Raw genomic sequence first — 57,671 nt, forward strand, 5'->3', positions numbered from 1 at the left:
TTGAATGGTTGCCAGGTACTTGCGCTTACCGCTTGTTATTAGAAGGAAAGTCACTCCCGGCCTGGCACCCATTAAAAACCGGTTCTAAAGCGGCAATGCATAATGAAGGTGTGTCCATTCGCCATATCGCGGTCAGAGAAATTGATGTGGTGGATTGGGAAGAACACATTATGAATAGGCCGAAGGGTAGAGGGTAGTAGTATCCCTCTATGGTACAGTAAATTATTATGGAAATATCGTTGCCAACTGTAGGCTTACTTGCCATTCTAAATATTGCTATTTTACCAGCAATAATTTCTTTTTTTGGAAAGTTTAGCCAAGCTGCATCGATGATAATTTATTCATTTTAATTGGTGCATTATAGTGGGTTAAATGAAAGTAAAGAATAATCACATCACAACAAGGTGTGATTTTTAATTCTATTAATCATAGAAATTTTCAATGAATATTCAATATTACCTTCTAGTTATTAGTTTTATCAGACTCAAAATTCTAACTGCATGAAAATCCATCTTTAAAACCGACCACTCACAATATTTATGTGCTATAGCTTAAAACTATCATATTTTTATTTGAGGAAAATTGTGATTTGTGACCTCCCATTTTGCTTTTATCAAGATACTTAGCTAATCTATTTTTTCAAGAGTAACATGGGGGATGGAAATGAAAACATTTGGTGTGGTACTCACAATTATAGGTCTCATTACCGCGATTATTTCTTACAATATGGATGTAAGTATTCCTATCGTTTATGGGGAGAGTGTGAAGGATTCAGGGCTAGCATTTGATAGGCAGAATTATATTATTGGCAGTTTGCTAATTGCATTTTTTGGTATTTTGATTGTTCTTTTCGACAACAAGAGGCGTAAGTAAAATGAGTTTTATTTTTTAATAAAATCAGATTATATTCATCTCATTCCATAATAATAAATGAATGTTCCAAATTAACTAAAGAATATTTCTTATGAAGAAAATACTTATGTTAGTGAGTTTAGCTACTATTTCCGGATGTGTTTCCAATACAACCGCAATTGAGTCAAAAGCGGTAGGCATGGCCAATCCTGCTTCTGTGTATTGTGAACAAATTGGGGGGAAATTAGAAATTAAGATAACAGAGAAAGGGCAAGTCGGATACTGTATCTTACCTTCAGGTGATAAAGTAGAAGAGTGGGCTCTATACCGCCAGAACAAACATTAATCAACTACTACAGCGAAAACTTATTTAAGATTTTGCTGTAGTTCCAATCTAACAGTTCCAATCCAATAATATTTCTATTTTGTGTTAATTATTTCTTCAAATTAGCCGATATTGCTACAGGCGGTATGCGTATTTTTGTCATTCGATCAACTAGATAGCAATGGTAATACACAGGACTAATACTTATTAGGCTCATCATAAGGGTAGTTGCAATATTTTGATGGCTTCATATAGATTTAGTAAGGATGACCTCATCTGTTTATGGCAAATTATTGATATAAAATATTTTTATCCATTAATGTCTCATAATCGGTAAATTGTTGTACTAAAATAGAAACAGCTACCTTATGTTATGTAATTGCTAAATAAATTAGTCTTATTAGGGCGATTGATTTACCAAAAAGACGTTAAACTGTCTGCCAGTGGATAAGTAATAGAGCAAAACAGCATCTTTTAGCGATGACTTTTTGGATTTGATCACACTTTAACACACGTAATGAGTGATTTAGGAATATTCTTAATTTCAAAAATTGATGTGTAGATCACATTTCTGTAGGGTGTTCGTTTTAAGAAAACCTCATTATTTTCATGAAGTTATAAAACAAGAAAATTGACATAACACAGTTTATAGTTTGTACAGTTAATCGTGTTTTCTTATCCTATATCAAAAATAATGATAATTTTTTTTAACATAGGCTCGGCTAAATAATTTGGTATTTTGGTTTTTACTACAATATCAAGTTGAATGAATAAAGGATTATATTGCGATTTTATCGCTATTTCTTCTATCGCTTTTATTTCCCACATTCCATTTATTTTTTAATTTTGATTAAAATCGACATTTACCTCGCTAAAAATCACATTTTTAAATTTTAATAATGACCAAAGCAGACTGTTAATATAAAAGAGCGCTTATACACCCATGGTGTGTTAATTTGGCATTCAAGCATAATAATTCGAAATTTAATATTTGTAATTGTCAGGTGTTACATATCTTCATAGATAAATAAATATTAATTAAATTAATGTTTTAGTCTTTAATTGATATTCATTATTAGATTGATGCTGTGGATATTTTGCGACAAAAAGTATCAAAATGTGAATTAAAATATATATTCAATCTGAATGTAACGATTTTCTTTGTTTCTAATAATCTTTATTTTTTAGTTTAGTTGATTTAAAAAAATAAAATTTAAAACAAAGCGATATTAAAGTCCAAATATTAAGCTTTGTGCGAGTAAATTAGTGGAATCAATGCATTAAAAAACTCAATCAATAGATCATTTTTAATAGCCTGGGACTATCAAAAAATTAATAAGTGATGGAAAAAACGATTTAATTAAATTTAAGTTATTATGTATCCTCTCTTCGAAATCATATCGTGCATATGATTATAAATTCTAAATAGGACTAATTAAGAAAGATATTTACTTGCATTAGTAAAAATGGTTTAAAAATGAAACATAAATGACTAACTGTATTCAATATGCGGTGGAGTTTTTATTTTTCTTTATTTACCAATTAATTAAATAAAAGCTTAATAAGTTCTTTAAATGTAAGAATAAAATCTCATATTAGGAAATGAAAATGAAGAAAGTACTACTGACCGCTGTTGCTACAGCAATCATCGGCTTATCAACAGCTAACGCAGCAAATAAAGTTGGCGGTGGCCAAGTTAACTTTAACGGTAAAGTAACTGATGTTTCTTGTACTGTTTCTGTTGACGGTCAAGGTAGCGATGCAAGCGTATACTTAGCACCAATTTCATTAGAAGAAGTTCAAGCAGGTGGTAAAGGTACATTATTAAAACCAAAAACATTTGCAATTGATGTGACTAACTGTTCTGCAACATCAGTTGGCGGCAATGCTAAAACGATCGGTGTGGTGTGGACTGGTGGTAACTTATTAAGTGGTAGCGAAAAATTAGGCTATTTAGCGAATACCGATTCTACTGGTGCGAAGAATATCCAATTTGTTTTATCGGCTGATGACGCTAAAAAATTCATCGTACCAGGCGGCGACAAACAACAGCCATCCGAGCTTATTACTCAAATTGACCAAGGTTCACGTTTCCAATATTACGTAGGTTATATCACCGATAAACCAACAGAAGTTACTGCAGGTGAAGTTAAAAGCTACGCAACTTACGAAATCACTTATCAATAAGAATAGGTTGGTTGTTTTAAATTAGTGTTATTAGACGTTGCAGTAAAACACTAATGGATATTATTGCAATAAGCGGTAGAACACTGCCGCTTTTATGTTTTGAGGTTTAAATGAAAGCTATCGTATTAGCATGTTGCTTTATCTTCAGTATTAATTCGTTTGCTAACAATATAATTGTTAATGGTACGAGATTTATTTACCCTGGAGATGAGAAAGAGATCACCGTACAACTTTCAAATACAGCAGAACGTCCAGCGGTTGCTCAAGCTTGGCTTGATACAGGTAATGCATCAGAAACACCTGATACGATAAAAACCCCATTTCAAATTACTCCTCCTGTTTCTCGAGTAGAAGCAAAAGGTGGTCAAAATTTACGCATAAAGTTAATGGATAAAGGGCAAATTCCTCAAGATAGGGAAAGTTTATGGTGGCTTAATATTCTAGATATTCCGCCTACTGTAAAAGGTAAAGATGGGGAAATGCAGAATGTTTTACAGCTAGCAATTCGTTCTCGTTTTAAATTCTTTTACCGACCTGTTGGGCTAGGTAGCCGAGAATTAGCACCTGAACAGTTAGTTATCAAAACAAATGGTAAGAATATTGCTATTGAAAATCCAACACCTTTTTATATTACGGTCACAAAAATATCCATCGATGGAAAGGTTGGTCTCACAGATAAAACTGTTTTGATAGAACCCAAAAATCAAACATTAGTTGAATTAAAGCAGGCAATTAAGTCTGGCAGTAAGGTTGTTGTTAACAATATTAATGACTATGGTTCAGATGTTGCGGTGACTCTAACTGTAAAATAGGAATATATAATGAAACAGCGAGAGTTAAACAATAAATATAGCAATACACTCTCTGTAGTCTGCTTTATTACGTCATGGATTGTTCCCGTATTCCATGCCTCAGCTGAAGAAGAAACCTATGAATTCAATAGTGGCTTTATTATGGGAAGTAAAGACAACGTTGATTTAGACCGTTTTAATGCGACAGGGATTAGTCCAGGAAAGTATTCAGTTGATGTATATACGAATAATGATTGGAAAGGGCGTTACGAACTTAATTTTGAAGAACAAAAAAATAAACAATTAGGGGTTTGTTATACCCCTGAGTTACTTTCAAACTTAGGTATTGATACTGAAAAATTTAATCCATCAATTGATAAAAACAGTGCTACTTGTCTGCCGTTGAATGAGTGGAACAGCGACAAAGAAGTTAAAGATATATTTCATACGTCGACACTACGTTTAGATATTTCTGTACCGCAAATTTACGAACAAAAAATTTCTCGGGGTTATGTTTCTTCGCAATTTTGGGAAACAGGAATTCCTGCATTAAATATTGGTTATATGGCTAATTACTATGATAGCCATATTAGTGGAAACCAAGGTTCAAATAGCTCTAGCGCCTATTTAGGCGTTAATGCTGGCTTGAGTTATGATGGTTGGCTATTGAAACATATAGGAAATTTGGGTTGGCAGCGTTCTACAGGTTCTGAATGGAATAGCAATCAAACTTATCTGCAAAGGCCTATTGCCGCACTAAAATCAAAAGCGACTATTGGGCAGTTTTATACGGATGGTAATTTATTCGATAGTATTGGCTTAAGAGGGGCTAAGCTAACAACGGATGACAATATGTATCCAGATGGAATGACAACTTATGCCCCTGAAATTCGAGGGATCGCTCAAAGTAATGCCTTAGTGACGATTCGGCAAAATGGCAATATTATTTACCAAACAACCGTGTCTCCTGGGCCATTTAGTTTAAATGATGTTTACCCATCGGGTTATGGTAATGATTTGAATGTTACAGTAAAAGAGGCTGATGGTAGCGAGACTAATTTTAGTGTGCCATATTCTTCGTTAGCACAATTATTACGTCCAGGGTTCACGCGTTACCAAATAGCGGGCGGTAAATCTGATTCTGAAAATTTAAGAAATCGTCCTTTTGTTGTGCAAGCGACTCTTCAGCATGGGATTAATAATACATTTACCCTTTATGGTGGGGTCACTGCTTTTGATGATTACCAAGCTTATTTGTTAGGAAGTGGTATTAATACTGGGATTGGTGCGGTTGCAATTGATGTAACACAATCTCGCATTGTATTTAATCACCGTACAGATTATGGGCAAAGTTATCGTTTTACATTTAATAAGTTATTCACTGAAACAGACACAAATCTTGTGTTAGCAGCATATCGATATTCAACGAAAGATTATTACAATATTAATAATGCACTTTATGCTATTGATAACGATAAACGTGGCGTTGTCGATACATTAGGGCGTGAAAAAAATGGTTTCAGTTACACTATTAACCAAAATTTACCTGAAGGTTACGGTGGAATTTATTTCATGGGGCGTATTTCAAGTTATTGGGATAAGTCAGGAACAGAAAAACAATATCAACTAAGTTACAACAATAGCATCAATCGCCTTTCATATGGTTTGTCATTTATGAGGGTGTATACACAAAATAGTCATGATAAAAAAGATGACAGGATCGGTGTGAACTTGAGCATTCCTCTTTATTGGGGAGAGAATCAGGTGTCTACTTTAACGTCTAATACTACATTTAATAATGAAAAGTTCGGAAGTAGCCAAATAGGTACCAGCGGTACGTTTGACCGTGATAATAATTGGACATACGGAATCAATACCTCAGTTGCAAATGGTGGTGCGAAAAATATCGGTCTTAATACTAGCTACCGTACATCGTCGGCCAATACAAATGCGAATTACAGCCAAGGTGAAGGTTATCGTCAATATGGTATAGGCGCAAATGGGTCATTAGTTTTGCACTCCGGTGGAATAACGCTAACGCCGAATAATGCAACCACAATTGCATTGATTGAGGCGAAAGACGCAGAAGGTGCATCAGTGGTAGGGGCGATGGGGACGACAATTGATAGTCATGGTTATGCTATTGCGCCTTATGTAAGAGCTTATCGCACTAATAAAATCGAAATTGACCCGAAAGGCAGTTCTGAAGATATTATTTTTGAAAATATGTCATCACAGATAGTTCCTTATGAAGGTAGTGTCGTTAAGGTTAAATTTGGTACTAAGATTGAAAAAAATGTGGTTTATAGCGTTAAAAGATCTAATAACAAACCACTACCATTTGGCGCTAATGTGACAGATCAAAAAGGTGAGGCAATCGGTATTGTTGGGCAAGGTGGTATGGTGTTCATTAGCAGTGAAATTACAACTGATGCCATTATTACGTGGGATAAAGGTCAATGTACATTCTCATTAGCTGCAGGAAATAGCAAGGAAGTTCTATGTCAATAAAAAATCAATGGGTTTGGTATATTGGGGTAGGGTTACTATTTACCGCAAATGGAGTTTCTGCAAATAATGGACGCCCTGGATACATCTATATGAATAGTTGCGAAAGAACAAGTCAGCCGGCATATAGAGTAGATATGAGACTTGGAAAAATTGTTGTAGATCCTAACCTTCCGGTTGGTAGTGTAATTAAAACACAAGATTATTCAATGAATACCAACCAAACCTACCTCTGGTGTCGTGGAAAGGTGAATATTGAGGCTGAAGTGGTCATGCCTGATTTACGCGATATTGGTGGGAAAATTTACCAAACGAATGTTGAAGGTATTGGTTTAAAATTCCACCGTTCATCGGGTCGTCAATACTCAATGACTTACCCAAGCACTTTTCCTTTAAATGTAGGGAATTATGATACGAGAGTTACATTAAATGATTCCGTTTTCACATTAAGCTTGATCAAGACAGCCAAATATACTGGAACAGGAACATTGGCAAGCGGAATTTATACAACTTATGGATATAAGCCTAATAATAATCCATATCTGGTAAGTTATTTGGATGCAAATGCTATTACTATCGTTTCGCCATCCTGCCAAGTGACAAGTGGTGAAAATCAAAATGTAATGTTAGACCCTATAAAACGAGTTCAATTAACAGCGAGAGACCAGCCTGCTGGTGAAAAAGATTTTACCATAAAATTGAAATGTAGTGGCGGTACTAGTTTTACAGGTAAGACTAATATTGATGTTACTTTTAACGGGATAAAAGCGACAGGAACTCAAGTAAATGGTGTTTTAGCAAACCAAAGTACCTATAGCCCAGCAAAAGGAATTGGTGTTCAAGTTATAGAACGAAAAGATAAAAGCCCAATCAATTTTGGCCGCCCATATCGTGTAGCATCATTAAATAATAATGATACAAAAGATATCGATATAGAACTTATCGCTCGTTATTTTCAATATGAAGATAGAACTTCACCCGGTGAAGTTTATGCTCAAATGCGTTTTGATATTACATATGATTAATTATTAAAAGTATTTTATTTAATAATAAAGGCTGACTTTATATTTAGAGTCAGCCTTTATTTTATATTCAAAATGATAATTCGTAGTTATTATAGAAGACTTATTTCAAATCAACAATTATACTTTCAGCAACATACTGTCGTTCTTTATTGATATGTTCGGATTCATCATTTTTTTCATTTTTTAATCCACTCGTATAACCTTGGAAAAACCATTCAATGGGGCAATTTAGCGCTTCAGCGATATCAACTAAATGATTGATAGGTATTTTATTAATTCCATTCTCATAACGTGAGATTTGCTGTTGACTTAAATTTAATTTATCAGCTAAATTAGCTCCAGATAGACCGAGTTCTTTTCTCCGGTTTTTTATTTTAATGCCTATTATAGTATGAATGTCCATATGACATCCTCAATTTATATGAAGGGTTATTATTTAATGCACTTAATTAAAATTACATTTGATAGTATATTAAAAACTAAAGTATTTTAAAAGATTTAATGAACATAAATATGATGAAAATCGCGATTTAGAGCTTTAAACATTAATAAACAATAACATCATTTATAGTAAGGGATTATAACGAAAATAAGTAAAAATAGCGAATGCAGAATTCATCAAACTAAGATTGTTAAAATAAGAATTAATATTAACAAATTCAAATTGATACTTAAAATTTAATTGCTATAAAAAAATGATTATTTCCTTTGTTTTCAATTGGTTGCTTTCTTTTTGGGATGTGTAAGATTGAGGATGTAAAGTTAAGTTATAAGAGTAAATGTTAATTTTTTGTTTTTTTATAGGTTGGTAGGGTTATTATTTGAATAATTAAAGATGACTAATAAATAAATCAATAATATTTATTAACTATCAAATAAGTTGATTTAAATAAAACCATAAACATCTTAAATGATTACTTTTGAAAAAGGGTCATGATTAGCATCTTTATTCCATATATACTCCATTTTAAGAGCAATATTATTTGCAATGTCTCGGTTATAAAAATCGCAGATAATCTGTAATGACATATCAATACCTGCACTAATACCAGATGAGGTATAAAACTTATTATCATGAACCCATCTTGCTTTAGATTGCCATAATACCTGGTCATTGAGTGAAGTTACCCACTGATAAGCGAGCTTATTTGTTGTAGCCTTAAAGCCGTTTAAAAGGGATGTTTGAGCAAGAAGTGCGGAACCAGTACAAACTGAAATGACAGTTTCCGCATACTCAACCTGTTTTTTCAGCCACTGAATATAATCATCATTCTGCGATAATGAGCGAGTACCTTGTCCTCCAGGTATTAAAATATATTGATAACATGGGGTAAGTATAGGGCGTGTATTGACTGTAACTCCTTGAGAGCTGGTCATAGGTTTCCCTGAAGGTGAGATAAATTCAATTTGGCAATGTTCTAAACGGCCAAATACTTCAACAGGTCCCATAACATCAAGGGTTTCAAAATTATCAAAAAGGATAATTGCGATAGAATTTAGCTGCATATTTTTCTCAAGTTTAGCCATTATTAAACATATTTTCCCATGATCTATATTTAATTATTGGGATTTTGTGCGCTCTATTACATTTATTTTTCCTTGCGCTAAATAAAATCTTACAAGCGTGATAAGACATAAATGTAACCACTCAAGTATACTGTATAAAACCTATTGTAACTTTTATTACCAAATTAGTGAGGTTAACAATGAAATTATATATTTATGACCACTGTCCGTTTTGTGTCAGAGCAAGAATGATTTTTGGTTTAAAAAAGTTAGCAGTAGAGCAAATCGTTTTATTCGATGATGACATAGATACACCGACAAAAATGATTGGTCGAAAAATGTTACCTATTCTACAAAAAGATGATGGGAGTTATTTACCTGAAAGTTTAGATATTGTTCATTATGTTGATAGTATTAATGAACCTAAATATGCAGGAGGGAGTATTACTCCTGAAATAGAGACTTGGTCTAAAACGGTTTCTGCTGTGGTATATAAGCTTGTAACTCCACGCTTTACTCAAACGGATTTCCCCGAAATCAGTACAACGGAAGCTAGAGCAGCATATATAAACAGAACATCAAAATCTTACGGCGACTTAAATGAGCTTAAAAAAGAAACACATACGTTGCTAGTTGAATTAGAACCGCAATTATCTTTATTAGATGCGTGGTTAGAAACACGGAGTGAAGATATTGATATTAATGATTTTATTATTTTTCCAATCTTACGCAGTTTGAGTATTGTCGAGCACTTATCATTTAGCACAAACATTCGAAATTATATGGAGCGAATTGCAAAATACTCGAATGTTAACTTGTTATTTGATAAAGCAAAATAACCTATTTGGCTGTAAGTTCAGTGAATTTTGTTAAACGCCAACCGCCTCTAAAAGAGGCCGGTTGTGCAGGATAATCCATTAATGGACGTAGTCACGTAGTGTATAAACTAATTTGTAATGGCCCTGAATTAATACTAGCTGATTGTTTTTTAAAGAAATAACAGCGCCATCAGACAGTACTCGGTTTATCATTGAATCCCATTTAGATAAATCTTCATCAACACATTCGAGTTCCGTTCTAGTTAAGTTTTTTACAGTAATTTTTGCGTTTTTGATATCGCCAAACCCGTTAAAATCATTACACATTGATGCAGAAACAAACATTTTCTCGCCAAAAGAAAGGGAAGGAGTTGTTTGCTTACTGTTAATGGCCTTACCATTCACTTCAGTGAGAATAAAACGATGATGCATTAATTTATTTTCAAGTGCTTGGTCATCATTTCGCGCATTGACTTGATGAGTTTGGCAAGCTGCTAGCAATAAACCCAAAATTGTAAGTGGAATTAGGCGTTTCATGGTTCCAGACCCAACTATGCGTTAACAATATTAGGGCAAATTTCCCCACGACTTATTTGACGGATATTATTAAGCGTAGTTTGACTGATGCTTGTTAATGCTTCCTCCGTTAAAAACGCTTGATGCCCTGTAAACAATACGTTGTGGCAAGAGGAAAGTCGACGAAAAACATCATCTTGTATGACATCATTAGACTTATCTTCGAAAAATAAATCTCGCTCATTTTCATATACATCCATACCTAAAGCGCCAATTTTCTGCGATTTTAGTGCATTTATTGCCGCAACAGAATCGACTAATGCACCTCGGCTTGTATTGATGATCATGACTCCATTTTTCATTTTCTTGAAGGCATTTTCATCGAGTAAGTGATGATTTTCTGGTGTTAATGGACAATGAAGAGAAATAATATCTGATTGTTCATATAAAGTATCTAAGTCAACATATTCAGCGCCCAAATCTAAAACAGCTTGGTTCGGGTAGGGGTCATGTGCGAGTAAACGCATTCCGAATCCCTTTAAAATACGTAGTGTTGCTTTACCAATTTTTCCGGTGCCGATAATACCCGCAGTGCGGTTATGCATATTAAAGCCTGTTAACCCCTCGAGAGAGAAATTTGCATCTCGAGTACGCTGGTACGCTCGGTGGATCCTGCGATTAAGGCATAGCATCATACCAACAGCATGTTCGGCGACAGCCTCAGGAGAATAAGCGGGCACGCGGACAACCTGAATACCTAATTCTTTAGCTGCTTGTAAATCAACGTTGTTAAAGCCAGCACAACGTAAAGCTAAAATTCGAATATTTAGTGCGGCAAGCTCTTTCAAAACAGCGCGATTAGCTTCGTCGTTAACGAAAATACAGATGGCATCGGCACCAACCGCATTTTTAGCGGTCTGAACCGTCAATGGAAAATCAAAATATTCAATACTAAAATTAAATCCAGAATTTTGATTTACTTGTTCCATGTGCTTGCGGTCATACTGTTTGGTACTATAAGAAACAATTTTCATCACAAAGACTCCAATTTTTAGGAACCAATTAGAAAAGAGTAGGTAAAAAGGTGTACCTACAAAATATAAACTCAGAATAAGACAATTAAGTTTGTAAATCACCTATAAATTAAGAAAATAGGTATCTGTTTACGATTGAATGTGGTTTATCTTTGTTAGTAACAGGTTTAATAAGAAAATTTTGCTGAAATTTATCACGTGCGCTATAGAGCAATTCGAATAAGGGACGCAGTAATGCAGTTAATAAAAAGAGTATTCAGAATATTACTCTGCTTTTTGGGGGGAATCGCTGCTCTCTTAATACTCTTATGGATAACGATATCTCACTGGATGCCAGTTGTTGCATCGCACTATCTTCCTAAGCCACTTAAACTTTCATTTTCAGAACCAAGAATTAGTTATGGTCAGTTGGATATAGCAAGTATCAGTATAACAGCAAACAATTGCACATTGGTTCAATTGAATAGCACAAGGCTTTCTGTCTTTCCCTTGCATGCTATTGTGGATGGCCTTGATATAAAAACTGAATGTTTAAGCGCTCTTGAGCCAACTAATGAAACAGTTAATGAACCAATTAACATTGAAGAGCTTATCGATAATCTCCCTTTTTTTTCATTAGTTATCAATAATACCAATATACAACCATGGAGTGATTACCAAGGCAGTATCTGGTTGCGTAAAAATCAGGTTAATCCTCTACAGTTTGATTTTAGAGGGGATAATTTAAGATTGTCATCTTTAATTACGGCTGAGCATCAATTGGTTATTAAAGATTTCTTTACGTACCTACCAGAACAAAAGCAAACAATAGAGTTATTTGGTGATGTTCAATTGCCATTAATGGCTAATCAATTTCCCGAAAAAGGGGAATTGAATGCCTACTTTAAGTTAATCAACCCAGAAAAATTTTTACTGGCTGAATTTGGTTGGGTGAATGGCCAAGGTGCATTAACGGTTAAGGATACAGAAACACAAGAAGAATTACTTTATCTACCATGGACACTATCACCATCTAACATACAGATATCCCAAGGAAAATGGCAATGGAAAGAAGCTGATATTCCTTTGCAAGGAGGTGTTAGTTTTCAAGTCGATAACTGGGATAAAACGTTAAGTGAAATGGTTTTCTCAGGGCGTGTCAATATGCTTACACAAGCGAAGAAAGGTAAAGCTAATATTGTTTTAACACTACCAGCCACTCAAATAGACTTACTCGATACGAATATTAATTTTAGTTTAAATGGCCAAGTTAAATATGATGATATGGTGCTGGATATTCATTTACCCGCCAAGCTTTCAGGCCAGTTGGCAGCACCAAAAATTGCGTTTTTATCTAGTTCACTATTAAGAGCTTATGGTCGTCTTTCTGAAACACTTGTTCTTAATGAAGTGAGATTACCACTAGCGGGAACATCGTTAAGTGAAGATGGTATTTCAGGGCGTTTACAAGCTATCCTTAAGGTTAAAGAGCAGTATTGGGGCGATTTCGACATTCATTTGGATGGCAAAGCCAATAACTTTACCTTAGATAAGGGAAAATGGTTTTGGAATTATTGGGGAAATGCCAATTTGCCTTCATTATCAGCTAATTGGGATATTAAGGGCAATGGGAGTTGGCAGGACACTTTAATCACATTAAATAGCCTAAATACAGGTTTTGACCAAATACAATACGGGCTCTTATCGATGAGGGCTCCGCGTTTACAACTAAGTAAGCCATTAGTTTGGCAACGAGCTCAGAATAAAGCCAATTTTAATGGAAAATTACAGCTTACCAGTGAAAGGATGCAATTCGGCACTGAAAGTTACTTACCAAGGATCACATTAAACGCAGATCTTAATGGAAAATCTCCTGCTGAGTTTCAACTTAAAGGTGACTTAAGTACTAAAGATGTAGGGCCAATAGTCATCTTTGGGCGCTGGGACGGTGAAAGATTAAGAGGAGAAGCTCGTTGGCCTGAACAGTCGGTCACGGCTTTTCAAACGTTAATTCCTGCTGACCTTGGTATTGAATTAAAACAAGGAAAACTATTTTCTCAAGCTGCTTTTTCAATAACGCCGGAAGATGGTTTTATTGCAGGAGGACACTGGCGTGTAGAGAATACTAGTCTTTGGTTAAAAGATGGTGAATTATCAGGGTTAGATTTTGTTTTACCGTGGCGTTTAAAACAAAGTACTTGGACTTTGGGTGGTAAAGCACCCGTTGAATTGCGTATTAAGCAGCTCAATAATTTATTCGAATTAACTGACATTAAAGCAGATCTCTCGGGTTCTTATCCGCCAACGGAAAATTTACCATTAAAACTGACTAATGTCGGCTTTAAAACATTAGGGGGTGAAATATCGATGGATTTACTGCGTTGGCCACAAACGCAAGCCGCTACGATAAAATTAAGGCAGATTGAACTTAGTCAGTTATTTACCATACTAAAAGTGTCTCAATTTGCGGTATCCGGTAAAGTTAATGGTGAATTACCTTTTTATTTAAATAACCCAGAATGGATAGTTAAAGATGGATGGTTAGAAAATAGTGGACCATTAACATTACGACTAGATACCCAATTTGTTGATTCTATCCGAGAAGATAATTTATCTGCGGGTTCCGCAATGGGGTGGTTACAATATTTGGAAATAAAACGCAGCCGTACAGATGTTAATGTTACAAACTTAGGAATGTTAAAGATGACAACAATCCTTGAAGGGTATAACACACAAGAAAAGAAAAAACGTGAAGTTCATTTGCATTATCAACATGAAGAAAATATCTTTCAATTATGGCGCAGTTTACGATTTGGTAGCTCTTTAGAAGAGTGGTTGGAAAAAAATTTATAATGAGCAGAAGAATGAACGTGAAAATATTAAAATTCACTACAGCTATATCAATTGCGTTGTTGTTATCAGCTTGCTTGCGAGTTGAGGTAGCAACACCGGATAAGCCCATCAATATTAATATGAATGTAAAAATTGAACATGAAATTCAAATAAAAGCAGATAGGCAAGTAGAAGAATTATTGAAAGAAAATAGTGATTTGTTCGGTGAGGTAAATCCCAAATGAGTCGAATTATCAAGGCACTAGCACTATGTTCATTATTAACTGCTTTTCAGGCGATCGCAATTACGGTTGATGAAGCCAAAGAAACAGGCCTATTGGGGGAAACGCTGTCGGGCTATTTAGCTCCGATTAATACGAGTAATCAGGAGGCTACTAAACTAGCGGCACAAATTAATCAAGAACGAGAAAAAAGATACAGCGAAATTGCTGCAAAAAATAACCTAAAAACAAATGAGGTCGCTAGGATAGCAGGGCAAAAACTCGTAGAACGGGCAAGTCCTGGGGAGTTTGTGCGTGGCATTAATGGCCAATGGTTACAAAAGAAATAAAAAGCGCACTCAGAAAGTGCGCAAAATATAACAATGGTAGTTTTGGGTTTTAATAATATATGACTTAAAAGACTATATCTTAAGCGATAATAGTATTTATATGACTTTGTGCTTGTTGATGTGCTCGTTCAACGGACTCTTGGCCTAACGATGTTCCTTCAGCAAAAACGAACTCAACGTCTGTAATGCCAATGAAATCTAAAAATAATGTTAAATAAGGCACCATGGTATCTGTTGGTGTGCCTTTATAGATACCACCTCGACTGGTTAATACATAGGCACGCTTGTCTTTTAATAAGCCAACAGAACCTTGTTCTGTATATTTAAACGTGTGCCCTGAGCGAGCGATAAAGTCGAAGTAATGTTTTAAATGAGAAGAAATCGTAAAGTTATACATTGGGGCTGCAATAACAATCACATCGTGAGCTTTAATTTCATCAATCAACGTATTTGACAGGTCCAAATGTGCTTGTTGTTGTTCTGTTTTCGTGTCACTTGGACCAAAAGCTGCTAAAATTTCACCGTCAATCGCTGGAATTGGCTCTTTGACTAAATCTCGTACAGTTACTGTATCTGCTGAGTGTTTTTCCTGCCATTGTTGAATAAAGTAATCTGCCATTTTATTGCTTTGTGAATAGTCAGCCAGAATACTTGATTTCAATAGTAATACTTTACTCATGTGTTCCTCTATTTTTAGGTAAAACTTTATTGGTAATGATACGTATGGTGTAACTGATTGATAGGAAAAAATTAGATAGCCTTCTTCAAAAAAATTGATGGTATTTTTATGTGATAACAACAATTAAAAAATAAAAACGAAATTTAGCCCTTACAAATTACGAAGTGGGTTGGCTAGCGTGTATTGAAATTTATTAAAGATAAGGATTTAACAGGTGAAATCCATTCTGACGGCATTAACTGCTGATATTGGACAAACTTCATTACGTGACCAATGGTTGCTAAAGAAAAGAGTGCAGGGTATTGCAAAGATCCAGAACGAAAAATCGCGCTCTGCGGTACTTGACGCTATTAAAATAGATATTGAAAAGGCCAAACAAAAAGTTGAAATTAAACGATTAAATGCGCCTAAAATTGTGTATCCGGATAATTTACCCGTTAGCCAGAAAAAAGAGGTTATTTTAGATGCCATTAAAAAGTATCAAGTGGTCATTGTTGCAGGTGAAACGGGCTCCGGAAAGACCACCCAAATTCCAAAAATTTGTCTAGAACTTGGCAGAGGGGTCCTAGGATTTATAGGCCACACGCAGCCAAGACGTTTAGCCGCACGCTCAGTCGCGACACGTCTTGCTCAAGAACTTGAATGTGAATTAGGTTCAAATGTTGGCTATAAAGTACGATTTAGTGACCAAGTGAGTGAAACGACTCAAGTCAAATTGATGACTGATGGTATCTTGCTTGCAGAATTACAAAATGACAAATTGCTGTTGCAATATGACACTATTATCATCGATGAAGCTCACGAAAGAAGCCTCAATATCGACTTTATTTTAGGTTATTTACATCAATTATTACCAAGACGTCCTGATTTAAAAGTTATTATTACATCAGCAACTATTGACCCAGAACGTTTTTCGAAACACTTTAATCATGCTCCGATTGTTGAAGTGTCTGGCCGTACCTATCCGGTTGAAGTCCGTTATCGTCCTATTGTGGGAGATCAGAACGATAGCGACCGTGACCAAATAGATGGGATAATAGATGCCGTAAATGAGCTATCTGTTGAAGGTAATGGCGATATATTGATTTTTATGAGCGGTGAACGGGAAATTCGTGATACCGCAGATGCGTTATCAAAACTTTCTTTACGTCATACTGAAATCTTACCATTATTCGCAAGGCTTTCTAATAGTGAGCAAAATCGTATCTTTCATCCTCATGGGGGACGGCGGATCATTCTTGCAACAAACGTAGCAGAAACATCATTAACGGTACCTGGTATCAAATATGTCATTGATACCGGTTATGCACGTATTAGTCGTTATAGTTACCGTACAAAAGTACAGCGTCTCCCTGTTGAAGCGATCTCTCAGGCTTCAGCTAATCAACGTAAAGGGCGCTGTGGCCGTGTTTCTGATGGGATTTGTATTCGTTTATATTCAGAAGATGACTTTCTATCACGCCCAGAGTTTACAGACCCTGAAATTTTACGCACGAATTTAGCATCAGTTATATTACAAATGACTTCTATTGGCCTTGGTGATATTTCTGCGTTTCCATTTGTAGAGGCGCCAGATAAACGTAATATCCAAGATGGTGTGAAATTACTGGAAGAGCTAGGTGCAATTAAGTCCCACAAACAGGCAGATAAAGGCTATCAATTGACAGATACAGGTCGGCAGCTAGCTCAGCTTCCTGTTGACCCAAGACTTGCTCGGATGGTGATTGAAGCACGTAAACATGGTGCAGTTCGTGAGACAATGGTGATTGTTTCTGCATTGTCAATTCAAGATCCGAGGGAGAGGCCGTTAGATAAGCAGCAAGCTGCTGATGAAAAACATCGTCGTTTCCATGATAAGCAATCAGATTTCTTAGCCTTTTTAAATCTTTGGGATTACTTAAAAGAACAACAAACACAGCTTTCTAACGCCCAGTTTAGAAAAATGTGCCGCCAAGATTTTCTCAACTATTTACGTATTCGAGAGTGGCAAGATTTATATACCCAACTGAGGCAAGTGGTGAAAGAGCAAGGGTTTGCCATTAATAGCTCGGAGGTAGATTTTCGAAGTATTCACGTTTCGTTATTGGCTGGGTTACTTTCACATATTGGTCAAAAAGATGCCGATAAACACGAGTTCACTGGGGCTAGGAATGCACGTTTTACTATTTTTCCGGGTTCTGGTTTGTTTAAAAAACCACCAAAATGGGCAATGGTTGCGGAACTTGTTGAAACATCGAAATTATGGGGAAGAATTGCCGCATCCATCGATGTTGAGTGGGTTGAACCCTTAGCTGAACATTTAACTAAACATAGTTATAGTGAGCCTCATTGGTCAAAATCTGAAGGCGCGGTAATGGCCTCCGAAAAAGTGACTCTATATGGGCTACCTATTGTTGCGTCAAGGCAGGTTAACTATGGGAACATAGACCCATTACTATGCCGTGAGTTATTTATTCGTCACGCTTTGGTTGAAGGGGATTGGGTTACTCGCCACGCATTCTTTAAAGAAAATCTGAAATTATTATCAGAAGTAGAGGATTTGGAGCATAAATCACGTCGACGTGACATTTTAGTTGATGATGAAACATTATTTGCATTTTATGACCAACGTATCCCGAATGATGTGATTTCCTCCCGTCATTTTGATAATTGGTGGAAAACGGCATCTAAGCAACAATCTGACTTGTTAAGCTTTGAAAAAAGTATGCTGATTAAAGAGGACGCCAGCAATGTTTCAGCTCTTGATTACCCTAACTATTGGCATCAAGGGGATTTAAAATTTCGGTTGAGTTACCAATTTGAACCTGGAACTGATGCTGATGGTGTGACGGTACATATACCTCTTGCTGTATTAAATCAGGTTCAGAATATTGGCTTTGATTGGCAAGTTCCTGGGCTGCGTCATGAGCTAATCGTTGCTTTAATTAAATCACTACCTAAACCTATTAGACGAAATTTTGTCCCTGCACCTAATTATGCTTCTGCATTTTTAGAACGAGTGCCAGAGCCTGAAGGCAGTGTATTGGATAAACTTGAACGTGAATTACGCCGTATGACGGGTGTCACTGTTGAACGCGAATCATGGCAATTAGCGCAGCTTCCAGCCCATTTAAAAATGACGTATCGTGTTGTAGGTGACAAAAATAAAACCGTTGCAGAAGGACAAAATCTTGATGAGCTAAAAAATAGCTTAAAAGAAAAAGTGCAAGAAACGTTATCTGAAGTTGTGGATGACGGCATTGAGCAACACGGGTTACATATTTGGAGTTTTGGCGAGTTGCCTCAACGTTATGAGCAAAAAAGAGGCGGATATTCCGTTAAAGCTTATCCTGCGTTAGTCGATGAGAAAAATAGCGTTGGTATCAAGGTATTTGAAACCGAATTGGAACAACAGCAAGCAATGTGGGCCGGAGTACGTCGGTTATTGCTGTTAAACATTCCATCACCAATTAAATATCTACATGAAAAACTACCAAATAAATCAAAATTAGGTCTGTATTTTAACCCTTATGGTAAGGTATTAGAGTTAATTGATGACTGTATTGCTTGTGGCGTCGACCAAATAATTGCTGATTTTGGTGGTGCGGTATGGGATGAAGTGCAGTTTGAAAAACTGAAAGAGTTTGCACGTGCAGAATTAAATGATGTGGTTGTTAATATTGCTAAGCAAGTTGAACAAATATTAACAGCGGTGTTTGCTATCAATAAACGTCTAAAAGGGCGGGTTGATTTTTCGATGGCAATAGCGTTATCGGATATAAAAACACAAATGTCGAATTTGGTATTTAAAGGTTTTGTGACCACTCATGGTTGGAAGCGCTTACCTGATATTCTTCGTTATTTAAATGGGATAGAGCGGCGATTAGAAAAATTAGCGATTGACCCTAACCGAGATCGTGCTCAAATGAGTAAGGTAGAGCATGTTCAGAATATGTGGCAACAATGGCTAGTTAAATTATCTCCAATTCAGAAAAATATGCCAGAAGTTCAAGAAATTCGTTGGATGATTGAAGAACTGCGAGTTAGCTTGTTTGCCCAACAGCTTGGAACACCATACCCAATTTCGGATAAGCGCATTATTCAGTCGATGGAACACTTATCACAACAGCTGTAAGAACTATTATTTTTTACTAATTAGCGCTTCACATATTGATTATGTGAAGCGTTTTTTATTTTAGTTAACCTTGACCTATTTAGTTACAACATGCTAAAGGAGAGTTAAAAATATAAACTTTCGAGTTCGTACAACAGTCATTTTCACTAAAATAAGAGAGCGAAAAATGGTGAAAGAGGGGCCATTACTAGAAAATTATTGGGCTATTAAGCGACCGGAAACTAGGATTTTACAGTAAACTAGGGCTTAAATTTATTTATTAAAATTAAGCCCTTTGCATAAAATTAGGCAACCAAATAATAGAGTGCAGGAATAGCGGCTATCGCAATGGCATATGCCATGATTTTTTCAATCGCTTTTAATGGCATTTGGTTGGTTTGCTGCTGACGAGCATAGAAAAAGACCAAAATACCTGGAGCATACAAAACGACGGATAATAGCAAATTAATTAACCCTGATGCATAAAGCAGCCATAAACCATAAAGGCTGGCAATAGCTCCAACGGCAAGTAATGCTTTATTATGACGTTCAAAAGCTACTTTTACTAAAAATGCGCCAACAAGGAAATAAGGGACTAAAATCATTTCAGAGGCGATGGTAAGCAATGTGTTGTAATTACTCCCACTAAGCCAAATAAGAACCAAAGAGAGTTGTACTGCACCATTGGTGAGCCATAAAGAAGATGATGGTGCATCATTTTTATTTAATTTGTTGAATATTTTAGGGAATGATTGATATTGGGCTGCGATATAAGGTACTTCAGCAGCCATAATAGTCCAGCTTAGATAAGCCCCACAAACGGAAATAATTAGGCCTGCCGCAATAATAATATCACCACTCGAACCAATTAAATTTACCATGAGCGGAGCCATGGATGGGTTTTTTATTTCTGCGAGTTCAGCTCTAGGCATGATACCTAGGGAAAGTAAGGTAACAAGAATGTAGATAATTAATGCAGAACTTACTGCAAAAATTGTTGCTAAGCCAACATCACGGCGGTTTTTAGCTCTAGCAGAAACGACAACAGCACCTTCGATACCAATGAATACCCATAGTGTAATCAGCATGGTATCTTTGACTTGTTCCCAAACCGGAACGCCAAATTCGATACCACTAAAATCTGCATTGAAAATATCAAGTTTAAACGCAAAAAAAGCCAATACAATAAATAAGCCAAGAGGAACCAATTTTGCCATTGTAGCAAGTTTATTAATCCCAGCGGCTGTCTGTACCCCTCGAAGAACTAAATAATGAACAAACCAGAGAAGTATGGACTCTCCGATTAGAGCTTGCCATGTATTCCCATCACCAAAAATAATGTTATCAGGCGTATCCGTAAAAAAACTGATTGCAGCGAATACGATAACGAGATAAGACACATTGGCAACTACCGCACATAGCCAATACCCCCAGGCTGAACAAAAACCAATTAACTCCCCGAAGCCGACTTTTGCGTAAGTAAATATTCCACCGTCAAGGTCAGGACGTATACGGGAAAGTAACAATAAGGCAAATGCCAAAAAGAGGATACCCACCCCCGTAATTGACCAACCAATTATTAATGCGAGTGGGCTGGCAACTTCCGCCATATTTTGAGGGAGACTAAAAACACCGGCGCCAACCATTGAGCTAAGAACTAGCGCTGTTAGTGCGGTAAGACTCAAAGTATTTTTCAAAGTAAATCCTGAACGTTCAGAAATCAAAAGTTAAAATGACGTTAAAATGCCATTGCAATAATTAGTTTAACTAGTAGCCATTAAAAAAGCAGATAGAATGACTGCATGTTTTCATGGGTGTGGATTCTACGAACGAAATGACAGATATGCAATGGCAATGTATGCATTTTTAAGGATGTTTTATGCACTTTTTCAAAAGAATGGAAGTGAATAGAGCCAAAGAAGATAAATAACGTAAAGAGAAAGTATAAAAACAAAAAAACCAGCCGAGTAGGCTGGTTTTAACATCACGTAATACTGGGTTATTTAAACAAGTCAGCACTGATAGTGACACTTCCACCATTAGATTGCCATTCTCTTGTAATATGGAAATATTTAGCCCCTTTAGCTTCAGCACGTTTTGCTATTTGGTAACGTACTTCTGGCGTATTGGTGTAATATCCTGAGAATGTAATAGAGTCAAATGGAACCATTTGAGCTGCTGCTGTTTTGTTCACTTCTTCAATAACATAGCCACTTGGCAGAGTCACACTAGTACGACCTGGCTGGCTGCTAGAGGTTTCAAAGAAACGACCGACTGCGCTTGTTGGCTCTTCAGAAGATGCAACACCTGGGATACGTACTTTTTTAGCTGCTTCACCGCCTTCAGCTAATAGAGCTCGACCAGCTTCTGAATCAGCAGGAATCACTGCGTCTTCATTAAGTACTTGTCGTTTCGGGGCATCTTTCTTATAGATGTAAGCTGTTGCTAATGTGTTTCCACCATCATTCATTGCGATATTACGAACCACATAGAACGAGGCTGCATTTTTCTCAAGGGCTTTTTTAGCAATAGCCTCATAGAGGTCTGGCTGAGAAGGGTAAAAACCGCTTACCGTAACAGTATCAAAAGGCTCATATTCTGTTGCGTCAGTTTTTGACATTTCCTCAACACCACCGAATACACGACGTTTCGGTGCACTAACTTCTGGTGCATCTTTTGCGTAGACATCTGCAACAACACGCATGTTGCCGCTATCACCTACATCATCAAGGCTTTGAATGTAAAAGGCATATGCCCCCATTTTATCAGCCCTACGGGAGACTGCATCGGATGCTTCATAAATAGCATTAAAGCGCCCGGTAACTGTTATACGCTCATAAGGTTTTAATTCAGTAGCCTGTTTTGGCGTCAATTCAACAGCCGCCTGAGTAGCAGTTATACTAGTTAATGATAACACCGCGGCTGCGATGACCGTAGTTTTCAGCTTCATACAAAATCCTTCCGCCTTGCGCAATTTATTATAAACATGCTGAATCTTAGTTGTATCACATGTACGTGATTATTACACGTAACGGAACCCGTTGTCTCATGATTTTCTTTTTATGAGAAATAAATAATTATTGACTAGTTAAATTTACCAGATTTTTTAAAGTATCCAGTATTTTATTGACCTAAAACTAAGATTTTCACTGCGAATTCCATTTACTGTCTAAGAATCGAGATCAATTATGGATCAAGAAGCTTATTTTCAGTAGGTTATTAGAACATTAAAAATCTGTTTATGCACAAAATAAGACTTTTCTCTGTGATGATAGTCATTATTTTAGCAAACACTCTATTAACAACATTACATTAGGCATTAAAAAGGGAACATTATGCGTATTGGTATACCAAGAGAAAGACTTGCCAATGAAGCGCGTGTTGCAGCTACACCATCAACAGTAACTCAACTTCTTAAGTTAGGTTTTTCTGTCTGTGTAGAACAAAATGCGGGCCATTTAGCCAGTTTTGACGATGTAGCATACGAACAAGCGGGGGCAGAAATCGTTGATCGTGATACCGCATTTGCTGCGGATATCGTTTTTAAAGTCAACGCGCCACAGGATGATGAAATTCCTCTGTTAAAAGAAGGGGCAACACTGGTGAGTTTCATTTGGCCGGCACAAAATGCTGAGCTAATGGACGCTTTAAAAGCTCGGAAAATTAACGTGATGGCGATGGATGCCGTGCCACGTATTTCACGTGCCCAGTCACTTGATGCGCTGAGTTCAATGGCAAATATTGCAGGTTACCGTGCAATTGTTGAAGCTGCTCATGAATTTGGCCGTTTTTTTACGGGGCAAATTACGGCAGCAGGTAAAGTACCTCCAGCGAAAGTCATGATCATCGGTGCTGGGGTTGCTGGTCTTGCTGCAATTGGTGCAGCAGGTAGCTTAGGCGCTATTGTCCGCGCTTTTGACACTCGCCCTGAGGTGAAAGAGCAAGTTCAGAGTATGGGGGCTGAATTCCTTGAGCTAGATTTCAAAGAAGAGGCTGGTAGTGGCGATGGCTATGCCAAAGTGATGTCAGAAGCATTTATTAAAGCTGAGATGGAATTGTTCGCTGCCCAGGCGAAAGAAGTCGATATCATTGTGACTACGGCACTGATCCCAGGTAAACCCGCCCCTAAATTGATTACCAAGGAAATGGTTGAATCAATGAAACCAGGGAGTGTGGTTGTCGACTTAGCGGCGCAAACCGGTGGAAACTGTGAATTAACCCAAGCTGATAAGTTGGTTGTGACGGACAATGGCGTAAAAATCATTGGTTACACCGATTTACCAAGCCGTTTACCAACTCAATCATCACAGTTATATGGAACAAACCTTGTTAACTTGATGAAACTGCTATGCAAAGAAAAAGACGGTGAAATCAACATTGATTTTGACGATCTGGTTATTCGCGGGGTCACAGTGATTAAGCAAGGTGAAATCACCTGGCCTGCCCCCCCAATTCAGGTATCTGCTCAGCCGCAGGCGAAACCGCAAGCGGTTGAAAAAGTTAAAGCGCCTGAGAAAAAGATGTCACCGACGCTGAAATATGGCTTGATGGCATTAGCTATCATCTTGTTTGGTTGGTTCGCTAATTCAGCACCAAAAGAGTTTTTATCGCACTTTACGGTATTTGCATTAGCTTGTGTGGTCGGTTATTACGTGGTTTGGAATGTCACTCATGCATTGCATACGCCGTTAATGTCAGTCACGAATGCTATTTCAGGGATCATCGTCGTTGGGGCCTTGCTCCAGATTGGAAGCGGTGGCTGGGTAAGCTTCTTATCCTTTATTGCCATATTGATCGCCAGTATCAATATTTTTGGTGGGTTCACTGTAACTCAACGTATGTTAAAAATGTTTCGTAAAGGGTAAGGGGTAACTTATGTTGTCGAGTGGAATTGTGACAGCAGCTTACATAGTTGCTGCTATCCTATTTATTTTCAGCCTTGCGGGGTTATCCCGCCATGAAAGTTCCCAACGAGGGAACACTTACGGCATCATCGGGATGGCTATTGCATTGATTGCCACCATTTTAGGTCCTCACAGTGCTAATGTGGGCTGGATGATCGTTGCGATGGTTATTGGTGCTGTGATTGGTATTCGCTTAGCGAAAAAAGTTGAAATGACAGAAATGCCTGAGCTGGTGGCTATTTTACATAGTTTTGTCGGTTTAGCAGCAGTGCTGGTTGGTTTCAACAGTTTTATCGCAAGTGAAGGACACGCTGATGTTGTGATGGAAAACATTCATTTAACTGAAGTTTTCTTAGGGATCTTCATTGGTGCGGTTACCTTCACCGGTTCAGTGGTCGCTTATGGTAAATTATCAGGAAAAATGTCATCAAAACCGATGATGTTACCTAATCGCCATAAACTGAATTTAGCAGCGTTAGTTGTTTCATTTATTTTGTTAGTGATTTTCGTTAAAACAGAAAGTGTGGGCTTACAAGTCTTCTTGATGCTAATCATGACTGCGATTGCTTTAGCTTTTGGCTGGCATTTAGTGGCATCAATTGGTGGGGCGGATATGCCTGTGGTTGTTTCAATGCTGAATTCTTATTCAGGTTGGGCTGCTGCAGCGGCAGGTTTCATGTTAAGCAATGACTTGTTGATCGTCACAGGGGCGTTGGTCGGTTCTTCAGGTGCGATTCTGTCTTATATTATGTGTAAGGCGATGAACCGTTCATTCATTAGTGTCATTGCGGGAGGCTTCGGTACAGATGGCTCTTCAACGGGTACTGAAGAAGAAATGGGTGAGTACCGTGAAAGTACTGCAGAAGAAGTCGCTGAAATGTTGAAAAATTCAACATCGGTGATTATCACTCCAGGCTATGGTATGGCGGTTGCACAAGCACAATACCCTGTTGCAGATATCACCACTAAACTACGTGAACGTGGTATCAAGGTGCGGTTTGGTATTCACCCTGTAGCAGGGCGCTTACCTGGACACATGAACGTATTATTAGCAGAGGCCAAAGTACCTTACGATGTCGTATTGGAAATGGATGAAATTAATGATGATTTCTCTGATACTGATACCGTTCTGGTTATTGGTGCTAATGATACGGTTAACCCAGCGGCTCAAGAAGATCCAAACAGCCCAATTGCGGGGATGCCTGTTCTTGAAGTTTGGAAAGCAAGCAATGTCATTGTATTTAAACGTTCAATGAATACAGGCTACGCTGGGGTACAAAACCCGTTATTCTTCAAAGAGAATACACAAATGTTGTTTGGTGATGCGAAAGATAGCGTTGATGCAATCTTACGTGCATTGTAATTTAATGAATCGTTAATTTACTTCAAAATTAGCAATAAAGTAAGAAGGGGTGATTGGCTAATACCAGTCACCCCTTCTTGACATTTAAGAGCTAAATCAATTTATGTGATGTAATTTTATAAACGTATCATTTGATGCAAAATCTAGCGCAATTGGTTAGCCCGCGAGCAAAGGTAAACACTAATAAAAACGCGAGTGTTGATATTGTGAGCATGCTCATCATGAGAACTCCGCCATTGAAATTATCCATGACATATCCTCCCACTAAGCTACCAATAGTAATTAAAATTAAAAACATAAAGGTAATTAAGGCTGAACCTTTTTCGGTTAATTCTGGAACATGAACGTGCATCCACATGTTGATTGTTGCAGGAACCATACCTGCAGCAATTCCCCATGAAAAAACAAATATGATACTGGTCGCCCAATTAAAATCTAAAACGGATAATGCGAGAAAAGCTAAGGCTAATAAAAGCGCACTAATTGCAAAATTATAACGAACATTATGTTTTCCGACATAGCCCGCCAGTATATTGCCAACGACGCTGGCCACCCCAAAAAAGAGTAATAATGCTGAAATTTGCCCCTCGATAAAACCTGCGGTGTGTTTAAAGAACACCGTAAAATAATTATAGGCAGAGAAATGCGCTAAAAAAATCAATGTGAATATAACTAACCCCTTACGTGCAATAGGGTGCGAGGGCATCAATAATAACTCTTTCCATTGCATAGATGAGGACGGTTTTAATGATGGTAAAGAAAAATACTGCATAAAAAATGCGATGGCGCCTGCAATAACTAATGCAATATAAGGGGTTCTCCAACCATAGTTATCAGATAGCCAAGCACCTAAAGGTACGCCGAGTACGGTGACTAATGTGACCGCCGAAAAAAATATTGTTACGGATGTGGTGATTGACATGTTTTTAGGTGCTAAGCGTACGACTAAGCCAGCAGCAACCCCCCAAAAACCCCCCAATGCAATTCCTAATGCGAAACGGCCTAATAAAACTAAACTAAAACTAGAAGCGAAAGCCGTAATTGCATTGGCTAAAATCATGAGAGCAACTAAGAAAAGTAATACTTGGCGTCTATCGATATTTTTTGCATAAATGGGAACAAATAGGGAGGATGCCATACCTGCGATAGATGTGACTGTCACAGTAAGTCCTGCGGTACCTGTTGATATTTGGAAATCATAAGCGATATTATTCAGGACGCTTATCGCTAAAAATTCACCAGTAACAATAATAAAGCAAGCAAAAGTTGCAGATAATAGTGAAAGCCAGTTACCATTGTGCGAAGAAAAATGAGTTGTTGTCATTTGCTTTCCATGAAAATTGAGTTATTTACCAAAAAGAATAATTTTATAGTGACCGCTATAAAATTATGGTGCTATTCTTTATGCTAATTTAGGTGCTGTCAATTATTTTTATAGTGATCACTACAAAATAGTTGTGGCACCGTGAGTTGACTGCGAGTAAAGTGAGAAGATGAATCAAATAAAACGCGGGCGGCCTAAAGGCTTTGACCAACAAGATGCATTAGCTAAAGCCATGTTACTTTTTTGGCGAAATGGCTATGTTGCAACCTCAATTAGCGATTTAACTCAAGAGCTAGGTATCACTGCACCTAGTCTTTATTGTGCTTTTGGTGATAAAGCATCGTTGTTTAATCAATGTATTGATTATTATTTGATGAATGAAGCTTGCCCTATTTTGTCTATCGTAAAGCAAGCTAAAACGGCGAAAATTGCGATTGAATTACTGATGTATGAAAGTGCCAAAAGGCTAATTCAGCCAAACAAGCCTGCAGGTTGTATGTTGATTACTGCAGCAATGAATGGGGCGAAGCAAATCGAAGATGTACAATTAAACGTCCAAGAAAAACGGAAGAGTTATCAAGAGATTCTACTGGAGCGTATGCGTAAAGGCATTGCTGATGGCGATGTTGCTCCAGATGCACAAATTGAAGCTATCGTTGATTTTTATATCACAGTGATCGATGGCTTTACCATACAAGCATGTGATGGAGTTGAACTTGAAAGGCTAAATCAAGTTATTTTTAATGCTATGCAGGTTTGGCCAGTACTTAATTCCAACCAACATAAACAGAATCAGGATTGAATTGCTCCCCTAGTGAATTAGAGGGAGCAATTTTTAAATGATTAATTAATCTTCATCAGCAGGGGTGATAGGGCAGACAAAACCGTCAGGTTTAATCGCTAATAAATCACATTTTAGCTTATCGATGACATGCTCTGCGGTATTTCCCAAAAAGGCAGCTGAAATCCCTGTACGGCCTAAAATACCCAGTATCACAACCCCTGCATGTAATTCTTCACACATGTCAGGAATAATTTTTTCAGGTAGGCCTTCACGGACATGGGTGTACCTTTCATCAATCCCAAATTTTTGCCGTAGCTCTTTCATCGCAATTAAATGCTGGCCACGTAGTGCGTTGTTATATAAGCTCGGGTCGAAATCGGGCAACTCTATGGCAATATTCATTGGCGCAACAGGATATGCGCTTACTAAATGAATTTCCTGTTCTTTAATAATGCGTGTTGCTAAGTCTTTTGTTTTTTCGACCAATTTGATATTGAGGTCATCGTGATAAGATTCCTCATTTGATAAATTAACGGCAACAACCACGGAACCATGGTCTGGCCAGACTTTATCTTTCACCATCCAGACGGGAGCAGGGCATTTTCGGAGTAAGTGCCAGTCTAACGGGGTAAAAATAATTGACTCGAAATTATCGGTTTGGTGTGCCATTTTCAGTAATAAGTCATGTTCACCACTGATAACTTCCTGAATAATGGCCTCATATGGCTTGTTGTGCCAAATAACTTTAATTTCAATATCAATGCCCGCTTCAAGATAAAAATGAGCTTGTTGTTTGATCCACGCTGCTTTTTGGCTTATTACACCTTTACGCATGGCATTACGCTCTTCAGGAGACAGTAATGTTGTCATGTCATAGGAAAGGTCGTAGATAGGCAAAAACGCTTTTATCCGTCCACCATTACGCTGCACGATGTAGACAGCACGTCTTAATGCAGGCTGATCATCCTGATTTGGGTCAATTGCAACTAGCAGGTTTTTATAGTTTGCCATATTGAAATCCTCTCGATACACGGATATTTCCATATAGATAAACTATGATATTGAGATTAAATAGGCAAGAAATCTGGGGAAAAAAATAAAAACGGATCACTGATAACGTGATCCGTTTAGGGATATTAGCATGTAATTGCTGAAACTTTACCAGCAATATCAGTCAGTTTAGCCATATCTTCGATAGTGATATACTTGCCTTTAACACTCAACATGCCACTTTTTTGAAAGCGGCCTAATAAGCGGCTGATGGTTTCAACGGTTAATCCAAGATAGTTACCAATATCTCCACGAGTCATGGTCAATCTAAATTCTCTTGGTGAAAAACCACGTTCCGCAAAGCGGTGTGAGAGGTTAAGAATAAATGCAGCTAAACGTTCTTCCGCATTTTTCTTAGATAATAAAAGGATCATTTCTTGATCACCTTTAATTTCACCGCTCATTAAACGCATAATTTGCTGACGTAAATTAGGCATTTTGCCTGATAAATCATCTAAGGTTTCAAAAGGTATTTCACAAACCATTGATGTTTCAAGTGCTTGTGCAAAACTTGGGTGCTGTGTATGAATGATGGCATCAAAACCAACAAGGTCTCCAGCTAAATGAAAACCAGTAATTTGCTCATCGCCTTCTTCGGTTATTGTATAGCTTTTTATTGTACCTGAGCGGATGGCATATAATGAACGCAACTCATCGCCTGCTTTAAACAAAGCTTGGCCTTTTTGAATTGGTTTCTTGCGTTCGATGATATTATCAAGTTGATCCAGTTCATGTTCATTCAGCGTAAAAGGAATGCAAAGTTGGCTAATACTGCAGTCCTGGCAATGAATAGCACAACCACCAGACTGGATGCGACGAACAACTCTTTTTTCTGGGATCATATTTAAGGCTCAATCAAGTTAAAATTATTGATATGAGTCAATTTTAACATAAGATAATGCAACTGATAAGTAGTAATGTATGACAGAATCGACTTAATAAACAAAAAAGCCAATCAGAGAACATGCAAGAAATTAGTGAATTTAGATATTAATGCTAAATTAAAGAAGATTACTAAATATAAAATTTGATATAGATTAAATTTTATCCTCTAAACGATAAAAAGATGACAGATATCACCATTGTAATTAATACTTAAAATTATGGTGCTTGGGCACGAAATAATAAACTAATTAGCATTAATTTAACACGAAAATAAATTTATGAATATCAATTTTTCAAATTAACCTCAATAAGGAGATTATAATGACACTTACTCAACAGTCTTTACCCACTTCGATGACAGTTGTTGACATTATAGAACCTGGTGGGCCAGAAAAGCTGCGATTAATTGATAAACCGTTACCTATAATTTCTGCTGGGTATTTACTTGTTAAGGTGGAAGCTGCGGGCGTTAATCGTCCTGATATTTTTCAGCGTAAGGGGTCGTATCCTCCACCTGCAGATGCTTCACCAATTATGGGGCTTGAAATTGCAGGAACTATTGTTGGTAAGGCGGATGATGCAGAGGAATGGCAGTTAGGTGATAAAGTTTGTGGGCTGGTTGCCGGGGGCGGTTATGCGGAATATTGTCTAGTGCATAAAAACATAGCCTTACCGTTAGGGAATTTATCTTTTATCGAGGGGGCGGCAATACCTGAAAACTTTTTTACTGTTTGGGCTAATGTTTTTCAAATAGGTAAGTTAAAGAAAGATGAAACAGTACTTATTCACGGAGGAACATCGGGTATTGGTAGTGTGGCGATTATGTTAGCGAAAGCGTTTGGTGCAATAGTGATTACTACTGTCGGCTCTGAAGATAAAGTTGAAGTTGCAAAATCGCTAGGTGCGGATTGTGCTGTTAACTATAGAAAAGATGATTTTGTTGAAGCTACACTCAATTATACCTCTTCTCGAGGTGTAGATATGGTCGTAGATATTATCGGTGGTGATTATGTTGCAAAAAATTATCAAGTTGCTGCTAAATTTGCGCGTATTATCCAGATTGGGATGATGAAAGGTAACCCTAAAGAGTTAAATATGATGCCTTTAATGGTAAAAAGATTAACTCATACAGGATCAACAATGCGTTCTCGAACGATTGAAGAAAAAATTTTGATCGCACAAGAGCTCAAAGAACAAGTTTGGGGAATGTTGCAAAAAGGTGAAATAAAACCTGTTGTTAACAAAATCTATCCTTTATCCCAAGTAAAAGAAGCGCATGAATATATGGAGTCAGGTGACCTTGCTGGTAAAATCATTCTAAAAAACAACTAATTATAAGTTTTTAATCTGGTTTTTATTGTTGTATTACAATATTTTCACAATAGTAAAAGCCAGTTTGTTTATAACAAATAATTTACATAATCAAGTCTTTTTAGCGTAAATATCTCTTTACAGTTAACTAAATTTTGATTTTTTGTGCTTGCCCACAAATTAGAATGAAATTCCAGTTGGTTTGTTAATAATTTAATAAAAATAGATTATATCTATAAACAAGTTGGCCATTAACGGTTTGTTTATCAATAATTAATTCTTAAATGATATTTTTAAATGTATATCATTAATATATTGATATCTTTTATATAAACACAGTCCGTTATGCACTTTCCAATGATATTAAGTTAAGTGACTTAAATGCAACTAGCGGCGGCTAATTGCAGTTTGAAGGTGTAGTAATGATGAATAATTTTAAAAATGCAAAGATGAATGTAGATGCATTGTTTTTAGGCCCTAAATCTGAAAATGCTGTCTTTTTCAAAGAAATGATGGAATATTCAGTGAGTGAACATATGCATTGGCGCTCTAGTTACCATCCAGAAGACCCTGATCTTATCTCTACCGTTGACCGCTATGCCCCAGAATACCGAGATACGCTATATCGTACAGAAGGTATTCTCAATCAACTCTCTTCAAAATTAAAAACAACATCAGTTCCATGGTTCTCTCCACGTTATATGGGCCATATGAATGCAGATACGCTGATGATTTCTAATTTAGCTTATGTTATGGCGATGATGTACAACCCCAATAATTGTGCACAAGAATCCTCACCAACGACAACAGTTTTAGAAATAGAAGCCGGGTTAGATTTATGTGCCATGTTTGGTTATGACGTACAACATGCTTGGGGGCATATTACATCTGGCGGAACGGTTGCTAACTATGAAGGATTATGGGTAGCTAGAAATATTAAAACACTACCGTTGGCGATTATGCAGCATCCAAAATCCCAATACCTACTAAAGGGGAAAACCGAAAAAGAGTTGCTCAATCTTTCAGTGCCTACAGTTCTAGATTTAATTGACGAATTAAAGAAACAGCAAATTTTTGAGGAAGTTCGTGATCTAACCTGTCGTGGAGTTGGAATAGAGCAAGGAAAACTGGGTAAGTTATTGGTTCCCCAGTCTAAGCACTATTCATGGATGAAAGCGATGGATATTCTTGGTTTAGGCCAACAGAATATTGTGCAACTACCCGTTGATGCAAGTTATCGAACGGATGTGCGTAAAATGCGTGAAACCGTATTTGCATTGATTGAGCAAGGGGAACCCATTTTAGCGGTCGTTGCCGTTATGGGAACCACAGAAACTGGCGCAATAGACAATGTCAAAGAAGTCATTGAGCTACGACGTGAATGTGAGCAACGTTTTGGTGTTTCTTTTTATGTACATATTGACGCTGCTTATGCGGGATACGCTTGTGCGATGTTTCGCGATGAAGAAAATCAATTTATGGAGTATGAGAATTTAATCCAACGTTATCATAGTGAAGGAATTTTTCCTGAAAATATGGTGTGGCCAAAGCGTGATGTGTATGAAAGTTTTAAAGCATTAAGCCAAGCGGATTCTATTACTGTTGACCCTCATAAAGTGGGGTTTATTCCGTATGCGGCGGGGGCAATCTGTATGAAAGATAAGCGGATTGTAGATTTGGTTTCTTACCATGCCGCTTATGTATTTGAAGAAGTGCAAGAAAAACAGCGTAAAGCAGAGAAAACGCAGAATGTATTACTTGGTTCTTCCATTATGGAAGGGTCAAAAGCAGGCGCAACCGCCGCAGCGGTATGGGCTGCACATCGCTTAGTCCCATTAAATGTTTTAGGGTATGGAAAAGTGATTGCCGCAGGGGTCATCACGGCCAATTGGATGATTGACAAAATTAATCAATGTGAGCCTTTCATTATTGATGAGCGTCAATTTTCAATTATAGCGATGCCTACGCCTGATTTTCACATGATTAACTTTATGTTCCGTGAAATCGGAAACATCTCTTTAGAAAAGCAAAATCAGCTAAATAAGCGGTTATATGAATTATGCTCTTATGCTGCAGGTCGGAGTTATTCTAATGATTTTCTCACTTCATCAACTTCGCTAACTTATGACGAATATGGTGATAATCCATTGAGTTTATGTCGAGACGCACAATTCTCTGATAATGAATGGCATAAAGTACGGTCAATTTATGTGCTGCGGGCGGCGATTATGACGCATTGCTTGCGTGATAGGGCACATTTTGAAACCTATTGGGCGGAGTTAAAAAATATCTTTGAAGACAAACTGCAACAACTCATTAATGAAGAAAATAAGTCAAATCATTCCAATTATAAAATTAATATTTAATTGATTGTTAGGATCTCAATATGAAAAATCGCACACTTGGTAGTGTATTTATTGTTGCAGGTACTACGATTGGCGCTGGTATGTTAGCTATGCCTATCGCTGCTGCTGGTAATGGTTTTTTAGTTAGCTTGGCTATGTTATTAGTGTTATGGGCATTGATGTGTTACACAGCATTGCTCTTGGTCGAGGTTTATCAACATGAGTCCCACGAAACGGGGATTGGTAGTGTTGCGCAGCGGTATTTAGGGTCTAGTGGCAAATTTATTACGGGTTTCAGCATGATGTTCCTTATGTATGCACTGACAGCCGCTTATGTCAGTGGTGCAGGGGAAATCATTACTTCGAATTTAAAAACTAGTTTTGCCATTGAAATGGCTGATTGGATGGGAATTGTTGTATTTACCGTTATTGGTGGTGGAGTTGTATGTTTCGGGACTTCATCCGTAGATTTTATCAACCGTATTTTATTTGCAGCAAAAATTGTTTTTCTAGTCATTATATTGGCATTAATGATACCGCATGTTGAGCAACAAAATTTATTGGCTGCACCAACTGAAAAAGTTCTCATTTTATCTGCGATACCGGTATTTTTTACCTCATTTGGTTTTCATGGTAGCGTCCCAAGTATCGTTAAATACATGGGAGGGGATGTCAAAAAACTGCGGGTTATTTTTATCATCGGAAGTGCTATCCCATTGATTGCTTATATTTTATGGCAAATCGCAACCTTAGGGAGTATTGGTACAACCACGTTCGTTGGTATTTTGGCTGAAAACGCAGGGCTTAATGGACTATTAGATGCAATTAAGGATGTGGCTCAATCAGGAAAAACAGAGTTAATTGCACAAATGTTCATGAGTTTGGCTCTAGCGACATCTTTCCTTGGGGTTGCTTTAGGGTTATTTGACTTTTTAGCAGACTTATTTAAACGTCAAGATAATGCTTCAGGGCGTCTACAAACAGGCTTATTGACCTTTGGACCACCGTTAGTTTTTGCTTTATTTTATCCTAAAGGGTTTGTGATGGCGTTAGGGTATGCCGCAATTGCACTTTCAATACTAGCTTTATTACTACCTAGTGCAATGGCATTTAAATCAAGGGCATTGAACCCACAGAAATATCAAGTATTGGGCGGTGGATTAGGTCTATCATTGGTATTTATTTGTGGCATTATAGTCATTGGTGTTCAGTTAGGGATTGTTTTCAACATATTACCTAATATTGGTTAATAAATAGTATACTTGCCAGCTGTCTCTTGATGGCTGGCTTGTTCCTTTCCTAAAAGCTTTTCTCAAATTTACTGCACAATTTACTCTGTTAGACAATTTACCGCACATTTTTTACTGTTGTATCGACATTTAGTCGGTATAATCCATATAAGAATGATTATCATTAGCACATTATGCACAAAAACAGATATATCTAAAGCTGGCATTTTCTGTAAAAGTAACTATTATATTAGATATATCGGTTTTAGAATGAATAACCCTGAGAATTTTAATGGCCAGTGAACAACAACTAGACCCGTGTTTGTGTAACGGTAAAAGTGTCAGTCGTATGTTTAACCCTAAACAGTTAAGGATTTATATCCTACATTTACTGACAGGGGGAATTAATTATGGTTATGAGTTAATAAAAAAAATTGCAGAAGAAACGGCAGGTTTTTATTGTCCAAGTCCGGGTGTAATTTATCCGACTCTAACGTTATTAGAAGAGTTAGGGTTTATTTCAGCGGGTAAAGATAATGGAAAAGGGCGCAAGTGTTATGTGATTACTCCAGAAGGCCGCTGTTTTTTATTACTCAAAGCTGAAATATTGGCAGAAGTTCAACTAAAATTAAAATATGCACAGGAATTAAAAGCAGGTAATCAATTTGCGAATGAAATTGAATGTGCTGTAGATAAATTTAAGTCATTGTTGAGACACCAAATCGTGATACAACAGTTGACAAAAGAAGAGACAACAAGAGTCGTTGAGATCATTAACCGCGCAGTGGAACGAATTGAGCAAGTCAATGCGGTGTTAGTGGCAGAAGGAAAATCAAATGGCTAAAACGAATGATATTATACAAGCAAAAGAGCATTTATATATGAAAGAGACAAGCAAGATACCACAGAGCAACGCCCCGGATACTTCTGAAAATGAACCGCCTGTGAAGACGAATAAAGATGTTAAGTTTAAAGAGGTTGTCTGCCCCAATGTTCCAACGTCATATTTTAAGCGAGCTAAAAAACAAAAAATAAAATAATAATTTGGATAGTTTACAAAATCTTTATTCATACGAAAGGCATAAAGAATAAATGCAATTATTTTTATTATTGATGAATAACAGCACTCAACTTTCTATTATTTCGTCAATAACGTAAATTTTAGGGTACATATAATTATTTTGTAAACTGTAACTATCATCCTATATCAGTATACGACTTATTAAGAAGGCCCCCTGATCACTTAGCGTCATCAGGGGGTATCGGTTATAAGCCCAATTTAGCGTGTATTTGGGCTATTTCATTTATCCACTGTTGTTGTAACTGTGGTTTTTGGTGGCTTAGTTTGCGTTTTTGATCCGCAAGTAACTTTTGCTCTAATATCAGCAATGTTTCTAGTAGCTCATCTTCATGAGCAGTTTCCTCACAAGAAATTTTAATCGCCGATTTAACAGAGACATCTCTCCCAAGTGTAGTCGTTAATAATGACTGGGATTGCTGCTCGATTTTATGATAAATATCATCAATATTAAGGTATTCCTCTAGCCGATTATCATCGATAAACCAGAAGCGTTGGCAGCTATTTTCAATGAGCCATTTATCATGGCTTACAACCAATAATGCTCCAGAAAATAAGCTAATTTGCTCACAAAGCGCTTCCTTGCCTTCTAGATCAAGGTGATTGGTAGGTTCGTCCAATAAAATCAACTCGTACTGAGCTAAACTTAAACCAATAAACAATAACCTAGCGCGTTCTCCACCACTCAGTGTTGCTACTTTCTGTTGATGGCGTGAATAAGCAAAACCAGCGCCAATCAAGGCCATTTTTCTTTGTTCATCGGTTAAAGGTGCAAAATGACGTAGTGCCTCTAGTAGGCTATCATTATCATTTAGCTGCTCTAATTGTTGGTCATAATAACCAGCACTGATTGCTGGGTGAAACTTCAATTGCGAGCTATAGCGTAAATCTTGTTGATAACATTGCCAAAGTAGACGTAATAGTGTCGATTTACCACAGCCATTAGCGCCCATGATGGCGATACGGTCACCACTTTTCACTTGATAAAATGCCGTTTTAAACAACAGATTTCCATTCGGTGTTGAAACAACGGTATTTTCCAACTCCAAAACTCTATCTGCAGGAATCGCTTTGCCATTTAAAGCAAGCTTCCATTGATAGCCTTCAGTTAACTCAGTTTGGGCATCTTTAAGCCGGTCAATATGTTTTTCCATCTGCTTGGCTTTGCGTGATAAGGCTTCGTTGTCATACACATGTCCCCAGATAGCTAAGCGCTTGGCACTTGATGCAATACGGTCAATTTCTTTTTGCTCGGCTTGATTACGACGTGCATCAGTGATGTCTTTTTCACTCAATGCTTGCCGTGCTGCACTGCAAGGTAACCGATAAAAATGCAGTGATTTATCTCGTAAAATCCAAGTGCAGTTACTCACCTTATCTAATAATGACTGGTCATGAGACACGAGTACGAAACTGCCTTTCCATGACTGTAAGAAATTACCTAACCAAATAAGTGTGGGTAAATCTAAATGATTACTCGGTTCATCAAGTAGTAGTAAATCGGGTTGCTCAATTAAAGCACGACCTAGAAGCAAACGAGTATGTTGCCCTCCACTGATGGCATTAGCTTTTTGTTCCCACTGTTCAGGTGTAAAACCTAATTCTGATAATAAAACTTCAGCCCGCCAGCGTTCAGTGACTTTGTCTTGTTCAGGTAATTTTTGAACTAGTGCATCAAGCAGTGTCAAGGAAGCAATATTATCGGGTAAATGTTGTTCAATATAAGCAGTAACGCAGTGATTCGCATAAGTAATACTGCCATTATTAGGGAACAACTGCTGGGTTATTAGCTTCAATAATGTACTTTTCCCGCTTCCGTTATGGCCAATTAAACCAATACGGTCGCCTTGTTGAACGGTAAAAGAGATGTCATTCAATAAAGTCGAGGTTGAAGTATCGTAATTTAGTGATTTTACAGTTAATAAAGTGCTCATAGCTTACTCAAATTTTAGGCATAAAAATGCCAGGGTATAGTCGTCACGACAACCCAGTAAGCTGAGGGAAGATTTTCTTTAGTGGCTTCGCTCAGGCAGGGTTATCGCAGTATAAAACTGTGAAAGCCTGAGCTCTGGCGATTACCAAAGAAGTGTGAGTATTCAATAAGATCACACAACAGCATAGATTAGCCTCCTTAATATTTGTTAAGTTAATCCATGAGATAATCATAGCAAACATAGTCTTTGGCAAACAATGTCCAGAAATGCGTTGTTTGATTATTATTGTTAAATTAAGCATATCCACAGATATAAATGATACTTATATCATGCACGAAGAAATGAATAATACTGCTGTGAATTGGGTTCTTCGTTAGTAGCGTTTAAAATTAGGATTCAAAAGATAAGAGAGTCCCAAATGAACGTAGAAATAAAGTCAGCAACCCGCCAAGATGCCGCATTGATATTAGATATGATCATTGAACTTGCGGATTACGAAAAAGCACGTCATGAAGTGAAAGCAACAGTTGCTGATATCGAAAATTCCTTATTCGATGAAAATTCAAGCACTGAAGCATTGATTTGTTATGTGGATGGGCAACCAGCAGGGTATGCCGTGTTCTTTACAAGTTATTCAACATGGCTAGGTAATAGCGGCATCTATTTAGAGGATTTATATGTATCTCCTGATTTTAGGGGAGCAGGAGCTGGGAAAAAACTATTGAAACATATTGCAAAATTGGCTGTGGATCGAAAATGCCAGCGTTTGGAATGGAGCGTTCTTGATTGGAATCAGCCAGCAATTGATTTCTATAAAAGCATAGGTGCGCAACCACAGGATGAGTGGGTTCGTTACCGAATGGACGAGAAAACGATAGCTGAATTTGCTTGCTAATATTTATTCAAATCAAATGCTATTAATAAAGCCAGTAAACTAATTGACTGGCTTTATTTTTTATATATTGAATTAAATGTATACAATTAATGCCTTATTATTGTTTTTATCTGTCTATTCTACCTTTTTGTGACACAAGGCAACTTCACTTAACTTAAATGCTGATAAAATGTTATTAAATTAGATAGATAGCTAATTTAATAACTGTGTTTACACGTACTAACATAGTTAAAAAATAAAAAATTATTACTTTTGTCTTAGTTGTATTTATTTAGCATATAGGACAGTTATCTCGTTTTATTAATATTTACCAGGTTAATAATCAAAATAATTGTTGTTCCTTGTTTTCTCATTTAATGGAAAGGGATGGTATGAAAATAAATAAGCAAAAAATATTTTTTTACATCATTTTAATAATAATTATTGTTGCGGGTGGTTTTTATTACTGGAATGTTAACTCAGGTGGGCTACCTGCTGGATTTGCACAAAGTAATGGTCGTATAGAAGCAACGGAAATTGATATTGCGACTAAGACTGCAGGGCGCATTGAAACGATTAACGTCAAAGAAGGGGATTTTGTTAAAGAAGGCCAAGAACTTGCTCGTATGGATACTCGAGCGCTTCAAGAGCAGCTTCATGAAGTACAAGCCCAGTTGCGCCAAGCGATTAGCGCAGTGACGACAGCCGAATCTGCTTTAGCCCAACGAAAAAGTGAAAAAGTTGCTGCTCAAGCCGTTGTTCGTCAACGTGAAGCGGAATTAGACGCTGCACAAAAACGGTTGAATCGCTCTAGAGCTTTGGTAAGAACCAACGCTGTTTCTCAACAACAAGTCGATGACGATACAGCACAAATGCAAGGTTCTCGCGCAGCATTGGAGGCGTCAAAAGCGCAAGTTGCCGCCGCGACATCAGCGATTGATTCTGCAAGTGCCGGTATTGTTCAAGCGAAAAACCGTGTTGATGCAGCGACAGCAACGGAACGTCGTATTATTGCGGATTTAGATGACAGCATTCTAAAAGCGCCAAGAAATGGTCGTATTCAATATCGTGTAGCTGAACCAGGTGAGGTACTTGGTGCTGGTGGGCGGGTCTTGAATATGGTTGATTTAAGTGATGTATATATGACCTTTTTCTTACCAACTGAAGATGCCGGTAAAGTTGCCTTAGGCAGTGATGTTCACATTATACTCGATGCTGCACCAAACATCGTGATCCCAGCAAAAGCCACATTCGTGGCAAGTGTTGCACAATTCACACCCAAAACCGTAGAAACACAAAATGAACGCTTAAAATTGATGTTCAGAGTACGTGCGCGTATTTCCCCTGAGTTATTAGAGCAACACTTAGAATATGTCAAAACAGGGTTACCCGGTAAAGCGTATGTACGTTTAGATCCGAATGAATCTTGGCCTGCTGAACTTGAGGTGAGATTACCACAATGACCAATAAACTGATGGATGATGTGATTATCGATATACAGCATGTCAGCCAGCATTATGGTGATAATTGTGCGTTGGATGACATTGTACTTTCCATCCCAGCAAGAAAAATGGTTGGGTTGATTGGCCCAGATGGCGTAGGAAAATCAAGCTTGATTTCTCTGATCGCGGGGGCAAGAGTAATTCAACAAGGCCAAATAACGGTACTTGATGGTGATATGAATGATATTGAACACCGTCGAGCTGTTTGCCCTCGTATTGCTTACATGCCCCAAGGTTTAGGGAAGAATCTCTACCATACATTATCTGTTTATGAAAACGTCGATTTTTTTGGTCGTTTATTTGGCCAATCAAAAGCTGAGCGTGAATATCGCATTCAAGATTTACTTGAAAGTACAGGGCTTGCCCCCTTTAAAGACCGTCCTGCTGGCAAGTTATCAGGAGGCATGAAACAAAAGTTGGGATTATGTTGTGCGTTAATTCATGATCCCGATTTATTAATTTTAGATGAACCTACCACTGGGGTTGACCCGTTATCTCGTGCACAATTTTGGGATTTAATCGATCGTATTCGTTTGCGACAAACCAATATGAGTGTTTTGGTCGCAACAGCTTATATGGAAGAGGCCGAACATTTTGATTGGTTAGTGGCAATGGATGATGGCAAGGTGCTTGCCACGGGTCATGCATCTGAATTAAAAGCACAGACGCAATGTGATGACCTTGAAGCTGCGTTTATTCAATTACTACCAGAAGAAAAGCGTAGCGGGCACAAGAAGGTTGTGATCCCTGCGCGTGATACCACAAAAGACAATATTATTGCCATTGAAGCCCAAGATCTAACCATGCGTTTTGGCAACTTTGTCGCTGTTGACCATGTTAATTTTAAAATTCCGAAAGGGGAAATTTTCGGTTTTCTAGGCTCCAATGGCTGTGGTAAATCCACCACCATGAAAATGCTAACGGGTTTACTTCAAGCCAGTGAAGGTCAAGCTTGGCTATTTGGTCAAGAAATTGACCCTAAAGACATCGAGACCCGTAAGCGCGTCGGTTATATGTCGCAAGCATTCTCGTTATATAGTGAACTCAGTGTTGAACAAAACCTTGTTTTGCATGCCAAACTTTTCCATATACCGGAAGATAAAATTCCTCAGCGTGTAGATGAAATGTGTCAGCGTTTTGAACTTGATGATGTGCGAGACGTAATGCCAGACGATTTGCCTTTAGGAATTCGTCAACGGTTATCTTTAGCTGTCGCCGTTATTCATGAACCTGAAATGTTAATCCTCGATGAGCCAACGTCGGGAGTGGACCCTGTTGCCAGAGATATGTTCTGGAACTTAATGGTCGATTTATCAAGGCGTGACGGCGTCACAATCTTTATCTCAACTCACTTTATGAATGAAGCCGAACGCTGTGACCGGATTTCATTGATGCACGCAGGAAAGGTACTTGATTGTGATACGCCTGCAAACTTAACCAAAAAACGCGGATTAGCGACGTTAGAAGAAACCTTTATTGCTTATTTGCAAGATGCGGTAGGTGATGCAGGGCAAGGGCAAGAAACTGCGCCTGAGTTTCATGTTGACCCTGAACTGAAAGAACAAGCGACTGAAGCATTGAAAAAACGCTTTAGCTTGCGTCGGTTATTCAGTTATTCCATTCGGGAAGGAATGGAATTGCGTCGAGATCCTGTCCGCTCAACACTGGCGTTATTGGGGACTGTAATTCTTATGTTTATCATGGGTTACGGTATTAGCATGGATGTGGAAAATTTACGCTTTTCAGTACTCGATCGCGACCAAACAGGGCTAAGTCAGGGATATACTTTGAACTTAGCAGGTTCACGTTACTTTATCGAACAACCTCCAATCAAAGACTATGATGATTTAGAGGCTGGCATGCGTAGCGGCAATATTACCGTTGCGATTGAAATTCCACCTAACTTTGCAAGGGATGTTGCCCGTGGTAATAACGTTAAAATTGGCGTGTGGATTGATGGTGCCATGCCAAACCGTGCTGAAACTGTGCGTGGCTATGTACAAGCAATGCACTTAGCATGGCTAAGTACGATGGCTGCTCGTCAACCCGTAGGCGTTGCTGGAATGCCCGCTATCGACATTGAAACGCGATATCGTTATAACCCAGATGTTCGCAGCTTGCCGGCGATTGTTCCCGCGGTTATTCCATTATTATTAATGATGATACCTGCGATGCTGAGTGCGTTAAGTGTTGTTCGAGAAAAAGAACTTGGTTCGATTATCAATCTTTATGTCACCCCGATCACCAAATTAGAATTTTTACTTGGAAAACAGCTCCCTTACATTTTATTAGGTATGTTTAACTTTGTATTACTTTGCATATTATCAGTGTATATATTTGGTGTTGAATTCAAAGGTAGTTTTCTGACATTAACGCTAGCAGCATTTCTGTATATCAGTATTGCAACAGGTATGGGACTACTAATTTCATGTTTTATGAAAAGCCAAATTGCGGCAATTTTTGGTACTTCTATCATCACGTTGATACCAGCAACTCAGTTTTCAGGAATGATTGACCCTGTCTCATCATTGGAGGGTATTGGCCGTTGGGTTGGAATGGTTTATCCAACGTCACACTTTCTGACTATCACGCGAGGAACCTTTTCTAAGGGATTAAATTTATTCGATTTACAGTCATCATTTATTCCATTACTGATCACCGTACCACTAGTTATTGGATTAAGTGTTTTATTCCTGAAAAAGCAGGAGGCATAGTGATGATACGTAAAATTCAGAATATATTTAATTTAGGTATCAAAGAATTACGCAGTTTAGGCCGCGATAAAGCGATGCTAGCTTTAATTGTTTTTGCTTTTACGGTGTCAATATATTCGTCAGCAACCGTGACACCCGGCTCTTTACATAATGCCCCCATTGCAATTGCTGACCAAGATAAGTCGCAGTTATCAAACCGGATAATCAATAGCTTTTATGCACCTTACTTCTTATCACCCGTAGATATCACACCAGACCAAATTGATGGTTTGTTAAACCGTGGCTCATATACATTTGCATTAGATATTCCGCCTAACTTTCAACGTGATGTACTTGCCGGCCGTCATCCGGAAATTCAGGTGAATATTGATGCAACACGAATGAGCCAAGCCTTCTTAGGGAATAGTTATATTCAAAATATTACCTTAGGAGAAGTGAACGAATTTTTAGCAAAATACCGTAGTAATGCGAGTTTGCCTGTCGATTTGGAAGTGCGCATGCGCTTTAATCCTAATTTGACACAGTCATGGTTCGGTTCTGTTATGGCAATTATCAATAATATTACGATGCTATCGATCGTTTTGACGGGGGCTGCACTTATCAGAGAGCGAGAGCACGGTACCGTTGAGCACTTGATGGTCATGCCACTAACACCATTTGAAATTATGATGTCAAAAATATGGTCAATGGGGCTGGTGGTACTGATTGCATCCGGTCTTTCCTTAATTTTAGTGGTAAAAACATTGCTACAAGTCCCCATTGAAGGGTCTATCTTATTGTTTATGTGTGGGGTTGCCTTGAGTTTATTTGCGACAACATCAATTGGTATTTTTATGGGGACAATTGCACGATCCATGCCTCAGTTTGGTTTGTTGATGATTTTAGTGCTGTTGCCATTAAACATGCTTTCTGGCGGGATGACAGCACGAGAAAGTATGCCCCAGCTCGTTCAAGATATTATGTTAACCATGCCAACCACACACTTTGTTAGTTTAGCTCAGGCGATTTTATATCGTGGAGCAGGATTCCAAATTGTTTGGCCTCAATTTGCAGTGCTCGTTGTCATTGGCGCTGTATTCTTTTCCCTTGCACTCATTCGTTTTCGCAAAACGATTGCCACCATGGCTTAACTCACAGAACATAAAATAGACCTTATAAATAAAACGCTTGCTGAACAGATCAGTAAGCGTTTTAATGTCTCACCTATTGATTTTTGAAATATGGTTAGACTGTACCTATCAAATCGATAGTAGGTAATGATTGGATTAAGCTACTGTAAAACAGTAACTTAATAGGCAACCAAACAGGAGAACATCATATGTCATTAATTAATACTAAAATCAAACCATTTAATAACCAAGCATTTAAAAACGGTGAGTTCATTCACGTTTCAGAGAAAGATGTTGAAGGTAAATGGAGTGTTTTCTTCTTTTATCCAGCTGACTTTACATTTGTATGCCCAACTGAATTGGGTGACATTGCTGACCATTATGAAGAATTCCAAAAATTAGGTGTTGAAATTTTCTCTGTTTCTACTGACACACATTTTACCCATAAAGCATGGCATGCAAGTTCAGAAACTATCGGTAAAATCAAATATACAATGATTGGTGACCCAACAGGCGCATTAACACGCAACTTTGAAAATATGCGTGAAGACGAAGGTTTAGCAGACCGCGGTACTTTCGTTGTTGACCCACAAGGTATTATCCAAGCGATTGAAGTTACAGCAGAAGGCATTGGCCGTGACGCTTCAGATTTACTGCGTAAAGTAAAAGCAGCGCAATATGTTGCTAGCCACCCAGGTGAAGTTTGCCCAGCTAAATGGAAAGAAGGTGATGCAACGCTGTCTCCATCTTTGGACTTAGTCGGCAAAATCTAATTAATCTATCTTAATTGATTAATACTGAATAATTCAGGTTGCAGGTGTCTAGGCCTGCAACTTGGATCATGACGGGTATATGTACCCGATTTTATGATAAAAATTAAAGGGGATTACATGCTCGACAATAATTTACAGGCACAATTGAAAGCCTATTTAGAACGTTTAACTAAACCCGTTGAATTAGTTGCTAATATAGATGACAGCCAAAAATCAAATGAAATCAAACAGCTGTTAGAACAAATTGCGACGTTGTCCGATAAAGTTACTGTGCGTGAAGAACGCAATAGTGCAGTAAGAACACCTTCTTTTTTAATTACTAACCCAGGCACAGATAGTGGTTTGCGTTTTGCAGGCTCGCCTCTGGGACATGAATTTACTTCTCTTGTGCTGGCGTTATTGCAAATTGGTGGGCACCCATCGAAAGAAGCACTAGAGTTATTAGAGCAGGTTAAAGGTCTTGAAGGTGAGTTTCATTTTGAGACTTATTATTCTTTATCTTGCCATAACTGCCCAGATGTTGTTCAGGCACTGAACTTGATGGCGGTTTTAAATCCAAATGTTAGCCATACCGCTATTGATGGTGCACTTTTCCAAAATGAAATTGATGAACGTAATGTAATGGGCGTTCCTGCGGTTTTCCTGAATGGAAAAGAGTTTGGTCAAGGGCGTATGACATTAAGCGAGATTGTTAGCAAAGTCGATACCAATGCGGATGCGCGTGCAGCAAAATCACTAACAGAGCGCGAACCTTTTGAAGTGCTTGTTATTGGTAGTGGCCCAGCAGGGGCTTCAGCGGCAATTTATACGGCGCGTAAAGGGATCCGCACTGGTGTGATTGGTGAGCGATTTGGTGGCCAAGTCATGGATACGGTTGATATTGAAAACTATATTTCAGTTATCAAAACGGAAGGCGCCATTTTTGCAGGTGCATTAAAGAACCATGTGGACAACTATGATGTTGATGTCATTGATGGTCAATTAGTTGCAAAACTGATCCCAGCTGCAGAAGAAGGTGGATTACACCAAATCGAAACAGCATCAGGTGGTATCTTAAAATCACGTAGTATTATTATTTCAACGGGTGCACGCTGGAGAAATATGGGTGTTCCGGGGGAACAAGAATATCGCACTAAAGGCGTAACATTCTGTCCGCATTGTGACGGCCCATTATTTAAAGGTAAACGTGTTGCTGTTATTGGTGGCGGTAACTCGGGTATTGAAGCGGCTATCGATTTAGCGGGTGTGGTTGAACATGTGACCGTGCTGGAGTTTGCACCAGAATTGAAAGCGGACTCAGTGTTACAGCAAAAAGCCCGTAGCCTGAAAAATGTCGATATTATCGTCAATGCACAAACCTTAGAAGTAAAAGGCGATGGCAGTAAAATGACAGGTCTTGAATACAAAGACCGCACTAATAATAGTGTCCATTTACTTGAAGTTGCTGGCGCATTTGTACAAATTGGTTTATTGCCAAATACCAATTGGTTAGGTGATACGGTCGCCAGAAACCGTATGGGCGAAATTGAAATTGACGCTCGTAATGAAACCAGCATTAAAGGTATTTTTGCTGCAGGTGACTGTACCACAGTCCCTTATAAGCAAATTATTATTTCCGCCGGAGAAGGGGCCAAAGCCGCACTTAGCGCATTTGATTACCTAATTCGCACAAGTACCAGAACCGCTGAATAGGTGTAATTTACTTTATATTCAGTGAGTTGTAGTCAAAAGGCACTCGGGGGCGAGTGCCTTTTTTTTGTGCATAAAATGTGTCAATATTAAAAATAAATAACTTTAAAAACGGAAAATAAGTTTTTTTAAACTCAGTGTATTAAGAATAAGTTGGTTAAATTCCTGAGCATCGTGTCGATCTCCTGACATTTGGCCGCCAATGAAACATAAATGAATTAATTTCCCAATTTTTTCGGCGTAGTCGTGAGGAATAAAAAGCAGATGCAATTTTTTAATAATGAATGATAAACGCTTTTCATCAACACGGTGTTGGTACTCGGCAACTAGAGGGTCGTTGAGCGCCCAAGCTCGGATCGCTATTTCTCTTGATGGATGTTTTTGGGAGGCTACATCAAGGTATCTTTTTAATACATCATCAAGAGTACGCCCCATGTTAGCTTGAGCCAACATCAGCTCGGTATATTCAAACTCCCAACGAGAAAGCAATGTACGTACAAAGTCTTCGCGGTTTTTAAAATGATGGTAAAAAGATCCTCGGGTTACATTTAGCTGCCTAGCAATATTTTCACTGGAAAAGCGGGTATGTCCCTCAGTGTCTAATATTTTAAATCCTGCGTTGACCCAACACTCTCTAGTTAATTTTTTCATTGCTCAATACAGACTGTGTATGGTGAAAATATTATTGCTACTGTTTAACTCTAACTTGTATTAGTAAGAGTGTAAGGGAAATTAGATGAAAGAAATAGCGATTATCGCTTTCGATGATTTTACAGATATCGATTTATTTTTGATGTGGGATATTTTGGGGCGTAATCAACAGGATTGGCGTGTGCGTATTTTAGGCGCAACACCAACAGTTTATTCTGCTCATGGATTAACCGTTACGGTTAATGGTGCGGTGAGAGAAGCCAATACTGCCGATGCAGTTTTATTTAGTAGCGGTAAGATTGGTATCCCAAATGCTTTAATCAATCCTAATTTTTTACCTGAGTTACATTTGGATCCAAAACGTCAATATATTGGTTCTATCTGTGCTGGTGCATTTATCTTAGATGAGCTGGGTTTATTACCAGAACGTGCAGCAACAACTCATCCTGATGCACGTGAAGGCCTTGTAAATAGAAAAATAACCCCTATTGATCATCCTCTTGTATGCCATGGAAAAGTTGCAACTGCGGGAGGCTGTTTATCTTCCGTATATCTTGTTGGTTGGCTGATTGAGTCTCTATTTGGTAAACAGAAACGCAAAGAAACCTTGAGCCATGTCTTACCTGCTGGACAACAATTAGAATTTGAAAATTTAATACAATCAACACTAAACCAAGCCAAACATAATTAACTTCTTGTTGGTGGTGCATAAATAATGTGCCACCTTTTATTATTGTAGTTAATGACTTTGACTGTATCACCTAAATATTTTTCATTGTATTAAATAAATTTATTTCACTAACCAATGTTTAAGTCTTCATGTCGAATATTCATCTCCTCTAGGAAAGTGTCCATGAAATAAACTTAACATAATGAATTATAATACAAAATAATATTTCTTGGTTCTCTGTCACATAATTAAAATAAGTAAAATAGATGATCATGAAAATCGTTCATGTTTGAAATGAAATTAAGTCGCTTTCACTCAATCAACAGCTCTGGCATAAATTAGATAACGCAAACGAATTAACGTATTTACAACATAAAGATTGATGAATGGACAACTAAAACTTCTAGAAAATCAAGAAGTCAATTGAGTTTCCATCTTGGAATTTAGGGTGTGACGAGACGATGAACAAAAATTTTACATTTACGATTAAAAGTAGTCTTTTTGACGAAAATTATAATCCTTCTGAAAATACACGTATTACAACTAACTTTGCTAATTTAGCCAGAGGGAAAAATCGCCAAGAAAATTTGCGTAACACGCTTGTCATGATGAACAATCGTTTCAATACATTAGCCTACTGGGATAACCCTAAAAGTGACCGTTACTCTATCGAACTTGAAATTATTTCTGTTGAGATGAGTGTTGAAGGGAATAGTAATACCTTTCCTGTGATTGAAATATTGAAAACCAATATTGTTGATCACAAAACAGGCGAACGTACTGAGGGCATAGTTGGAAATAACTTTTCATCTTATGTGCGTGATTATGATTTTAGTGTTTTATTGTTAGATCACAATAAAGACCAAGCAAACTTTAGTATTCCAGAAAATTTTGGTGACTTACATGGGAATATCTTTAAATGTTTTGTTAATTCTAGCGAATACAAAACCCATTTTAGTAAGGCACCAGTCATTTGCTTAAGTGTCTCAAATAAAGATGTTTATCATCGTACGGGTAATCAACACCCTGTATTAGGTATTGAATATCAACAAAATGGGGCTTCATTAACGGATCAATATTTTAAAAAGATGGGATTACAGGTTCGTTATTTCATGCCTCAAAACAGTGTTGCACCGCTGGCATTTTATTTTACGGGAGATCTGCTGAGCGATTACAGCAATGTTGAATTAATTAGCACGATTAGCACGATGGAAACATTCCAAAAGATTTATCGCCCTGAGATTTACAATGCGAACTCCGTTGCGGGATCATGCTACCAACCGAGTTTGACGAACCAAGATTATTCATTAACAAAAATTGTTTATGACCGCGAAGAACGTAGCCGATTGGCTATTGAGCAAGGAAAATATACGGAAGAACACTTTATTGAACCCTATAAGCATATTCTAGAGCAATGGTCTGCTAACTACGCGCTTTGATTAATTATAAAAATTTAAGGTCAATTATTATGAAAACATTATTACCAACATCTACCGCGGGTAGCTTACCAAAACCTTCTTGGCTTGCTGAACCTGAGACGCTTTGGTCTCCTTGGAAGTTGCAAAATGAAGAACTCATTGAGGGAAAACAAGACGCATTGCGCTTATCCCTTGAAGATCAACTGCGTGCAGGGATTGATATTGTTAGTGACGGCGAGCAAACCCGTCAGCACTTTGTGACGACATTTATTGAGCACCTCAGCGGTGTTGATTTTGCAAAGCGTGAAGTGGTTAAAATTCGTGATCGTTATGATGCGAGTGTACCAACAGTGGTTGGCGCGGTTGAACGTCAAAAGCCTGTTTTTGTCGAAGATGCTAAATTTTTACGTAAGCTAACGAAGCAGCCGATAAAATGGGCGCTTCCTGGACCGATGACGATGATTGATACCCTGTATGATAATCATTACAAAAGCCGTGAAAAATTGGCGTGGGAATTTGCTAAGATTTTGAACCAAGAGGCAAAAGAGCTTGAAGCGGCGGGCGTTGATATCATTCAGTTTGACGAGCCAGCTTTTAATGTATTCTTTGATGAAGTTAACGATTGGGGTGTAGCTGCACTAGAAAGAGCGATTGAAGGGCTAAAATGTGAAACCGCGGTTCATATCTGTTATGGGTACGGCATCAAAGCCAATACAGATTGGAAGAAGACGCTGGGTTCTGAGTGGCGACAATATGAAGAAGCTTTCCCAAAACTGCAAACCTCGAATATCGATATTATTTCTTTGGAATGCCATAACTCCCATGTTCCAATGGATTTGATTGAGCTTATTCGCGGTAAAAAAGTGATGGTAGGAGCGATTGATGTGGCCAGTCATATTATCGAAACACCAGAAGAAGTCGCCAATACGCTACGTAAAGCACTGCAATTTGTGGATGCAGATAAGCTTTATCCATCAACAAACTGCGGGATGGCACCGCTCTCTCGTCGTATCGCAACGGGTAAACTTAATGCATTAAGTGCAGGTGCTGAGATTATCCGCAGAGAATTGTTGAATAAGTAATCTAAGTATAAATTAACGAATAAAAGGACCCAGAATTGATGAGGTGCCCTATAAAGTTGGGACTTCATGATATCTGGGTTTTTTGTTGCTTTGAGTTTATTTTTTTGCTCTTACTTGAGGTATATTAGGCGTATTATTTCAAAATTACTATCTTCAATAGGAATATTGGCAATGGCTTTGATCCCTAAAAACTATGCGCGATTGGAAAGTGGCTATCGTGAAAAAGCGCTTAAGATTTATCCATGGGTTTGTGGACGCTGTACCCGTGAGTTTGTGTATTCAAATTTGCGTGAATTAACGGTTCACCATATCGACCATGATCATACTAATAACCCAGAAGATGGCAGCAATTGGGAACTATTGTGCCTATTTTGCCATGATCACGAACACTCAAAATATACTGAAGCAGACCAATACGGAACAACCGTTATTGCTGGTGAGGATGCTCAAAAAGATATTCCAGCGGCAACCTATAACCCTTTCGCTGATTTACAATCGATGTTAAATAAGAAAAAATAAAATTTTATAGCAAATTCAGTTGAATATAGTTAAAAGCACTCTTTAGAGTGCTTTTTTGTGCGTATTTGAGCGTGTGTTCATCATTCTAGATGAGCACAAAGTGTTCATTTAATGGTTTGACAAATATGCGTATTACATCCAATATTTAATTCATTCAAATGAATTAAATATTAAAAGGATCATATATGAATATAGCAACCATACCTCGCCCATTTACCTTTGAAGAACGTGATAGAAGATGGAGCATTGCTCGAACAATCATGCAACAACATGATCTTGAAGTATTAATGGTTTATGGAGATAGAGAGTCAGCCGCTCCCGCGCCATTTTGTATTGACCATTATTTTACCAATGACCGTTTAGGTTCCGTAGTTATTTTCCACCAAGATAAAACACCTTTAGTCGTCACTTTTGCACCGATGATGGTCGCTGACCATATGCAAGCGAAGATTCGTGGCGACCAGCAGTGGATCTCTCCAGAACAGATTATTGTGGGTAAAACAGGGCGAAATATTGCACAAGTATTAGTTGATTTAGGTATTTCAGCGAATGCAAATTTGGGAGTAATTGGTTTAGAACCTTACCCACCATTTTATTTTGATGGTGCGATGCCATATAACACCTTATCAGGAATAAAAGAGCGATTACCCCATCTGAATATTGTTCCTGTTTATCGCTCATTTTTTCAATTAGCCTCAGTGAAAAGTGCGGAAGAGCTTGAGCATGTGAAGCATGCCGCCATGATAGGTGAGGCTATGAGTGAAGCGATGCGTACTACGGCGATTGTAGGGAATTCAGAGGCAGATATTGCTGCGGCAGTTACTGCAAAATGTTTGTCGATGGGGGGATTTACTGCAGAGATCTTGATGGGGTCAGGACCTGAATATATTGGTTGGGGCCAACCTGCATGGCAATATCGTTCACAACATCCGCGTAAAATTCAACAAGGAGATATCGTTTTAACTGAAATATTTGCATTGTATGGGATGTACGAGACTCAGCACCAAGCCGCTGTTGCCGTGGGAAAAGTCCATCCAAATATTGAGAAAGCAGCGGCTGTTGCTCGTGAATGTTATGAAATTGGTGTTGAAAACCTTAAAGAAGGTGTTACTTTTGGGGAAGTGGTTGATAAAATGGAACAACCACTTTTAAAATCAAAGGGGTGGCATGTGCATCCTTTGATTCATAGTATTAATCCTTATGGGCCAATAGGTTTTGGAACTGCACCGGGGATTGAATCTTTACCAATTGCTCAAAAATATCGACAATTGGAACGGTTGCCGAATCCAGGTAGAGAATTGGTGTTACAAGCCGGTATGACATTTGCGTTTGAGCCCAATTGTGCATTTGGTCACCATCTTTGTAATTTGGGTGGAACAGCCGTTGTGGGTAAAGAGCAGGGCGTTGAATTGAATTATAATTCAACATATCTTATGCGGGCGGATAATTAATTCACGGAATAACAGCGGAATATGACTGATACCAATAAAAATACCCTTTCTTCGGAGTCAACCAAAGATAAGCTGATTAACGAAGGGATCAAGCAATTTGCTCTTCATGGTATTAATGGTGTAAGAACTCGCCAACTAGCTGAAAATGCAGGCGTAAATCAATCTGCGATCCCTTATCATATGGGAGGGAAATTAGGTGTATATGCCGCTGTTATTCATAAAGTCGCAACTGATTTATCATTAGCAAGTAACACTCTAGCGTTTGATACGCTATTTGCTGATATAACACAGCAAGAAATGATAAATGCAGAGCAAATAAATCAATTGGTATGTTTGTTAATAAAAGGGCTGGGAAATGCGTTGTTATCACCAGACCATGAATTTTATTCCGTGTTGATCCTTCGTGAGCAATTAGAACCAACAGATAATTATGATGTCATTTATCGTGATTTTATTGAGCCTTTTCATACGCGTTTGTCAGGGATAATTCAACTTGCGAGTTCAGTTGATGAACAAACTGCAATTATTCAGGCTCATGTGCTAATTGGCCAAGTATTAGGTTTTGTTGTTGCACGAAAACCACTCCTTAAACGCTTAAAGTGCGAGCAAATCGATAACGCATTATTAGCGGATATTTTGCAACAAATCAGTTTAATGGCCATGAAGGCGTTAGGTTTTCATGATATTAGGCCTACATGATAATAATAACAAGTTTATTGCCCACATTGTTTTAATGAATATCCTCATGACTACGATATACGAGTGATAATTCAGGGTGATGCCATAAACTCGCTGGAGTAACTGTTTTACGGTCCCATGGTATTTGGCCAATAAACCAAAGTTTCCAAAAATTTAATTTGGCATTCGGATTTTTAGTTAATAATTCTTCAAATGTTTCAATTTCACCAATTTGGACTGACAAAGCAGATTGGTAAATATCAAAAACAAACTTAGAGCAAAACTGCCTAGGTGAATTGTAATTAAACCCGGTGTGGTAAAATTTGTTTAAGCGAGCAGGAACTTCAGCGATTAATGCGGATTTTTGTTCATGGGTTAGTGTATGAGCCAATCGACGTACGCTGTAACGGTTACCAGATGAACGGGAAATAAAGCGAGATAAGGTTGTCGTTGTTGAAAGCGGAACCCGACTTTCTGCAATCAAATAGTCTTCGCCATTATGGCCGACAATCATGCCAACATGGTTACTCCAACATAAAGATGCTGAGGCTATTTGGCGAAATAATTCGGTCCCAATACTGGTAAAGACAACATCGCCAACTTCGTACTCATGGGGATAATTTATTTTTGTCATAAAAGTACCTCAATATAAACAATGCTATTAAGGTACAGTTATAAAGATTAGAAAAATTCCTAGCTATCAGATAAAAGCTGAAAATCATTTTTGTTTAACTAGGGTATATTTTATTCAATTGATCGCTAAGTAATTTTACGTTGCTAATTATCTCATTTTCACAATGAGCGGCGTAGCCAAATAGAATCGCATTTTGGTGAGTACTTTGAATGCAGTAACGCGATAGCGGTTGTGCGCCAAAGCCTAACAGACGGCATTGGTTAAGGATCAGGTTAATATCATAACCATCTTTAACCCAACAAACGGTATGAATGCCTGAATCTGTCATTTGTACATCAAATAAATGCGGGAGATAATGGTTGATGGCATTGATAAACGTATTTTGTCGGTCGTAACATATCTTTCGTATTTTTCTGACGTGGCGTGCATAGTGGCCTTCTTGGATAAATTGCGCTAAAGCAGCCTGTTCTAAATAACTACAGTGGCTATCACTATAATATTTCATCATGGTGAATGCCTCACTCAGAATTTCTGGCACAATTAAAAAGCCTAAACGAAAACCGGGATACATCATTTTAGAGAATGTCCCTGCATAAATAACACGTTGATGATTATCTAAGCCTTGTAAGGCTTGAATAGGTTTTGATAGAAAACGAAATTCACTGTTATAGTCGTCTTCAAAAACCCATGCATTATTTTGTTGCGCCCAATCCAATAATGCTAAACGTCTCGGTAAGCTGAGGGTTGTGCCGAGAGGAAACTGGTGAGAAGGCGTGGTATAAATTAATTTTGCTGTTTCATGGTGTTTTGCACCGTATACAATATCCATTCCTTCTCTGTCAGATGGAATTGCGGCAATCTCAGCACCTGCCGCGGTTAAAATAGCTCTTGCACTATCATAGCCAGGGTCATCTAACCATACTTTATCTCCTTGCTGTAATAAGACTTTTGCAGCTAAATTAATGGCTTGCTGTGTTCCATTGACAATAATAATTTGTTGCTGTTTACAATGAACTCCGCGAGTAGAACGAACGTAATCGACTAATAAATTTTTTAGCGGTGTATATCCATCAGGGTGATTAAAATGCGTAATTGTATGTTTGGATTTACGCCAAACTCGGCCTAATAATCTACCCCATAATTCATGTGGAAATTGGTCAACACAGCCAATACCAATATTAAACATTGAGTTCTTATCGGTATTCGGTCGTGAGTTTTTCCATAAATTTGTTAAAGTAGAAACTCTAGGGTTCAGATTTAATGCAGGGTATCCAGATTGGTCACGCTGTTTAGTGCTACTTATGGTGCCAACTAATTCATCAGGAATATGGGGCGAAACATAAGTTCCTGAGCCTTTTTTCGAATAAAGATACCCTTCATCAATTAATCGTTCAAACCCAGCAATGACTGAATTTCGCGAGATCGACATCATTTCTGCTAATGCTCTGGAAGAAGGCAGTTTAACACCAGCAGCAATACGTCCATCTAAGATAGCGCTACGTATTGTGTGATAAACATTTTCCTTAATGTGTCCATCTTCAAGTAAGAGTAATGGAAACTGCGCATGTTGTTGACGTCGCATAAAGTGGTTCCTAAATAAATAACAAAAGTGTCTCTTATGCAGAGCCAGATTGCTATGTACTATAACTCCATTATGTAATATGTCTACAAATGGAAGGGTTATTATGAGTAAAACAGCATTATCAGTTACCGTGGAATTTGTTGCTCCAGAACATTATCCAGCATGGTTAGTGTATTGGCTGGAATATCAAAAATTTTATCAAGTAGATTTAAGCGAAGAAATTACCTTAAAAGCATGGGAGCGCTTTTTTGATGAAAATGAACCGATGTATTGTGCGGTTGCGCTTGAAGATGGAAAAGTTGTTGGTTTTGTAAATTATTTATTTCACCGTTCAACATGGGCAGAAAATGATTTTTGTTACCTAGAAGATTTGTATGTGACACCAGAAATGCGCGGGCGACATGTAGGAAAACAATTAATTGAATTTGTACATACACAAGCGAAAGAAAAACAATGTGGCCGCTTATATTGGCATACACAGGAAACCAACTTACGAGGCCAAAAGTTATATAATTGGGTTGCAGAAAAACCAGGGGTAATTGAATATAGAATGCCTTTGTAATAAAACGTAGTAGCATATCCTATATTCAGTAACATATTGATAGGCCCGCTGTTTAGTCACAACGGGTTTTTTTTATCGGAAAATAAGCGAAAAATTAGAGAGTTAGATTGGCTAACTGACTTCTAACATCCATTAATGCAAAACCGAGCAGATTTAACCCTTTCCATGTTAATGGGTTTTCAATATTTTCAGCATCTTCGGCAAGGCCTATTCCCCAAATTTTATCGACAGGACTAGCTTCAACCAGAACACGTTCGTTTGTGGCAAGTAAAAACTGCTTAATTTCTATATTTTGAGAAAATTTGGCCATATTCGCCGCAACAACAATGGTAAAACGGTTTTCATCCCAAATATCTTGTTTAAACCCACGAACCTCACGACCAAATGCTTTAGCTGCTCCAGGATTTGGTGCGTGAATAATTTTATCCAATGTTTCTAAATCACCAAATAAGCGTGCTTTTTCTGCCATCATAAAATGCTCTGCGCTAGCAAAACGGTGATTATCGACAATAAATGGGGAAGGGTACCATTGGCTGAAACAGCTTTTTGTAATTTGGTTTTGCTTGGTTTGGTGTCCCCAGAAGAAAACATATTTAAATTTTTTTCCTGAGCGGTATTGTTTACAGAGGCTTTTGATATCCATAACTTAAGGTTTATTAAGGAGTGATATTCTTAGCTTATCGATAATAAAAAGATTTGGATATCAGAAAAACCTGCTTAGATTGCTAAGCAGGTAAAAAAATTAAAGTACTTTACTTAAAAACTCCGCAGTTCGTGGGTTTTTAGGTGCAGTAAAGAGTTGTTCTGGTGTACCTTCTTCTTGAATTATGCCTTGGTCAATAAACATAACGCGGTCAGCAACTTCACGCGCAAATCCCATTTCATGGGTGACGATAACCATCGTCATACCTTCATTCGCAAGGGTTTTCATCACAGAAAGTACTTCCCCAACTAATTCAGGGTCAAGTGCCGATGTCGGTTCATCAAATAACAAAATGGACGGTTGCATTGCTAAGGCCCGGGCAATAGCAACACGTTGTTGCTGACCACCGGATAAACTGGCTGGCCATGCATCAATTTTATCTAACAGTCCCACCTTGGTTAGGAGCTGTTCAGCTTGTTTAAGCGCCAGTTCCTTTTTTATTCCTTTCACTAAGGTTGGTGCCATCATTAAATTTTCTAGCACGGTCATATGAGGGAATAAGTTAAAACGCTGAAACACCATCCCCACATTTTCTCTCATTTTATTTAAATCGGTTTTAGGGTCATGAACGTTAAAACCGTTAACTTGTATTTCACCGCCATCTGGGCGCTCTAGTGCGTTTAAACACCGCAAGAAGGTACTTTTTCCTGAGCCAGAAGGGCCAATGACACAAATCACTTCTTGAGGTTTAACTTCGCAAGAAATACCTCTAAGTACATGAGCATCGCCAAATTTCTTTTGTAAATTATTAACGTAAATCACTTCTGCCCAACCTTCTTTCCATATATTGCACCAACTGAGCAAGTATAAATGTCAGCATCCAATAAATCACAGATATCGTTAAGTAGGGTTCCCAATAAGTTGCATAAGCACCGGATACCGTTCTCGCTGCATAGGCGAGATCAGCTAAGCCAATTGCGGAAGCAAGGGAGGAATCCTTAACAATCGCGATGGCGTTATTTCCAAGCGGGGGAAGGATACGACGAAAAGCTTGCGGAAGGATCACTTTACGCATTGTTTTTGCCCAACTCATACCAAGCGCACGCGAGGCTTCCATCTGCCCTTTGTCAATAGATTGAATGCCCGCACGAAAAATTTCAGAAACATAAGCCCCTGAGTTCAAAGTGATTGCAATGA

General features: G+C 37.9%; 50 protein-coding genes (2 of these 50 cut by a window edge). 33 read left to right on the forward strand and 17 right to left on the reverse strand.

Annotation, left to right across the window (positions count from 1 at the left end; translation table 11 throughout):
- The 7 genes from PSF09_RS06635 to PSF09_RS06665 all read left to right on the forward strand — a co-directional run.
- Positions 1–197: the final stretch of a YcgN family cysteine cluster protein gene (locus tag PSF09_RS06635; protein ID WP_210839203.1), read on the forward strand. Its footprint begins 244 nt before the window's first position; only the last 197 of its 441 coding nucleotides appear in the window; its start codon lies beyond the left edge, outside the window; its stop codon occupies positions 195–197.
- Positions 198–663: 466 nt separating this feature from the next.
- A complete protein-coding gene (locus PSF09_RS06640) occupies positions 664–873 on the forward strand; it encodes a hypothetical protein (RefSeq protein WP_004910742.1) in 210 nt (69 codons plus the stop codon).
- A gap of 91 nt (positions 874–964) precedes the next feature.
- A complete protein-coding gene (locus PSF09_RS06645) occupies positions 965–1,198 on the forward strand; it encodes a putative hemolysin (RefSeq protein ID WP_272664956.1) in 234 nt (77 codons plus the stop codon).
- 1,587 nt (positions 1,199–2,785) lie between these two features.
- Positions 2,786–3,364 carry a fimbrial protein gene (locus PSF09_RS06650; RefSeq protein ID WP_210840339.1) on the forward strand — a complete coding sequence of 193 codons (579 nt, stop codon included), beginning with the start codon at positions 2,786–2,788 and terminating at the stop codon, positions 3,362–3,364.
- 110 nt (positions 3,365–3,474) lie between these two features.
- Positions 3,475–4,176: a fimbrial biogenesis chaperone gene (locus PSF09_RS06655; RefSeq protein WP_272664955.1), complete on the forward strand. Its 702-nt coding sequence runs from the start codon at positions 3,475–3,477 to the stop codon at positions 4,174–4,176.
- A gap of 9 nt (positions 4,177–4,185) precedes the next feature.
- Complete coding sequence (locus PSF09_RS06660) at positions 4,186–6,666, forward strand: fimbria/pilus outer membrane usher protein (protein ID WP_272664954.1); 2,481 nt, start codon at positions 4,186–4,188, stop codon at positions 6,664–6,666.
- Positions 6,657–7,688, forward strand: coding sequence for a fimbrial protein (locus PSF09_RS06665; RefSeq protein WP_272664952.1), 1,032 nt, complete (start codon positions 6,657–6,659; stop codon positions 7,686–7,688). The genes PSF09_RS06660 and PSF09_RS06665 overlap by 10 nt, the downstream gene beginning before the upstream one ends.
- Before the next feature lie 100 nt (positions 7,689–7,788).
- Here PSF09_RS06665 and PSF09_RS06670 read toward each other — a convergent pair whose 3' ends face one another.
- Together PSF09_RS06670 and PSF09_RS06675 are read right to left on the reverse strand one after the other, a co-directional pair.
- Entirely contained in the window at positions 7,789–8,091 is a 303-nt protein-coding gene (locus PSF09_RS06670; protein WP_272664951.1) for a helix-turn-helix domain-containing protein, read from the reverse strand.
- 503 nt (positions 8,092–8,594) lie between these two features.
- Positions 8,595–9,215, reverse strand: coding sequence for a DJ-1/PfpI family protein (locus PSF09_RS06675; RefSeq protein WP_210840522.1), 621 nt, complete (start codon positions 9,213–9,215; stop codon positions 8,595–8,597).
- A gap of 179 nt (positions 9,216–9,394) precedes the next feature.
- On the opposite strand from PSF09_RS06675, the gene grxB reads away from it, so the two are divergent.
- Positions 9,395–10,033, forward strand: a complete 639-nt coding sequence (gene grxB / locus PSF09_RS06680) for a glutaredoxin 2 (RefSeq protein ID WP_272664950.1) — start codon at positions 9,395–9,397, stop codon at positions 10,031–10,033.
- A 78-nt stretch (positions 10,034–10,111) separates the two neighbouring features.
- On the opposite strand, the gene PSF09_RS06685 is transcribed toward grxB, so the two are convergent.
- Both PSF09_RS06685 and PSF09_RS06690 read right to left on the reverse strand, forming a co-directional pair.
- Positions 10,112–10,549 carry an META domain-containing protein gene (locus PSF09_RS06685; RefSeq protein ID WP_210838512.1) on the reverse strand — a complete coding sequence of 146 codons (438 nt, stop codon included), beginning with the start codon at positions 10,547–10,549 and terminating at the stop codon, positions 10,112–10,114.
- A gap of 14 nt (positions 10,550–10,563) precedes the next feature.
- A complete protein-coding gene (locus PSF09_RS06690) occupies positions 10,564–11,562 on the reverse strand; it encodes a 2-hydroxyacid dehydrogenase (RefSeq protein WP_272683650.1) in 999 nt (332 codons plus the stop codon).
- A gap of 234 nt (positions 11,563–11,796) precedes the next feature.
- On the opposite strand from PSF09_RS06690, the gene PSF09_RS06695 reads away from it, so the two are divergent.
- The 3 genes from PSF09_RS06695 to PSF09_RS06705 are packed head-to-tail and all read left to right on the forward strand — an operon-like array spanning position 11,797 to position 14,944.
- Positions 11,797–14,394 (forward strand): YdbH family protein, encoded by a 2,598-nt coding sequence (locus PSF09_RS06695; RefSeq protein ID WP_272683651.1) that lies wholly within the window; start codon positions 11,797–11,799, stop codon positions 14,392–14,394.
- A gap of 11 nt (positions 14,395–14,405) precedes the next feature.
- Positions 14,406–14,618: a YnbE family lipoprotein gene (locus tag PSF09_RS06700; protein WP_102140371.1), complete on the forward strand. Its 213-nt coding sequence runs from the start codon at positions 14,406–14,408 to the stop codon at positions 14,616–14,618.
- On the forward strand, positions 14,615–14,944 hold the full coding sequence (locus PSF09_RS06705; RefSeq protein WP_210838510.1) for a YdbL family protein: 330 nt from the start codon (positions 14,615–14,617) through the stop codon (positions 14,942–14,944). The genes PSF09_RS06700 and PSF09_RS06705 overlap by 4 nt, the downstream gene beginning before the upstream one ends.
- Before the next feature lie 79 nt (positions 14,945–15,023).
- Here PSF09_RS06705 and PSF09_RS06710 read toward each other — a convergent pair whose 3' ends face one another.
- Positions 15,024–15,623 carry an FMN-dependent NADH-azoreductase gene (locus tag PSF09_RS06710; RefSeq protein WP_210838508.1) on the reverse strand — a complete coding sequence of 200 codons (600 nt, stop codon included), beginning with the start codon at positions 15,621–15,623 and terminating at the stop codon, positions 15,024–15,026.
- A gap of 214 nt (positions 15,624–15,837) precedes the next feature.
- On the opposite strand from PSF09_RS06710, the gene hrpA reads away from it, so the two are divergent.
- A complete protein-coding gene (gene hrpA / locus PSF09_RS06715) occupies positions 15,838–19,737 on the forward strand; it encodes an ATP-dependent RNA helicase HrpA (protein ID WP_272683652.1) in 3,900 nt (1,299 codons plus the stop codon).
- A 284-nt stretch (positions 19,738–20,021) separates the two neighbouring features.
- Here hrpA and PSF09_RS06720 read toward each other — a convergent pair whose 3' ends face one another.
- Positions 20,022–21,362: a basic amino acid/polyamine antiporter gene (locus PSF09_RS06720; RefSeq protein ID WP_371031719.1), complete on the reverse strand. Its 1,341-nt coding sequence runs from the start codon at positions 21,360–21,362 to the stop codon at positions 20,022–20,024.
- Positions 21,363–21,715: 353 nt separating this feature from the next.
- Positions 21,716–22,666 (reverse strand): DUF1471 family protein YdgH, encoded by a 951-nt coding sequence (ydgH, locus tag PSF09_RS06725; RefSeq protein ID WP_210838503.1) that lies wholly within the window; start codon positions 22,664–22,666, stop codon positions 21,716–21,718.
- A 385-nt stretch (positions 22,667–23,051) separates the two neighbouring features.
- Here ydgH and pntA point away from each other — a divergent pair, with 385 nt between their 5' ends.
- A complete protein-coding gene (gene pntA / locus PSF09_RS06730) occupies positions 23,052–24,581 on the forward strand; it encodes a Re/Si-specific NAD(P)(+) transhydrogenase subunit alpha (RefSeq protein ID WP_272664945.1) in 1,530 nt (509 codons plus the stop codon).
- Between the two features lie 13 nt (positions 24,582–24,594).
- Positions 24,595–25,983, forward strand: coding sequence for a Re/Si-specific NAD(P)(+) transhydrogenase subunit beta (pntB, locus tag PSF09_RS06735; protein ID WP_272683766.1), 1,389 nt, complete (start codon positions 24,595–24,597; stop codon positions 25,981–25,983).
- Between the two features lie 127 nt (positions 25,984–26,110).
- Here the strand turns inward: pntB and PSF09_RS06740 are convergent, their stop codons facing one another.
- Entirely contained in the window at positions 26,111–27,307 is a 1,197-nt protein-coding gene (locus PSF09_RS06740; RefSeq protein ID WP_210838499.1) for an MFS transporter, read from the reverse strand.
- A gap of 169 nt (positions 27,308–27,476) precedes the next feature.
- Between PSF09_RS06740 and PSF09_RS06745 the strand changes: the two genes are divergently transcribed.
- The gene (locus PSF09_RS06745; protein WP_272664944.1) at positions 27,477–28,109 is read left to right on the forward strand and encodes a TetR/AcrR family transcriptional regulator; all 633 of its coding nucleotides are present in this window, start codon (positions 27,477–27,479) and stop codon (positions 28,107–28,109) included.
- 45 nt (positions 28,110–28,154) lie between these two features.
- On the opposite strand, the gene uspE is transcribed toward PSF09_RS06745, so the two are convergent.
- Both uspE and PSF09_RS06755 read right to left on the reverse strand, forming a co-directional pair.
- Positions 28,155–29,102 carry a universal stress protein UspE gene (uspE, locus tag PSF09_RS06750; RefSeq protein ID WP_272683653.1) on the reverse strand — a complete coding sequence of 316 codons (948 nt, stop codon included), beginning with the start codon at positions 29,100–29,102 and terminating at the stop codon, positions 28,155–28,157.
- Positions 29,103–29,227: 125 nt separating this feature from the next.
- Complete coding sequence (locus PSF09_RS06755) at positions 29,228–29,983, reverse strand: FNR family transcription factor (RefSeq protein ID WP_004254821.1); 756 nt, start codon at positions 29,981–29,983, stop codon at positions 29,228–29,230.
- A 364-nt stretch (positions 29,984–30,347) separates the two neighbouring features.
- On the opposite strand from PSF09_RS06755, the gene PSF09_RS06760 reads away from it, so the two are divergent.
- The 5 genes from PSF09_RS06760 (at position 30,348) to PSF09_RS06780 (ending at position 35,951) form a co-directional block, all read left to right on the forward strand.
- The gene (locus PSF09_RS06760) at positions 30,348–31,358 is read left to right on the forward strand and encodes an NAD(P)H-quinone oxidoreductase (RefSeq protein WP_272683654.1); all 1,011 of its coding nucleotides are present in this window, start codon (positions 30,348–30,350) and stop codon (positions 31,356–31,358) included.
- Positions 31,359–31,762: 404 nt separating this feature from the next.
- A complete protein-coding gene (locus PSF09_RS06765) occupies positions 31,763–33,703 on the forward strand; it encodes a pyridoxal phosphate-dependent decarboxylase family protein (RefSeq protein WP_272683767.1) in 1,941 nt (646 codons plus the stop codon).
- Positions 33,704–33,723: 20 nt separating this feature from the next.
- Positions 33,724–34,932: a tyrosine transporter TyrP gene (gene tyrP, locus PSF09_RS06770; protein WP_272664942.1), complete on the forward strand. Its 1,209-nt coding sequence runs from the start codon at positions 33,724–33,726 to the stop codon at positions 34,930–34,932.
- A gap of 271 nt (positions 34,933–35,203) precedes the next feature.
- A complete protein-coding gene (locus PSF09_RS06775; RefSeq protein WP_004910786.1) occupies positions 35,204–35,755 on the forward strand; it encodes a PadR family transcriptional regulator in 552 nt (183 codons plus the stop codon).
- A complete protein-coding gene (locus tag PSF09_RS06780; RefSeq protein ID WP_222959681.1) occupies positions 35,748–35,951 on the forward strand; it encodes a DEAD/DEAH box helicase in 204 nt (67 codons plus the stop codon). Before PSF09_RS06775 ends, PSF09_RS06780 begins: the two co-directional genes overlap by 8 nt.
- A 226-nt stretch (positions 35,952–36,177) precedes the next feature.
- Here PSF09_RS06780 and PSF09_RS06785 read toward each other — a convergent pair whose 3' ends face one another.
- The gene (locus tag PSF09_RS06785) at positions 36,178–37,923 is read right to left on the reverse strand and encodes an ABC-F family ATP-binding cassette domain-containing protein (protein WP_272683655.1); all 1,746 of its coding nucleotides are present in this window, start codon (positions 37,921–37,923) and stop codon (positions 36,178–36,180) included.
- A 418-nt stretch (positions 37,924–38,341) separates the two neighbouring features.
- Here PSF09_RS06785 and PSF09_RS06790 point away from each other — a divergent pair, with 418 nt between their 5' ends.
- The 6 genes from PSF09_RS06790 (at position 38,342) to ahpF (ending at position 46,587) form a co-directional block, all read left to right on the forward strand.
- Positions 38,342–38,818: a GNAT family N-acetyltransferase gene (locus tag PSF09_RS06790; RefSeq protein ID WP_222959679.1), complete on the forward strand. Its 477-nt coding sequence runs from the start codon at positions 38,342–38,344 to the stop codon at positions 38,816–38,818.
- A 371-nt stretch (positions 38,819–39,189) separates the two neighbouring features.
- Positions 39,190–40,260 (forward strand): HlyD family secretion protein, encoded by a 1,071-nt coding sequence (locus PSF09_RS06795; protein WP_272683656.1) that lies wholly within the window; start codon positions 39,190–39,192, stop codon positions 40,258–40,260.
- Positions 40,257–43,013: a ribosome-associated ATPase/putative transporter RbbA gene (gene rbbA / locus PSF09_RS06800; RefSeq protein ID WP_272664937.1), complete on the forward strand. Its 2,757-nt coding sequence runs from the start codon at positions 40,257–40,259 to the stop codon at positions 43,011–43,013. The genes PSF09_RS06795 and rbbA overlap by 4 nt, the downstream gene beginning before the upstream one ends.
- Before the next feature lie 5 nt (positions 43,014–43,018).
- Positions 43,019–44,143, forward strand: a complete 1,125-nt coding sequence (locus PSF09_RS06805; RefSeq protein WP_272683768.1) for an ABC transporter permease — start codon at positions 43,019–43,021, stop codon at positions 44,141–44,143.
- A 188-nt stretch (positions 44,144–44,331) separates the two neighbouring features.
- Positions 44,332–44,895: an alkyl hydroperoxide reductase subunit C gene (ahpC, locus tag PSF09_RS06810; protein WP_272664936.1), complete on the forward strand. Its 564-nt coding sequence runs from the start codon at positions 44,332–44,334 to the stop codon at positions 44,893–44,895.
- Positions 44,896–45,012: 117 nt separating this feature from the next.
- Positions 45,013–46,587 carry an alkyl hydroperoxide reductase subunit F gene (gene ahpF / locus PSF09_RS06815; RefSeq protein WP_272683657.1) on the forward strand — a complete coding sequence of 525 codons (1,575 nt, stop codon included), beginning with the start codon at positions 45,013–45,015 and terminating at the stop codon, positions 46,585–46,587.
- A 102-nt stretch (positions 46,588–46,689) separates the two neighbouring features.
- Here the strand turns inward: ahpF and PSF09_RS06820 are convergent, their stop codons facing one another.
- Positions 46,690–47,235 carry a TetR/AcrR family transcriptional regulator gene (locus tag PSF09_RS06820; RefSeq protein ID WP_272664934.1) on the reverse strand — a complete coding sequence of 182 codons (546 nt, stop codon included), beginning with the start codon at positions 47,233–47,235 and terminating at the stop codon, positions 46,690–46,692.
- An 85-nt stretch (positions 47,236–47,320) separates the two neighbouring features.
- Between PSF09_RS06820 and PSF09_RS06825 the strand changes: the two genes are divergently transcribed.
- The 6 genes from PSF09_RS06825 to PSF09_RS06850 all read left to right on the forward strand — a co-directional run bounded on the left by PSF09_RS06825 (position 47,321) and on the right by PSF09_RS06850 (position 53,074).
- Positions 47,321–47,926 (forward strand): DJ-1/PfpI family protein, encoded by a 606-nt coding sequence (locus tag PSF09_RS06825; protein WP_272664933.1) that lies wholly within the window; start codon positions 47,321–47,323, stop codon positions 47,924–47,926.
- Between the two features lie 440 nt (positions 47,927–48,366).
- A complete protein-coding gene (locus PSF09_RS06830; RefSeq protein WP_210838840.1) occupies positions 48,367–49,344 on the forward strand; it encodes a DUF1852 domain-containing protein in 978 nt (325 codons plus the stop codon).
- 29 nt (positions 49,345–49,373) lie between these two features.
- A complete protein-coding gene (locus tag PSF09_RS06835) occupies positions 49,374–50,405 on the forward strand; it encodes a methionine synthase (protein ID WP_272664932.1) in 1,032 nt (343 codons plus the stop codon).
- A gap of 171 nt (positions 50,406–50,576) precedes the next feature.
- Positions 50,577–50,924: an HNH nuclease YajD gene (gene yajD, locus PSF09_RS06840; RefSeq protein WP_210838838.1), complete on the forward strand. Its 348-nt coding sequence runs from the start codon at positions 50,577–50,579 to the stop codon at positions 50,922–50,924.
- 185 nt (positions 50,925–51,109) lie between these two features.
- Positions 51,110–52,375 (forward strand): M24 family metallopeptidase, encoded by a 1,266-nt coding sequence (locus PSF09_RS06845; RefSeq protein ID WP_272664931.1) that lies wholly within the window; start codon positions 51,110–51,112, stop codon positions 52,373–52,375.
- 21 nt (positions 52,376–52,396) lie between these two features.
- Positions 52,397–53,074 (forward strand): CerR family C-terminal domain-containing protein, encoded by a 678-nt coding sequence (locus tag PSF09_RS06850; RefSeq protein WP_272664930.1) that lies wholly within the window; start codon positions 52,397–52,399, stop codon positions 53,072–53,074.
- A 31-nt stretch (positions 53,075–53,105) separates the two neighbouring features.
- On the opposite strand, the gene PSF09_RS06855 is transcribed toward PSF09_RS06850, so the two are convergent.
- Both PSF09_RS06855 and pdxR read right to left on the reverse strand, forming a co-directional pair.
- On the reverse strand, positions 53,106–53,687 hold the full coding sequence (locus PSF09_RS06855) for a YebB family permuted papain-like enzyme (protein ID WP_272664929.1): 582 nt from the start codon (positions 53,685–53,687) through the stop codon (positions 53,106–53,108).
- Between the two features lie 94 nt (positions 53,688–53,781).
- Entirely contained in the window at positions 53,782–55,269 is a 1,488-nt protein-coding gene (pdxR, locus tag PSF09_RS06860; RefSeq protein ID WP_272683658.1) for a MocR-like pyridoxine biosynthesis transcription factor PdxR, read from the reverse strand.
- Between the two features lie 103 nt (positions 55,270–55,372).
- Between pdxR and PSF09_RS06865 the strand changes: the two genes are divergently transcribed.
- Entirely contained in the window at positions 55,373–55,831 is a 459-nt protein-coding gene (locus tag PSF09_RS06865; protein WP_272683659.1) for a GNAT family N-acetyltransferase, read from the forward strand.
- 94 nt (positions 55,832–55,925) lie between these two features.
- Here PSF09_RS06865 and PSF09_RS06870 read toward each other — a convergent pair whose 3' ends face one another.
- The 3 genes from PSF09_RS06870 to PSF09_RS06880 all read right to left on the reverse strand — a co-directional run.
- Complete coding sequence (locus PSF09_RS06870) at positions 55,926–56,474, reverse strand: NADAR family protein (RefSeq protein WP_210838827.1); 549 nt, start codon at positions 56,472–56,474, stop codon at positions 55,926–55,928.
- A gap of 99 nt (positions 56,475–56,573) precedes the next feature.
- A complete protein-coding gene (locus tag PSF09_RS06875; RefSeq protein WP_109912194.1) occupies positions 56,574–57,296 on the reverse strand; it encodes an amino acid ABC transporter ATP-binding protein in 723 nt (240 codons plus the stop codon).
- A protein-coding gene (locus PSF09_RS06880) for an amino acid ABC transporter permease (RefSeq protein WP_102140354.1) crosses the window boundary here: on the reverse strand, positions 57,283–57,671 show its 3' portion. 376 nt of this gene lie beyond the right edge of the window; the window shows 389 of its 765 coding nt (coding positions 377–765); its start codon lies off the right edge, out of view; its stop codon occupies positions 57,283–57,285. The genes PSF09_RS06875 and PSF09_RS06880 overlap by 14 nt, the downstream gene beginning before the upstream one ends.

The sequence above is a fragment of the Providencia sp. PROV141 genome (assembly GCF_028481645.1).
GTDB classification, from domain to species: Bacteria; Pseudomonadota; Gammaproteobacteria; order Enterobacterales; family Enterobacteriaceae; genus Providencia; species Providencia rettgeri.

Excerpts from the sequence above, each read along its gene's own strand:
- PSF09_RS06640 (WP_004910742.1), top strand. The coding sequence starts at position 664 with ATGAAAACATTTGGTGTGGTACTCACAATTATAGGTCTCATTACCGCG.
- PSF09_RS06645 (WP_272664956.1), top strand. The coding sequence starts at position 965 with ATGAAGAAAATACTTATGTTAGTGAGTTTAGCTACTATTTCCGGATGT.
- PSF09_RS06650 (WP_210840339.1), top strand. The coding sequence starts at position 2,786 with ATGAAGAAAGTACTACTGACCGCTGTTGCTACAGCAATCATCGGCTTA.
- PSF09_RS06655 (WP_272664955.1), top strand. The coding sequence starts at position 3,475 with ATGAAAGCTATCGTATTAGCATGTTGCTTTATCTTCAGTATTAATTCG.
- PSF09_RS06660 (WP_272664954.1), top strand. The coding sequence starts at position 4,186 with ATGAAACAGCGAGAGTTAAACAATAAATATAGCAATACACTCTCTGTA.
- PSF09_RS06665 (WP_272664952.1), top strand. The coding sequence starts at position 6,657 with ATGTCAATAAAAAATCAATGGGTTTGGTATATTGGGGTAGGGTTACTA.
- PSF09_RS06670 (WP_272664951.1), bottom strand. The coding sequence starts at position 8,091 with ATGGACATTCATACTATAATAGGCATTAAAATAAAAAACCGGAGAAAA.
- PSF09_RS06675 (WP_210840522.1), bottom strand. The coding sequence starts at position 9,215 with ATGGCTAAACTTGAGAAAAATATGCAGCTAAATTCTATCGCAATTATC.
- grxB (WP_272664950.1), top strand. The coding sequence starts at position 9,395 with ATGAAATTATATATTTATGACCACTGTCCGTTTTGTGTCAGAGCAAGA.
- PSF09_RS06685 (WP_210838512.1), bottom strand. The coding sequence starts at position 10,549 with ATGAAACGCCTAATTCCACTTACAATTTTGGGTTTATTGCTAGCAGCT.
- PSF09_RS06690 (WP_272683650.1), bottom strand. The coding sequence starts at position 11,562 with ATGAAAATTGTTTCTTATAGTACCAAACAGTATGACCGCAAGCACATG.
- PSF09_RS06695 (WP_272683651.1), top strand. The coding sequence starts at position 11,797 with ATGCAGTTAATAAAAAGAGTATTCAGAATATTACTCTGCTTTTTGGGG.
- PSF09_RS06700 (WP_102140371.1), top strand. The coding sequence starts at position 14,406 with ATGAACGTGAAAATATTAAAATTCACTACAGCTATATCAATTGCGTTG.
- PSF09_RS06705 (WP_210838510.1), top strand. The coding sequence starts at position 14,615 with ATGAGTCGAATTATCAAGGCACTAGCACTATGTTCATTATTAACTGCT.
- PSF09_RS06710 (WP_210838508.1), bottom strand. The coding sequence starts at position 15,623 with ATGAGTAAAGTATTACTATTGAAATCAAGTATTCTGGCTGACTATTCA.
- PSF09_RS06720 (WP_371031719.1), bottom strand. The coding sequence starts at position 21,362 with ATGGTTGGCGCCGGTGTTTTTAGTCTCCCTCAAAATATGGCGGAAGTT.
- ydgH (WP_210838503.1), bottom strand. The coding sequence starts at position 22,666 with ATGAAGCTGAAAACTACGGTCATCGCAGCCGCGGTGTTATCATTAACT.
- pntA (WP_272664945.1), top strand. The coding sequence starts at position 23,052 with ATGCGTATTGGTATACCAAGAGAAAGACTTGCCAATGAAGCGCGTGTT.
- PSF09_RS06740 (WP_210838499.1), bottom strand. The coding sequence starts at position 27,307 with ATGACAACAACTCATTTTTCTTCGCACAATGGTAACTGGCTTTCACTA.
- PSF09_RS06745 (WP_272664944.1), top strand. The coding sequence starts at position 27,477 with ATGAATCAAATAAAACGCGGGCGGCCTAAAGGCTTTGACCAACAAGAT.
- uspE (WP_272683653.1), bottom strand. The coding sequence starts at position 29,102 with ATGGCAAACTATAAAAACCTGCTAGTTGCAATTGACCCAAATCAGGAT.
- PSF09_RS06755 (WP_004254821.1), bottom strand. The coding sequence starts at position 29,983 with ATGATCCCAGAAAAAAGAGTTGTTCGTCGCATCCAGTCTGGTGGTTGT.
- PSF09_RS06760 (WP_272683654.1), top strand. The coding sequence starts at position 30,348 with ATGACACTTACTCAACAGTCTTTACCCACTTCGATGACAGTTGTTGAC.
- PSF09_RS06765 (WP_272683767.1), top strand. The coding sequence starts at position 31,763 with ATGAATAATTTTAAAAATGCAAAGATGAATGTAGATGCATTGTTTTTA.
- tyrP (WP_272664942.1), top strand. The coding sequence starts at position 33,724 with ATGAAAAATCGCACACTTGGTAGTGTATTTATTGTTGCAGGTACTACG.
- PSF09_RS06775 (WP_004910786.1), top strand. The coding sequence starts at position 35,204 with ATGGCCAGTGAACAACAACTAGACCCGTGTTTGTGTAACGGTAAAAGT.
- PSF09_RS06780 (WP_222959681.1), top strand. The coding sequence starts at position 35,748 with ATGGCTAAAACGAATGATATTATACAAGCAAAAGAGCATTTATATATG.
- PSF09_RS06785 (WP_272683655.1), bottom strand. The coding sequence starts at position 37,923 with ATGAGCACTTTATTAACTGTAAAATCACTAAATTACGATACTTCAACC.
- PSF09_RS06790 (WP_222959679.1), top strand. The coding sequence starts at position 38,342 with ATGAACGTAGAAATAAAGTCAGCAACCCGCCAAGATGCCGCATTGATA.
- PSF09_RS06795 (WP_272683656.1), top strand. The coding sequence starts at position 39,190 with ATGAAAATAAATAAGCAAAAAATATTTTTTTACATCATTTTAATAATA.
- rbbA (WP_272664937.1), top strand. The coding sequence starts at position 40,257 with ATGACCAATAAACTGATGGATGATGTGATTATCGATATACAGCATGTC.
- ahpC (WP_272664936.1), top strand. The coding sequence starts at position 44,332 with ATGTCATTAATTAATACTAAAATCAAACCATTTAATAACCAAGCATTT.
- ahpF (WP_272683657.1), top strand. The coding sequence starts at position 45,013 with ATGCTCGACAATAATTTACAGGCACAATTGAAAGCCTATTTAGAACGT.
- PSF09_RS06820 (WP_272664934.1), bottom strand. The coding sequence starts at position 47,235 with ATGAAAAAATTAACTAGAGAGTGTTGGGTCAACGCAGGATTTAAAATA.
- PSF09_RS06825 (WP_272664933.1), top strand. The coding sequence starts at position 47,321 with ATGAAAGAAATAGCGATTATCGCTTTCGATGATTTTACAGATATCGAT.
- PSF09_RS06830 (WP_210838840.1), top strand. The coding sequence starts at position 48,367 with ATGAACAAAAATTTTACATTTACGATTAAAAGTAGTCTTTTTGACGAA.
- PSF09_RS06835 (WP_272664932.1), top strand. The coding sequence starts at position 49,374 with ATGAAAACATTATTACCAACATCTACCGCGGGTAGCTTACCAAAACCT.
- yajD (WP_210838838.1), top strand. The coding sequence starts at position 50,577 with ATGGCTTTGATCCCTAAAAACTATGCGCGATTGGAAAGTGGCTATCGT.
- PSF09_RS06845 (WP_272664931.1), top strand. The coding sequence starts at position 51,110 with ATGAATATAGCAACCATACCTCGCCCATTTACCTTTGAAGAACGTGAT.
- PSF09_RS06850 (WP_272664930.1), top strand. The coding sequence starts at position 52,397 with ATGACTGATACCAATAAAAATACCCTTTCTTCGGAGTCAACCAAAGAT.
- PSF09_RS06855 (WP_272664929.1), bottom strand. The coding sequence starts at position 53,687 with ATGACAAAAATAAATTATCCCCATGAGTACGAAGTTGGCGATGTTGTC.
- pdxR (WP_272683658.1), bottom strand. The coding sequence starts at position 55,269 with ATGCGACGTCAACAACATGCGCAGTTTCCATTACTCTTACTTGAAGAT.
- PSF09_RS06865 (WP_272683659.1), top strand. The coding sequence starts at position 55,373 with ATGAGTAAAACAGCATTATCAGTTACCGTGGAATTTGTTGCTCCAGAA.
- PSF09_RS06870 (WP_210838827.1), bottom strand. The coding sequence starts at position 56,474 with ATGGATATCAAAAGCCTCTGTAAACAATACCGCTCAGGAAAAAAATTT.